At 51.2% G+C, this 57,671-nt stretch carries 52 protein-coding genes and 1 pseudogene (1 of these 53 running past the window's edge); 21 read left to right on the top strand and 32 right to left on the bottom strand.

Going from position 1 to position 57,671, the window contains the following annotated elements; genetic code table 11:
- Both sbcC and araJ read left to right on the top strand, forming a co-directional pair.
- Positions 1-2,950 carry the 3' portion of an exonuclease subunit SbcC gene (sbcC, locus tag FEK47_RS11535; protein WP_135486594.1) on the top strand. The gene continues 194 nt to the left of window position 1, outside the view, so the window shows 2,950 of its 3,144 coding nt (coding positions 195-3,144); its start codon lies off the left edge, out of view; its stop codon occupies positions 2,948-2,950.
- Between the two features lie 125 nt (positions 2,951-3,075).
- A complete protein-coding gene (gene araJ / locus FEK47_RS11530; RefSeq protein ID WP_135486617.1) occupies positions 3,076-4,260 on the top strand; it encodes an MFS transporter AraJ in 1,185 nt (394 codons plus the stop codon).
- 432 nt (positions 4,261-4,692) lie between these two features.
- On the opposite strand, the gene mak is transcribed toward araJ, so the two are convergent.
- On the bottom strand, positions 4,693-5,601 hold the full coding sequence (gene mak / locus FEK47_RS11525) for a fructokinase (protein ID WP_135486595.1): 909 nt from the start codon (positions 5,599-5,601) through the stop codon (positions 4,693-4,695).
- A 124-nt stretch (positions 5,602-5,725) separates the two neighbouring features.
- Between mak and rdgC the strand changes: the two genes are divergently transcribed.
- Positions 5,726-6,637: a recombination-associated protein RdgC gene (rdgC, locus tag FEK47_RS11520; protein ID WP_130206205.1), complete on the top strand. Its 912-nt coding sequence runs from the start codon at positions 5,726-5,728 to the stop codon at positions 6,635-6,637.
- Positions 6,638-6,781: 144 nt separating this feature from the next.
- Here the strand turns inward: rdgC and FEK47_RS11515 are convergent, their stop codons facing one another.
- The 6 genes from FEK47_RS11515 to FEK47_RS11490 all read right to left on the bottom strand — a co-directional run bounded on the left by FEK47_RS11515 (position 6,782) and on the right by FEK47_RS11490 (position 11,899).
- A complete protein-coding gene (locus tag FEK47_RS11515; protein WP_135486596.1) occupies positions 6,782-9,061 on the bottom strand; it encodes a DUF2773 domain-containing protein in 2,280 nt (759 codons plus the stop codon).
- Between the two features lie 144 nt (positions 9,062-9,205).
- A complete protein-coding gene (gene ppnP / locus FEK47_RS11510; RefSeq protein WP_064527100.1) occupies positions 9,206-9,490 on the bottom strand; it encodes a pyrimidine/purine nucleoside phosphorylase in 285 nt (94 codons plus the stop codon).
- 71 nt (positions 9,491-9,561) lie between these two features.
- On the bottom strand, positions 9,562-10,239 hold the full coding sequence (locus FEK47_RS11505) for an AroM family protein (protein WP_130206197.1): 678 nt from the start codon (positions 10,237-10,239) through the stop codon (positions 9,562-9,564).
- Positions 10,240-10,492: 253 nt separating this feature from the next.
- Positions 10,493-10,684: a protein YaiA gene (gene yaiA, locus FEK47_RS11500; protein WP_130206195.1), complete on the bottom strand. Its 192-nt coding sequence runs from the start codon at positions 10,682-10,684 to the stop codon at positions 10,493-10,495.
- Positions 10,685-10,712: 28 nt separating this feature from the next.
- Positions 10,713-11,258, bottom strand: a complete 546-nt coding sequence (gene aroL, locus FEK47_RS11495) for a shikimate kinase AroL (protein WP_130223263.1) — start codon at positions 11,256-11,258, stop codon at positions 10,713-10,715.
- Between the two features lie 182 nt (positions 11,259-11,440).
- Positions 11,441-11,899, bottom strand: coding sequence for a YaiI/YqxD family protein (locus tag FEK47_RS11490; protein ID WP_130223265.1), 459 nt, complete (start codon positions 11,897-11,899; stop codon positions 11,441-11,443).
- Between the two features lie 119 nt (positions 11,900-12,018).
- Between FEK47_RS11490 and proC the strand changes: the two genes are divergently transcribed.
- A complete protein-coding gene (gene proC, locus FEK47_RS11485) occupies positions 12,019-12,828 on the top strand; it encodes a pyrroline-5-carboxylate reductase (RefSeq protein WP_130215404.1) in 810 nt (269 codons plus the stop codon).
- A gap of 16 nt (positions 12,829-12,844) precedes the next feature.
- On the opposite strand, the gene adrA is transcribed toward proC, so the two are convergent.
- From adrA to iraP, 4 genes are all read right to left on the bottom strand, one after another.
- On the bottom strand, positions 12,845-13,960 hold the full coding sequence (gene adrA / locus FEK47_RS11480; RefSeq protein ID WP_135409582.1) for a diguanylate cyclase AdrA: 1,116 nt from the start codon (positions 13,958-13,960) through the stop codon (positions 12,845-12,847).
- Between the two features lie 100 nt (positions 13,961-14,060).
- On the bottom strand, positions 14,061-14,381 hold the full coding sequence (gene psiF / locus FEK47_RS11475) for a phosphate starvation-inducible protein PsiF (protein ID WP_130206185.1): 321 nt from the start codon (positions 14,379-14,381) through the stop codon (positions 14,061-14,063).
- A 118-nt stretch (positions 14,382-14,499) separates the two neighbouring features.
- Positions 14,500-15,915, bottom strand: a complete 1,416-nt coding sequence (phoA, locus tag FEK47_RS11470; protein WP_130215400.1) for an alkaline phosphatase — start codon at positions 15,913-15,915, stop codon at positions 14,500-14,502.
- Positions 15,916-16,015: 100 nt separating this feature from the next.
- Positions 16,016-16,276, bottom strand: coding sequence for an anti-adapter protein IraP (gene iraP / locus FEK47_RS11465; RefSeq protein ID WP_064527081.1), 261 nt, complete (start codon positions 16,274-16,276; stop codon positions 16,016-16,018).
- A gap of 462 nt (positions 16,277-16,738) precedes the next feature.
- Between iraP and ddlA the strand changes: the two genes are divergently transcribed.
- A complete protein-coding gene (ddlA, locus tag FEK47_RS11460; RefSeq protein WP_135486597.1) occupies positions 16,739-17,833 on the top strand; it encodes a D-alanine--D-alanine ligase in 1,095 nt (364 codons plus the stop codon).
- A 205-nt stretch (positions 17,834-18,038) separates the two neighbouring features.
- Here ddlA and FEK47_RS11455 read toward each other — a convergent pair whose 3' ends face one another.
- Positions 18,039-18,251: a DUF2754 domain-containing protein gene (locus FEK47_RS11455; RefSeq protein WP_130206179.1), complete on the bottom strand. Its 213-nt coding sequence runs from the start codon at positions 18,249-18,251 to the stop codon at positions 18,039-18,041.
- 259 nt (positions 18,252-18,510) lie between these two features.
- Between FEK47_RS11455 and FEK47_RS11450 the strand changes: the two genes are divergently transcribed.
- Positions 18,511-18,819: a YaiY family protein gene (locus FEK47_RS11450; RefSeq protein WP_130215394.1), complete on the top strand. Its 309-nt coding sequence runs from the start codon at positions 18,511-18,513 to the stop codon at positions 18,817-18,819.
- 52 nt (positions 18,820-18,871) lie between these two features.
- On the opposite strand, the gene yaiW is transcribed toward FEK47_RS11450, so the two are convergent.
- Positions 18,872-19,966 carry a surface-exposed outer membrane lipoprotein YaiW gene (yaiW, locus tag FEK47_RS11445; RefSeq protein ID WP_130215392.1) on the bottom strand — a complete coding sequence of 365 codons (1,095 nt, stop codon included), beginning with the start codon at positions 19,964-19,966 and terminating at the stop codon, positions 18,872-18,874.
- A gap of 12 nt (positions 19,967-19,978) precedes the next feature.
- Entirely contained in the window at positions 19,979-21,199 is a 1,221-nt protein-coding gene (gene sbmA / locus FEK47_RS11440; RefSeq protein WP_130215390.1) for a peptide antibiotic transporter SbmA, read from the bottom strand.
- A 351-nt stretch (positions 21,200-21,550) separates the two neighbouring features.
- Between sbmA and ampH the strand changes: the two genes are divergently transcribed.
- Complete coding sequence (ampH, locus tag FEK47_RS11435) at positions 21,551-22,708, top strand: D-alanyl-D-alanine-carboxypeptidase/endopeptidase AmpH (RefSeq protein WP_130215388.1); 1,158 nt, start codon at positions 21,551-21,553, stop codon at positions 22,706-22,708.
- Here the strand turns inward: ampH and iprA are convergent, their stop codons facing one another.
- Positions 22,709-23,332: a hydrogen peroxide resistance inhibitor IprA gene (gene iprA / locus FEK47_RS11430; protein WP_130206171.1), complete on the bottom strand. Its 624-nt coding sequence runs from the start codon at positions 23,330-23,332 to the stop codon at positions 22,709-22,711. It lies immediately after the preceding gene.
- An 87-nt stretch (positions 23,333-23,419) separates the two neighbouring features.
- Positions 23,420-26,383, bottom strand: coding sequence for an autotransporter outer membrane beta-barrel domain-containing protein (locus FEK47_RS11425; RefSeq protein ID WP_135486598.1), 2,964 nt, complete (start codon positions 26,381-26,383; stop codon positions 23,420-23,422).
- A gap of 525 nt (positions 26,384-26,908) precedes the next feature.
- Here FEK47_RS11425 and hemB point away from each other — a divergent pair.
- Positions 26,909-27,883 (top strand): porphobilinogen synthase, encoded by a 975-nt coding sequence (hemB, locus tag FEK47_RS11420; protein ID WP_001295337.1) that lies wholly within the window; start codon positions 26,909-26,911, stop codon positions 27,881-27,883.
- 40 nt (positions 27,884-27,923) lie between these two features.
- Here hemB and tauD read toward each other — a convergent pair whose 3' ends face one another.
- From tauD to tauA, 4 genes are read right to left on the bottom strand one after another with little or no spacing between them, the layout of a single operon-like run.
- Positions 27,924-28,775 (bottom strand): taurine dioxygenase, encoded by an 852-nt coding sequence (tauD, locus tag FEK47_RS11415; protein ID WP_135486599.1) that lies wholly within the window; start codon positions 28,773-28,775, stop codon positions 27,924-27,926.
- Positions 28,772-29,599, bottom strand: coding sequence for a taurine ABC transporter permease TauC (gene tauC / locus FEK47_RS11410; RefSeq protein WP_135486600.1), 828 nt, complete (start codon positions 29,597-29,599; stop codon positions 28,772-28,774). The genes tauD and tauC overlap by 4 nt, the downstream gene beginning before the upstream one ends.
- The gene (tauB, locus tag FEK47_RS11405; RefSeq protein ID WP_135486601.1) at positions 29,596-30,363 is read right to left on the bottom strand and encodes a taurine ABC transporter ATP-binding subunit; all 768 of its coding nucleotides are present in this window, start codon (positions 30,361-30,363) and stop codon (positions 29,596-29,598) included. Before tauB ends, tauC begins: the two co-directional genes overlap by 4 nt.
- A gap of 12 nt (positions 30,364-30,375) precedes the next feature.
- Positions 30,376-31,338 carry a taurine ABC transporter substrate-binding protein gene (tauA, locus tag FEK47_RS11400; RefSeq protein WP_135486602.1) on the bottom strand — a complete coding sequence of 321 codons (963 nt, stop codon included), beginning with the start codon at positions 31,336-31,338 and terminating at the stop codon, positions 30,376-30,378.
- Between the two features lie 622 nt (positions 31,339-31,960).
- On the opposite strand from tauA, the gene FEK47_RS11395 reads away from it, so the two are divergent.
- The 7 genes from FEK47_RS11395 to fghA all read left to right on the top strand — a co-directional run bounded on the left by FEK47_RS11395 (position 31,961) and on the right by fghA (position 37,702).
- A complete protein-coding gene (locus FEK47_RS11395) occupies positions 31,961-32,632 on the top strand; it encodes a PIG-L deacetylase family protein (protein WP_130215374.1) in 672 nt (223 codons plus the stop codon).
- Positions 32,633-32,641: 9 nt separating this feature from the next.
- Positions 32,642-33,838 carry a glycosyltransferase family 2 protein gene (locus FEK47_RS11390; RefSeq protein WP_135486603.1) on the top strand — a complete coding sequence of 399 codons (1,197 nt, stop codon included), beginning with the start codon at positions 32,642-32,644 and terminating at the stop codon, positions 33,836-33,838.
- A complete protein-coding gene (locus FEK47_RS11385; RefSeq protein ID WP_240727732.1) occupies positions 33,804-34,397 on the top strand; it encodes an acetyltransferase in 594 nt (197 codons plus the stop codon). Before FEK47_RS11390 ends, FEK47_RS11385 begins: the two co-directional genes overlap by 35 nt.
- Before the next feature lies 1 nt (position 34,398).
- Complete coding sequence (locus FEK47_RS11380; RefSeq protein WP_135486604.1) at positions 34,399-35,172, top strand: YaiO family outer membrane beta-barrel protein; 774 nt, start codon at positions 34,399-34,401, stop codon at positions 35,170-35,172.
- Positions 35,173-35,356: 184 nt separating this feature from the next.
- A complete protein-coding gene (gene frmR / locus FEK47_RS11375; protein WP_001141271.1) occupies positions 35,357-35,632 on the top strand; it encodes a formaldehyde-responsive transcriptional repressor FrmR in 276 nt (91 codons plus the stop codon).
- 34 nt (positions 35,633-35,666) lie between these two features.
- Positions 35,667-36,776, top strand: a complete 1,110-nt coding sequence (gene frmA, locus FEK47_RS11370; protein ID WP_000842102.1) for an S-(hydroxymethyl)glutathione dehydrogenase — start codon at positions 35,667-35,669, stop codon at positions 36,774-36,776.
- A gap of 92 nt (positions 36,777-36,868) precedes the next feature.
- The gene (gene fghA, locus FEK47_RS11365) at positions 36,869-37,702 is read left to right on the top strand and encodes an S-formylglutathione hydrolase (protein WP_135486605.1); all 834 of its coding nucleotides are present in this window, start codon (positions 36,869-36,871) and stop codon (positions 37,700-37,702) included.
- 326 nt (positions 37,703-38,028) lie between these two features.
- Here fghA and FEK47_RS11360 read toward each other — a convergent pair whose 3' ends face one another.
- The 9 genes and pseudogenes from FEK47_RS11360 to FEK47_RS11325 form a co-directional block, all read right to left on the bottom strand.
- Complete coding sequence (locus tag FEK47_RS11360) at positions 38,029-38,568, bottom strand: DUF2058 domain-containing protein (RefSeq protein ID WP_001096711.1); 540 nt, start codon at positions 38,566-38,568, stop codon at positions 38,029-38,031.
- A gap of 101 nt (positions 38,569-38,669) precedes the next feature.
- The gene (gene mhpT / locus FEK47_RS11355) at positions 38,670-39,881 is read right to left on the bottom strand and encodes a 3-(3-hydroxy-phenyl)propionate transporter MhpT (RefSeq protein WP_135486606.1); all 1,212 of its coding nucleotides are present in this window, start codon (positions 39,879-39,881) and stop codon (positions 38,670-38,672) included.
- A gap of 387 nt (positions 39,882-40,268) precedes the next feature.
- Positions 40,269-40,341, bottom strand: a pseudogene (locus FEK47_RS25680) (hypothetical protein); the annotation flags it as partial.
- A 56-nt stretch (positions 40,342-40,397) separates the two neighbouring features.
- Complete coding sequence (gene mhpE / locus FEK47_RS11350; protein ID WP_135486607.1) at positions 40,398-41,411, bottom strand: 4-hydroxy-2-oxovalerate aldolase; 1,014 nt, start codon at positions 41,409-41,411, stop codon at positions 40,398-40,400.
- The gene (mhpF, locus tag FEK47_RS11345; protein ID WP_000044308.1) at positions 41,408-42,358 is read right to left on the bottom strand and encodes an acetaldehyde dehydrogenase; all 951 of its coding nucleotides are present in this window, start codon (positions 42,356-42,358) and stop codon (positions 41,408-41,410) included. Before mhpF ends, mhpE begins: the two co-directional genes overlap by 4 nt.
- The gene (gene mhpD, locus FEK47_RS11340) at positions 42,355-43,164 is read right to left on the bottom strand and encodes a 2-keto-4-pentenoate hydratase (RefSeq protein ID WP_135486608.1); all 810 of its coding nucleotides are present in this window, start codon (positions 43,162-43,164) and stop codon (positions 42,355-42,357) included. Before mhpD ends, mhpF begins: the two co-directional genes overlap by 4 nt.
- 9 nt (positions 43,165-43,173) lie before the next feature.
- Positions 43,174-44,040, bottom strand: a complete 867-nt coding sequence (mhpC, locus tag FEK47_RS11335; RefSeq protein ID WP_001492795.1) for a 2-hydroxy-6-oxonona-2,4-dienedioate hydrolase — start codon at positions 44,038-44,040, stop codon at positions 43,174-43,176.
- 17 nt (positions 44,041-44,057) lie between these two features.
- A complete protein-coding gene (gene mhpB / locus FEK47_RS11330; RefSeq protein WP_135486609.1) occupies positions 44,058-45,002 on the bottom strand; it encodes a 2,3-dihydroxyphenylpropionate/2,3-dihydroxicinnamic acid 1,2-dioxygenase in 945 nt (314 codons plus the stop codon).
- Position 45,003: 1 nt separating this feature from the next.
- A complete protein-coding gene (locus tag FEK47_RS11325; RefSeq protein WP_135486610.1) occupies positions 45,004-46,668 on the bottom strand; it encodes a bifunctional 3-(3-hydroxy-phenyl)propionate/3-hydroxycinnamic acid hydroxylase in 1,665 nt (554 codons plus the stop codon).
- 190 nt (positions 46,669-46,858) lie between these two features.
- Here FEK47_RS11325 and FEK47_RS11320 point away from each other — a divergent pair, with 190 nt between their 5' ends.
- From FEK47_RS11320 to lacA, 5 genes are all read left to right on the top strand, one after another.
- Positions 46,859-47,692: a DNA-binding transcriptional regulator gene (locus FEK47_RS11320; protein WP_240727734.1), complete on the top strand. Its 834-nt coding sequence runs from the start codon at positions 46,859-46,861 to the stop codon at positions 47,690-47,692.
- A 76-nt stretch (positions 47,693-47,768) separates the two neighbouring features.
- Positions 47,769-48,851 (top strand): DNA-binding transcriptional repressor LacI, encoded by a 1,083-nt coding sequence (gene lacI, locus FEK47_RS11315; RefSeq protein WP_135486612.1) that lies wholly within the window; start codon positions 47,769-47,771, stop codon positions 48,849-48,851.
- A 122-nt stretch (positions 48,852-48,973) separates the two neighbouring features.
- Positions 48,974-52,048: a beta-galactosidase gene (gene lacZ / locus FEK47_RS11310; RefSeq protein ID WP_135486613.1), complete on the top strand. Its 3,075-nt coding sequence runs from the start codon at positions 48,974-48,976 to the stop codon at positions 52,046-52,048.
- Positions 52,049-52,099: 51 nt separating this feature from the next.
- Positions 52,100-53,353: a lactose permease gene (lacY, locus tag FEK47_RS11305; RefSeq protein ID WP_135486614.1), complete on the top strand. Its 1,254-nt coding sequence runs from the start codon at positions 52,100-52,102 to the stop codon at positions 53,351-53,353.
- 65 nt (positions 53,354-53,418) lie between these two features.
- Positions 53,419-54,030 (top strand): galactoside O-acetyltransferase, encoded by a 612-nt coding sequence (gene lacA / locus FEK47_RS11300; protein WP_138183189.1) that lies wholly within the window; start codon positions 53,419-53,421, stop codon positions 54,028-54,030.
- A gap of 102 nt (positions 54,031-54,132) precedes the next feature.
- Here lacA and cynX read toward each other — a convergent pair whose 3' ends face one another.
- From cynX to cynT, 3 genes are read right to left on the bottom strand one after another with little or no spacing between them, the layout of a single operon-like run.
- Positions 54,133-55,314, bottom strand: a complete 1,182-nt coding sequence (cynX, locus tag FEK47_RS11295; protein ID WP_135486615.1) for a cyanate transporter CynX — start codon at positions 55,312-55,314, stop codon at positions 54,133-54,135.
- A 5-nt stretch (positions 55,315-55,319) separates the two neighbouring features.
- A complete protein-coding gene (cynS, locus tag FEK47_RS11290) occupies positions 55,320-55,790 on the bottom strand; it encodes a cyanase (RefSeq protein WP_000616247.1) in 471 nt (156 codons plus the stop codon).
- A 30-nt stretch (positions 55,791-55,820) separates the two neighbouring features.
- Positions 55,821-56,480, bottom strand: coding sequence for a carbonic anhydrase CynT (gene cynT / locus FEK47_RS11285; RefSeq protein ID WP_000658642.1), 660 nt, complete (start codon positions 56,478-56,480; stop codon positions 55,821-55,823).
- 109 nt (positions 56,481-56,589) lie between these two features.
- On the opposite strand from cynT, the gene cynR reads away from it, so the two are divergent.
- Complete coding sequence (gene cynR, locus FEK47_RS11280) at positions 56,590-57,489, top strand: transcriptional regulator CynR (RefSeq protein WP_135486616.1); 900 nt, start codon at positions 56,590-56,592, stop codon at positions 57,487-57,489.
- Positions 57,490-57,671 lie beyond the last annotated feature (182 nt).

Genomic DNA, 57,671 nt, shown 5'->3' with positions numbered 1-57,671 from the left:
GCAATCACAAAATGATCTCATGACCCGCGATACCGCCGAATGTCTGGCGGAAGTGGAATTTGAAGTGAAAGGTGAAGCGTATCGCGCGTTCTGGAGCCAGAATCGGGCGCGTAACCAGCCGGACGGTAATTTGCAAGTGCCACGCGTAGAGCTGGCGCGCTGCGCAGACGGCAAAATTCTCGCCGACAAAGTGAAAGATAAGCTGGAACTGACGGCGACGTTAACCGGACTGGATTACGGGCGCTTCACCCGTTCGATGCTGCTTTCGCAGGGGCAATTTGCTGCCTTCCTGAATGCCAAACCGAAAGAACGCGCGGAATTGCTCGAGGAGTTAACCGGCACCGAAATCTACGGGCAAATCTCTGCGATGGTTTTTGAACAGCATAAATCGGCCCGCACAGAGCTGGAGAAGCTGCAAGCGCAGGCCAGCGGCGTTGCGTTATTAGCGCCAGAACAGCTGCAATCGCTGACAGAAAGTTTGCAGGTACTCACTGACGAAGAGAAACGGTTACTCACTGCGCAGCAGCAAGAACAACAATCGCTAAACTGGTTAACGCGTCTGGACGAATTGCAGCAAGAAGCCAGCCGCCGTCAGCAGGCACTGCAACAAGTGTTAGCCGAAGAAGAAAAAGCGCAACCGCAACTGGCGGCGCTCAGCCTGGCGCAACCGGCACGAAATCTTCGTCCGCACTGGGAACGCATCGCAGAACACAGCGCGGCGCTAACGCATACTCGTCAGCAGATTGAAGAAGTAAATACTCGCTTACAGAGCACAATGGCGCTTCGCGCGAGCATTCGCCACCACGCGGCGAAGCAGTCAGCAGAATTACAGCAGCAGCAACAAAGCCTGAATGCCTGGTTACAGGAACACGACCGCTTCCGTCAGTGGAACAACGAACTGGCGGGTTGGCGTGCGCAGTTCTCCCAGCAGACCAGCGATCGTGGGCATCTGCGGCAATGGCAGCAACAGTTAACCCATGCTGAGCAAAAACTTAATGCGCTTGCGGCGATCACGTTGACGTTAACCGCCGATGAAGTTGCTACCGCCCAGGCGCAACATGCTGAGCAACGCCCACTGCGTCAACGCCTGGTTGCGCTGCATGGGCAGATTGTTCCCCAACAAAAACGTCTGGCGCAATTACAGGTCGCTATCCAGAATGTCACGCAAGAACAGACGCAACGTAACGCCGCACTTAACGAAATGCGCCAGCGTTATAAAGAAAAAACGCAACAACTTGCCGATGTGAAAACCATTTGCGAGCAGGAAGCGCGCATCAAAACGCTGGAAGCTCAACGTGCACAGTTACAGGCGGGTCAGCCCTGCCCACTTTGTGGTTCCACCAGCCACCCGGCGGTCGAGGCGTATCAGGCGCTGGAGCCTGGCGTTAATCAGTCTCGATTACTGGCGCTGGAAAACGAAGTTAAAAAGCTCGGTGAAGAAGGTGCGGCGCTACGTGGGCAACTGGATGCATTAACGAAGCAGCTTCAGCGCGATGAAAACGAAGCGCAAAGCCTCCGACAAGATGAGCAAGCACTTACTCAACAATGGCAAGCCGTCACGGCCAGCCTCAATATCACCTTGCAGCCGCAGGACGATATTCAACCGTGGCTGGATGCACAAGATGAGCACGAACGCCAGCTGCGGTTACTCAGCCAACGGCATGAATTACAAGGGCAGATTGCCGCGCATAATCAGCAAATTATCCAGTATCAACAGCAAATTGAACAACGCCAGCAACTACTTTTAACGACATTGACGGGTTATGCACTGACATTGCCACAGGAAGATGAAGAAGAGAGCTGGTTGGCGACACGTCAGCAAGAAGCGCAGAGCTGGCAGCAACGCCAGAACGAATTAACCGCGCTGCAAAACCGTATTCAGCAGCTGACGCCGATTCTGGAAACGTTGCCGCAAAGTGATGAACTCCCGCACTGCGAAGAAACTGTGGTACTGGAAAACTGGCGGCAGGTACATGAACAATGTCTCGCATTACACAGCCAGCAGCAGACGTTACAGCAACAGGACGTTCTGGCGGCGCAAAGTCTGCACAAAGCCCAGGCGCAGTTTGACACCGCGCTACAGGCCAGCGTCTTTGACAATCAGCAGGCGTTCCTTGCGGCGCTAATGGATGAACAAACACTAACGCAACTGGAACAGCTCAAGCAGAATCTGGAAAACCAGCGCCGTCAGGCGCAAACGCTGGTCACTCAGACAGCAGAAACGCTGGCACAGCATCAGCAACACCGACCTGACGGGTTGGCTCTCACTGTGACGGTGGAGCAGATTCAGCAAGAGTTAGCGCAAACTCACCAAAAGTTGCGTGAAAACACCACGAGTCAAGGTGAGATTCGCCAGCAGCTGAAGCAGGATGCAGATAACCGTCAGCAACAACAAACCTTGCTGCAGCAAATTGCTCAAATGACGCAGCAGGTTGAGGACTGGGGATATCTGAATTCGCTAATAGGTTCCAAAGAGGGCGATAAATTCCGCAAGTTTGCCCAGGGGCTGACGCTGGATAATTTAGTCCATCTCGCTAATCAGCAACTTACCCGGTTGCACGGGCGCTATCTGTTACAGCGCAAAGCCAGCGAGGCGCTGGAAGTCGAGGTTGTTGATACCTGGCAGGCAGATGCGGTACGCGACACCCGTACCCTTTCCGGCGGCGAAAGTTTCCTCGTCAGTCTGGCGCTGGCACTGGCGCTTTCAGATCTGGTCAGCCATAAAACGCGTATTGACTCGCTGTTCCTCGATGAAGGTTTTGGCACGCTGGATAGCGAAACGCTGGATACCGCCCTTGATGCGCTGGATGCCCTGAACGCCAGTGGCAAAACCATCGGTGTGATTAGCCACGTAGAAGCGATGAAAGAGCGTATTCCGGTGCAGATCAAAGTGAAAAAGATCAACGGCCTGGGCTACAGCAAACTGGAAAGTACGTTTGCAGTGAAATAACTATTCAGCAGGATAATGAATACAGAGGGGCGAATTATCTCTTGGCCCGACTGGTCGTTATCCTGCAAGCTATCACTTTATTGGCTACGGTGATTCGTAGCTGCTCTATTGGTTGTGATGGTGGTATGAAAAAAGTTATTTTATCTTTGGCACTCGGCACATTTGGCCTGGGGATGGCTGAATTTGGCATTATGGGGGTGCTCACGGAGCTGGCGCATAATGTGGGGATTTCGATTCCTGCCGCCGGGCATATGATCTCGTATTATGCACTGGGGGTGGTGGTCGGTGCGCCAATCATCGCACTCTTTTCCAGCCGCTACTCACTCAAACATATCTTGTTGTTTCTGGTGACGTTGTGCGTCATTGGCAACGCCATGTTCACGCTCTCTTCGTCTTACCTGATGCTCGCCATTGGTCGCCTGGTATCCGGCTTTCCGCATGGCGCATTTTTTGGCGTCGGAGCGATCGTGTTATCGAAAATTATCCAACCCGGCAAAGTGACCGCCGCCGTGGCGGGGATGGTTTCCGGGATGACAGTCGCCAATTTGCTGGGCATTCCGCTGGGGACGTATTTAAGTCAGGAATTTAGCTGGCGCTACACCTTTTTGTTGATCGCTGTTTTTAATATTGCGGTGATGGCATCGGTCTATTTTTGGGTGCCGGATATTCGCGACGAGGCGAAAGGAAAGCTGCGCGAACAATTTCACTTTTTGCGCAGCCCGGCCCCGTGGTTAATTTTCGCCGCCACGATGTTTGGCAACGCAGGTGTGTTTGCCTGGTTTAGTTACGTTAAACCTTACATGATGTTTATTTCCGGTTTTTCGGAAACGGCGATGACCTTCATTATGATGCTGGTCGGACTGGGGATGGTGCTGGGGAATATGCTAAGTGGCCGGATTTCCGGACGTTACTCGCCGCTACGCATTGCGGCAGTGACTGACTTTATTATTGTGCTGGCACTGTTGATGCTCTTTTTCTTCGGCGGCATGAAAACAACGTCGCTTATTTTTGCTTTTATTTGTTGCGCGGGATTATTTGCTCTTTCAGCACCGCTGCAAATATTGTTACTGCAAAATGCCAAAGGTGGGGAGTTATTAGGTGCCGCGGGTGGGCAAATAGCGTTTAACCTCGGTAGCGCCGTGGGTGCTTATTGCGGCGGGATGATGCTGACGCTGGAGCTGGCATATAATTACGTGGCGTTGCCTGCTGCCCTGCTCTCGTTTGCTGCGATGTCCTCATTGCTGCTGTATGGTCGCTATAAGCGCCAGCAAGTAGCGGAGAGTCCGGTGCTGGCGAAACCACTGGGATAGGTTGCAGTCACGGTGCACATTACTTGTTGCCGGATGCGGCGTGAACGCCTTATCCGGCCTACGGGCTGCTCATTTTGTAGGCCTGATAAGACGCGACAAGCGTCGCATCAGGCATCTGAGCACGGTGCCGGATGCGGCGCGAGCGCCTTATCTGGCTTACGAGATGCTTATTTTGTAGGCCTGATAAGACGCGGCAAGCGTCGCATCAGGCATCTGAGCACGGTGCCGGATGCGGCGTGAACGCCTTATCCGGCCTACGGACTGCTCATTTTGTAGGCCTGATAAGACGCGACAAGCGTCGCATCAGGCATCTGAGCACGGTGCCGGATGCGGCGTGAACGCCTTATCCGGCCTACGGGCTGCTCATTTTGTAGGCCTGATAAGACGCGGCAAGCGTCGCATCAGGCATGATGCACCAATTGCCTGGGTTTTTTACTCTTGTGGCCATAACCACGCAGCGCCGCGTACGCCGCTGGAATCACCGTGCTTCGCCTTACGCACCGGCGTTTCACATTCGCCACCGAAGACAAATTGTTTAATCAGCGGTGGAACTGTTTGATATAAACGGTCAACATTGCTCATCCCTCCGCCCAGGACAATCACATCCGGGTCGAGAATATTCACGACATGTGCCAGCGATTTTGCCAGCCGCAGCTCGTAGCGACGCAATGCCAGTTCCGCTACCGGATCGCTTTCTTCAACCAGGCTGATAATTTCACTGCCTTTCAGCGTATGTCCGCTCAAACGACGATAATCCGTCGCGAATCCCGTGCCCGAAATAAAGGTTTCAATACAACCTTGTTTACCGCAATAACAAGGGACTTCCTCGCGATAACGCAGTTCGTCTTCGTCCATCCACGGTAGCGGATTGTGTCCCCACTCGCCTGCCGTGCCATTGCCGCCGATATGCGCCCGACCATTGAACGCCACGCCCGCGCCGCATCCCGTGCCGATAATCACAGCAAATACCGTCTGCGCTCCCGCTGCTGCGCCATCTACCGCTTCCGAAACCGCCAGACAGTTGGCGTCATTTGCCAGCCGCACTTCCCGCTGCAACCGCGCGCTTAAGTCTTTATCGAATGGCTGACCGTTAAGCCAGGTTGAATTGGCATTTTTCACCACTCCGGTATAGGGTGAAATCGAGCCTGGGATCCCCATCCCTACTGTTCCACGCTGTCCTGTCGCCTGCTCCGCCATCTCTACCAACGTGGCGATCGTTTCTATGGTCTGCCGGTAATCATCACGCGGCGTGGGCAGACGATGACGGTACAACTGCTCCCCTGCATCGCCCAGTGCAATCACTTCAGTTTTGGTGCCGCCTAAATCGATACCTATACGCACGGTACTCTCCTTATTTTTTTCAATATCAATAGCGTAGAGACGGACAACCGGATTGGCAATGCAAGGCCGCCGACAATTCGTTATCATGCCCGCTAAATTTAACGACAAGGCCGTGGAAATTATCATGCTGTGGTTCAAAAATTTAATGGTTTACCGTCTTAGCCGCGAGATTTCGCTGCGTGCAGAAGAGATGGAAAAACAGCTAGCCTCGATGGCATTTACCCCATGCGGCAGCCAGGATATGGCGAAGATGGGCTGGGTTCCTCCGATGGGATCGCACAGCGATGCGTTAACGCACGTTGCCAATGGTCAAATTGTTATCTGCGCGCGCAAAGAAGAAAAAATTCTCCCGTCTCCGGTCATTAAACAGGCGCTGGAAGCGAAAATCGCCAAACTGGAAGCTGAGCAAGCACGTAAACTGAAGAAAACCGAAAAAGATTCGCTGAAAGATGAAGTGTTGCACTCTCTGCTGCCTCGCGCCTTCAGCCGTTTCAGCCAGACCATGATGTGGATCGACACGGTGAACGGTTTGATTATGGTGGACTGCGCCAGTGCCAAAAAAGCGGAAGATACGCTGGCACTGCTGCGTAAAAGCCTGGGGTCGTTGCCGGTTGTGCCATTGAGCATGGAAAACCCGATTGAACTGACGCTGACCGAATGGGTACGCTCCGGTAGCGCGGCACAGGGCTTCCAGCTGCTTGATGAAGCCGAGCTGAAATCGCTGCTGGAAGATGGCGGCGTGATCCGCGCGAAGAAACAGGATCTGACCAGCGAAGAGATCACCAATCACATTGAAGCCGGAAAAGTGGTGACTAAACTGGCGCTCGACTGGCAGCAGCGCGTTCAGTTTGTGATGTGCGACGATGGTTCGCTCAAGCGCCTGAAGTTCTGCGACGAACTGCGCGATCAAAACGAAGACATCGACCGCGAAGATTTTGCCCAGCGCTTTGACGCCGATTTCATCCTGATGACCGGCGAACTGGCAGCGTTAATTCAAAACCTGATCGAAGGATTGGGTGGCGAAGCGCAACGTTAATAGCTGGTTTGCCTTCAATGCCGGATGCGACGCCTCGGTGCGTCTTATCCGGCGTACGAAGCCATGCCAGGCATTAATCTAATCATTCGCTACGTCGGGTAATGATTTTTAACGCTGCAATATTGTGTGTTTTACGCCGTGACCTCATTTTAATTCCTCAAGCTTATTGCGCGCTTCACTGCGAATTTGCCGTGTCGATCCGGTTTTAACTAATTCACGTAATTGTTGTGGATCCGGATGATCGGCAAATAACAGTAATGACGGATCCTCTTTTAACCACGCCGTTTTCACCTCAGCAGGCAGTTGCGGATTGGCAATCGCTCCCTGACGATCCTGCGGTGTAACCAATGCTGTGAATGCGGAAGCCGGCGTATGCGCATTAATCAACGCCGTTTTACGTAATTGTTCATGTCGACTTTGCAGTAATGCCAGCCAAAACTCGTCATCAGGCTTATCTGTCAGCTTATCCAGCTCGACTAAAATAACGCTATCATCATCATTCCAGCGACGTAATCCTCTATCACACTGCCTACGATTACTATTTGTCATGTCTGTAACAGACAGCGCCCAGTCAGAATTAAAGCGATATTGCTTATCAAGACGGGTAATAATCTCTGATGGTAAATCATTTTTATCAAATAACTGATTGCGCATCCGGTAACGATATTCAGCCGGTAAATCAGGCAGCAAATCGATGGCGTCATTGAGCATTGCTTCATCTACCATGCCATTATCAATCAGTTCCAGTTGTATATCATACGCCTGCTCCTGATCTTCTTGTCGTTTGCTCATCATTAATTGCAATGTGCGCTGCCACAATTTTTTCTTGTATTCCAACGGCAGCAGTTTATCGTGTGCTAATTCATTCCAGACAGCGGGGTTATCATGATGTGTCAGGAGATAGTTAATCACTTCAGTTGACGTCAGATAACGCGCACCTTCACGTAAATATTGTATATCTTCTTTTGCCAGCGACAGTTGGCGCGCTTCAGGTAAAGCAATAAATAATGCCATAACGATATTTTTATGGTCTTTATTATCGAGATACATTTGATCTGCAATACGTTCAATATCGGGAATACTCATGTTTGCAGAAAGCCGCGTAACTTTGAGTTCCGCAAGGGCATGAGCTACGGCTTCACGGACCTTAAGTGATTGATCGTTACTCAGCGCCACAGCTTGTCGTGTAGTCAAATCGGCACCAGCAATTCGTTCGCGTAGTTCATCATCATCGCTATTTATCAGTTCATCCACCACGGATGCAGGCGCCAGCCATGCGTAATCGTACTGGCTGACTAACGTCTTACGCACAATCGGAAACGGACTCTGACTTAATAGGGCAATGATTTCCGGAGAAAGATTATCCTGTCTGGCCTGCTCAAGTTGGACGCTCTCGACAGGAGTCGACATTAATTTTTCATTCACTTCTGGTGAAATATCGCTGTTTTTAATCAGTCCTTTCGCCACTGCCTGGTCTTTAATAAAAGGCGCGGTGAGTAAATGCATTTGCCTGGCGGGCCAACGCTGCGCCATATATTCTCGTGTCTGGTCATCAGGATGCTGTAGCAATTGCAGCATAACATCGGTTGGTAAACTCTCCATGCGAGTCAGAAAACGCGCCACCAGCGGATCTTCATGCTTAACGTTGCCAGCCGCAAATTTTTCGACCTTGCCCTGTTCAATCCACTGCAATTTTTCACTTAACCCCGATACAGGTTTATCGCGAAACAACGGCAATCCCTGGACAATACTGGCCGCTACACTGTCATAATCAGGATAGGCATTTAAAACATTGTCGGTTTCAATCTCAGTAATCTCATAGAGATCGGGCTCAAACAGCGAATACGCTTTTCGAATATTAGCATCCCAGTCATAATTTTCATTGCTGGTATCTTCGTTGATATAAAACTCAGCGTTATTAACCTCAAATTGCGTCGCCTTGTCTGAAACAATAATTCCGCGAGCCGTAATACCTTTCATTACTTCAAAGTTATGATCATTATAATCAGCATAGACTAAACCTTTCGCTTGCATCTCACCTTTGACGTATGCGAAATCATGATTAATAAAGTTGTCGACAATTACATTGCCTAACACAATGAGTTGACCATCACCTGCCGAATAATCATCATAATCACCATTAATGGTTAAATTCCCCTTGACCACCAGGGTATGCTTATTACTAAAATTGCTGGGTATTGATAAATCTCCATTATGGTAATACCAACGAATGTTATTTTTAAGCATATAAGAGGCTTCCATACTATCATCGGTTTCCTCTTTCACTCCATTACGTTCTTCTGCGGTCATGATATGGAAATCTGACTTAATAAGATCATCGCTAGTGATCCACTCAGCAGCGTAAACATTTTCGGTGGCAATAAATACAACCATACAGATGATCAATATTTTTATTTTATTCATAATCTTCACTGATATTAATATCAACCTTGATAGATTATGAATATATCGAAAATAGAAAAATTAGCAGCAACGGAGATTTTATTATTCGTGAAATAAGGAATATTTCAGAAAAATGCCCTCCCATTCAGACGGGAAGGCGCGATATTACAGATAGCGGCACAGATAGGAGGTCGGTTCGGCAACTTGCAGATGGAACTCGCTGTGGCCGGGAACATTAAATACTTCACCAGCTTCATACACGCGCCAGTCGGTAGCGCCAGGCAGCAAAACATTCAGCGCCCCGCTGACCACCGTCATCTCTTCGGGTTCCGCAGTACTGAACGTGTATTCACCTTCAACCATCACACCGACGCTGGCGCGGCCAGTATCGCTGCTGGTAAAGCCGATCGATTTCACTTTTCCGGAAAAGTATTCGTTACTTTGAAGCATAAACTGGCCCTGTCAGGTGGTTTAACATCTTCTTCACTATAGGGGCCAAACGTGCTAACTGTCACGTAAAATTACACCAGCAATTCCGCCGCCAGCCTTGCAATCAATACGTTAGAGAGCAAAACAGGTACATCGAGCTTTTTTTGCAGTAAATCGCGATGACGCTGATTAAATCCTAAACAATCCAGCATGATGACATCCGCCCCATTCGCCAGCAATTCTTTCCCGGCATCAACGATTTTCTGCTCAGAATCGTGAATGGGATTTCCCAGCGAAAATAGTGGTGTTCTCTGCAAAATTTGCCATTTTTGCGCCTGAACGGCCAAAAGCTCTTCTACTGGAACAATAACACCGACCTGGTGACCTTCAACAATGGAGGAAACCAGCGGTGGGAGAATGCGCAAAGGCTCGAGGAAGATCGTATTTCGCGCTGTCATATTGCTAATGTTGGCCGTACTCATTAGCAAAATAACGTCATAATCCTGATTATCGAGTACCTCAATCACGCTTTGTAGATCACGCTCCACTTTACGGCGTGAAACGTGGGCCAGCTGGTTGTCATTTAATAATGTCAGAATAGTTTCTTCGCCTGCTTCTGGCGCATACTCCGCCATCACCTCTTCGCGGCTTAATTTCCCCAGCAGGCTATGATGGGAAATATTGTTTTCGTCAATGTACTCCGTCAGAAGCGGCAAAACTTCATGCATTGGTACAATGCCGATGGTCAGAATCGCCAACGACGCGCTCATTGTCTTCCACCTTTCTTTTTCGTCGTTAATTACCGGGCAAATACTAAGCACCACAGCGGGCGCTTGCCGATGCTACAAATGCAAAAAAGCGTAGCAGCAGACGCGCACGGCATAATGTAAAGATTCCCAATAGTTCCAGTAATGGATTGTTATTGTTTAATATTCTAATTATTTGAAAAACATGAATTGTGAAAAGTGTGATGCAGGTCCGTTGTAATAGCACTCAGAGTCCCTTCCGAGCAGTCTGATGCGGTCACTCTTTATCAGGATCCTCATAGCGTTTTTTAGCATCCATCGCCTCCTGGGCCGTAGGATGTTCGCTGATCAAAGAGTCTGGTTTGGGATGATCAGCTCGCAGCTGATACCAGGTCACAGTCTGTCCTTGCTGGCCTTTTTCTACCGTAACAATTCTGGCTTCTCGGGGATAAGGCGGTTTCGTTGGCATTGTTCTTCCTTATTTCACGGGATGAACATTAAGTATAGGTGCCAGGACAATGACAGTTTGCCGTTTGTGCCAAAGCGGTTCGAATTTCAGAGATCACCTGACTGGGTTCGTTGTTAGCATCGACGATAATATGCGCAACTTCACGATATAATGCATCGCGTTCTTCCAGCACTTCCTGAACTTCTTCACTTAACGGTTTTCCTGTAAGTGTTGGCCGTAAATCCTCTTCTGGCGCTGCTTGCAGACGATTTACCAGCACTGACACCGGTGCGCACAAGTAAACCACAATCCCGTTATTACGCATGTAGTGGCGATTAAATTCCGTCAGAATAATACCGCCGCCCGTCGCGATAACGGTGGATGGTGCAGTAACTGCTTCCAGAGCTGCGCTCTCCCTGGCGCGAAATCCTGCCCACTCTTCCCTTTCGACGATCTCTGCTACCGTCATATTGAGTTGTGATTGCAACCATTGGTCGGTATCAACAAACCGACAGTTGAGCGAATCGGCAAGGGCCATTCCGACCGTTGTTTTACCACAGCCCCGAGGCCCGATCAGAAAAAGAGGTTGTGTCATCGTGGGTTTTCCCCAAAAGGTCGCAATGCGGCGAAAGCCGGTTTCGTAAGAATAACGATCATACCATCAAACTAGTACAATTTCGATTGTAAAGAAATAATTCCACTTAAGGAGTGAGCTTCAATACATTCCTTACTATAACAAGAAATGAGTGATAAAGAAGTGTAAATAATAAATTACATTTACGAACGGTTACGCTGAACTTCCAGCCACCATTTTTCAAGTTCAGCCGCAAATGCCTGGCGGTCACGTTGCGAAAGACTATCTGGCCCTCCGGTCTGGATCCCGCTGGCTCTAAGGGTATCCATAAAATCGCGCATCGTCAGACGTTCACGAATAGTCGCAGGTGTGTACCGTTCGCCACGCGGATTAAGTGCTGCCGCACCTTTCTCGATGGCTTCAGCTGCCAAAGGAATATCTGCGGTTATCACCAAATCGCCCGCCTCACACTGACGTACAATTTCATTATCGGCCACGTCAAAACCTGCCGCGACGCGCAGCGTGCGAATAAACCGCGATGGCGGCACGCGTAAACTCTGATTTGCCACCAACACCAGCGGCATCTGCATACGTTCTGCCGCGCGATACAGAATCTCTTTAATTACATTGGGACACGCATCGGCGTCCACCCATATTGTCATAAGGCTATCCTCTGTTGGGTAATCTTCTATTGTGTCGCGCTTTTGCCTTCCGGCATAGTTCTGTTTATGCTTCTGACCAGGCGCTTTTCAAAATAATGAATTCACGGCAGGAGTGTGCAATGGAAAAGAAAATCGGTTTTATTGGCTGCGGCAATATGGGAAAAGCCATTCTCGGCGGTCTGATTGCCAGCGGTCAGGTCCTTCCAGGGCAAATCTGGGTGTATACCCCCTCCCCGGATAAAGTTGCCGCCTTACATGAACAGTTTGGTATCAACGCCGCAGAATCGGCACAGGAAGTGGCGCAAATCACCGATATCGTCTTTGCTGCTGTCAAACCGGGCATCATGATTAAAGTCCTTAGCGAAATCACTTCCAGCCTGAATAAAGACTCTCTGGTGGTTTCTATCGCCGCAGGCGTTACGCTCGACCAACTTGCCCGGGCGCTGGGTCACGACCGGAAAATTATCCGCGCCATGCCGAATACCCCCGCGTTGGTCAACGCCGGGATGACATCCGTAACGCCAAACGCGTTGGTCACTCCTGAAGATACTGCCGATGTGCTGAATATTTTCCGCTGCTTTGGCGAGGCGGAAGTCATTGCTGAGCCGATGATCCACCCAGTGGTTGGCGTGAGCGGTTCTTCGCCAGCCTATGTCTTTATGTTTATCGAAGCGATGGCCGACGCCGCCGTGCTGGGCGGGATGCCACGCGCGCAAGCCTACAAGTTTGCCGCCCAGGCGGTAATGGGTTCCGCGAAAATGGTGCTGGAAACCGGCGAACATCCGGGCGCCTTGAAAGATATGGTCTGCTCACCAGGAGGCACAACCATTGAAGCGGTACGCGTTCTGGAAGAGAAAGGATTCCGTGCCGCGGTGATCGAAGCGATGACGAAGTGTATGGAAAAATCAGAAAAACTCAGCAAGTCCTGATGACTCTCACCGGACGTCAGGCCGCCACTTCGGTGCGGTTACGTCCGGCTTTCTTTGCTTTATAGAGCGCCATATCAGCCGATTTCAGCCACTCACGGTAGTGACTCATTTGCGGATTCAGCGGCGCGATACCGACGCTTATCCGTAATATCACCTGCGGCGTATTTGGCAGGCGTAATGCATTTAATCCTTCATGCACACGTAACATGGCGGTAATGGCGTTTTCGGCTGGCGTACCTGACATAATTACCGCAAATTCATCACCACCAAAACGACCAATCACATCGCTGCCACGCAGGGTAATTTGTAACTGTCGGGTAAGGGCAACGATGGCTTCATCACCCACATCGTGACCCCATGTATCGTTGATACTCTTAAAATGGTCGATATCAATAATCAATAGCGTCGCATCGCGATTGTGTCGGCGACAGTTATCAAACTCATTACGTAGCATGATTTCCCAGTGACGCCGGTTGTAAACGCCCGTCATGCCGTCGCGGGTACTCATGACCTGCAATCGTCGTTTATGTTCAGCCAGTTTGGTCGCTGTCTGGTAGCTGACCCAGCCAAACAGCAGAGGATAAATGACGATAATGGGAAGGGAGAGCCACCATTCCAGCGGCGCACTCTTGAGCGACACCGTGATCCCCGTGAGTTCGAGTGTGACAAGGCAGGAAACGACCATCAACACCAAACCGGCGACAAACAGACGGGGGCCGCCTGCCCCCATCAAATTCAGGCACATAATCATCAGCATTGCGATCGAAGGCAGCACGTTTACGCCCATCACGCCAACCCACATACCGGCTAACACTGCATCAGTTTTTAAGTTGTATATTTCCCGGCCAAGCGGATCAACGGCCCTGCTCGCCAACTGCCAGGCTAAATGCGGCCAGACAAACGCCCAGCCAACCAACACCAGCCACCACCAGCCTGACAGCGGGTGCGAAACCAACGTCGAGGCGATTGGTAAGAACATCCCAGCCAGTCCTACCGCCCGCGGTAGTCTGACGCGACGGGCGAAGCGCAGCCCGGATCGCTGATGTTCGTTTTGAGGAGCTAATGGTGGTATCTCCCCGTGTGCCGCCGCTTTTTTGAAAAAATTTTCATCATTCATTATTTTTGGGAACATTCAGAAACAATTTTCCCAAATTATAGAGATGGGGCGAAAGGCGGGAGTATGATATTTCGGGTGAGCCATTTTCTTAACTCACCCGTTAGCACTATAGGTATTACGCGGCTTTCTTGAGGCAGGTACTCATAAACTTATTACGATCATCACCTTTCAGAGATTGCTGCGTCGCCTGACTATTACATTCGCGCATCTTCTGCTGCTGCGGTGTCAAACTCTTTTCACCGGGCGCAGATTTGCTGTTCTTCAGGCAATCACTCATGTATGTCTTACGGGCATCCCCTTTCAACGCCTGCGCTGTCGCCTGTTGATTACAGGAGGTCATACGCTGTTGTTGTGGGGTTAACGTTCTCTCGGCAGCGCCGACAGTGGTTAAAAAAACCAGGCCGAATAGCAGGGTAACCAGTAATGTTATTTTCATAGCACCATCCCTCTTCACATTTTAACCAGGAGCGTTTGCGCCCTTGATCTGCTTTTAAGTCTGGTTGCTAACAGCAAAAAAACCACCCGACAGCCAAAATTAGCCGCCGGGTTCGGTGTTATTTCAGCCCCAGTGCAGCTTTCATGGTGTAGAAGAGATCGGTCTGATCGGTCAAACCAACCACATTCGCAGCCTGCGGACCATATGCAGCAATACGCAACTGGCTACCGGTATGCTCTTGTGAATCCTCTTCGGAATTCCCGTAACTCATCACCATCACTGCGCCATCTTTGGTGTTTAACGCCTGAGTCAGACCCGGTGCTTTGGTATCTGGCGCGACAATCTGGCTGGCGTGGGCGTGGTCAGCGGTGACCACCACCAGTGTGTTGCCATCCTTTTTAGCAAATTCCAGCGCCCGCTGTACGGCTTCATCGAGATCGACCGTCTCGCCAATTTGGCCACAAGGATTCGCGGCGTGATCCTGTTTATCGATCGACGCGCCTTCAACTTGCAGGAAGAATCCTTTCTCATTTTTGCTCAGTAGTTCAATGGCTTTATCGGTCATCTGCGCCAGCGTAGGCACACTGTCATTGCGTTGCGGATTCGGGGTACAGGTGACTGCGGGCTTATCGATATTACCGTGGTACGTTGCTTTCGGTCCTTGCCAGCGCACTGGCATATTGCCGTCAGCAAACAGTCCAAGCAGGGGTTTTTGCTGGTTCGCTTCCGTCACCGCATTCAGCGATGCGGTATCGCTGACTAACTGATAACCACGCGCCTGTGCCTGTTCACGCAGCGTTTTTCCCTGCCATTCACCGGCGGTTGCCGTTTCAGCAAAGGTTTTTGCGCCGCCGCCAAGCGTAACATCGGCACGGGCGTTAAGCAGTTGTTCAGTAATCGATCCTTTTCCACCTTTTTCCAGCGCGTTACTCGGGCATTTTTCGCTGGTAACGCTCGGACCATAGCATTTGCGCGAGGTCACATGTGCCACTAGCGCAGCGGGAGTGGCATCCTGTATTTCAGCCGTTGAAACGTTGCCGGTCGCCAGCCCTGCGGCTTTTGCCAATTCCAGAATCGTTGGATGATCTTTTTCATGAATATCGACACCCAGCGCGCCGTTATACGTTTTGACGCCAGTTGACCAGGCCGTTGCTGACGCTGCGGAGTCGGTCACGTAGTCTGGTTTTCCGGTTTTTTTATCCAGCGCATAATGGGTGTATTGTCCGGTAAGCGGCAAGGCATCGATCCCTTTAAAAAAACCGCCCGCGCCTTCAGCATAATTGCGTGCGGCAGTGATTTCCGAATCCCCCATCCCATCACCAATCAATAAAATAATATTTTTCGCGGGTTTATCGCTAAGAGAATCGCGTAAGGCAGCTGTCTGATCGCTCGTTAATCGGCGAGCGCCGCCAGGCGCGGTAATATCCCCCTGTGCCGCCCGGTTTTCCAGAATTGGCATCTCTGGGGTCCGGGCTTTAGTAACAGGGGTAAACAGTAACGGCAAGAGAGCCAGTGCAATAGTGCTTTGTTTCACTTTATTTTCTCCATGTACAAATACATTAAAAAATAAAAACAAAGCGACTATAAGTCTCTGGCATGACAGCATTATGACAACAGTTGGAGGGCTTAACTTTTTACTGACGAGGATGCCTCAATAACTTCTTTACGTAATCGCGCAGCAGCTCCGTATCGTCATCAGGAATGCTGGCATCGGGCTTTACCGAGTATAGCGCCCCTTCAACCTGATCAATCAACCGCTGTTGGTCATTTTGCGCCATATTGCGAAGCATCGCAGTAACGATAATCTCTAGTGCTTCGACCTGCGCGCACAATTCTTTCGATTCCTCTTCCTTTTGGGCAAGCTTAAATAACAACTCAGCAATGAGATTTTTCATATCTGTATTTCCTTATCCAAAGTATGGAGAAGTTAACATTATGTTTCACAACTGCATAGAGTCTTGATGTAGTATTTTTATGACAGAGGAAATAGTTTTAGCAAATATTTTTTTCACATTTATCAGCGAAACGTTTCTCTATTTTTAAATAATTCCACACATAAAATATAGGTATTTAATTATTAATGTTTTTTATAATAAAAAGTTATAGAATATATCCTCTTGGTTAACTTATTATTAAGTATAATAACCATCCGGCCAGCAATTCACACCAGGAATAAATTAGTTTCCCGTTCATCATTTTTGTGATTTTGCGCACATAATTTAGTCAGCGATGAATCTTCCCCCGCAAGCTGCACGGTTTATCAGCAGAAGATTGCAACAAACTGTCAGAAGGCCGCGAATCCCCCGTTTTGTCGTGGTAATGTATGCTCTTTGTGTTCTACGGGATAGGTTTTTAAGATGGAAAAACTGCGGGTAGGAATCGTTTTTGGTGGAAAGTCAGCAGAACATGAAGTGTCTCTGCAATCGGCAAAAAACATTGTCGATGCCATTGATAAAAGTCGCTTTGACGTTGTGCTGCTGGGCATTGATAAACAAGGGCAATGGCACGTCAGCGATGCCAGCAATTATTTGCTGAACGCAGACGATCCTGCCCATATTGCGTTGCGCCCTTCGGCCACCAGTCTCGCGCAGGTGCCGGGTAAACATGAACAGCAACTTATTGATGCGCAGAACGGCCAGCCGTTGCCGACGGTGGATGTCATTTTCCCAATTGTCCACGGTACGTTGGGTGAAGATGGTTCCTTGCAGGGAATGCTGCGGGTCGCCAATCTACCGTTTGTCGGTTCGGATGTTCTGGCTTCTGCTGCATGCATGGATAAAGACGTCACCAAACGTCTGCTGCGTGACGCTGGATTGAACATCGCGCCATTTATTACCCTGACGCGCACCAATCGCCACAAAATCAGCTTCGCCGAAGTGAAGTCTAAACTTGGGTTGCCGCTGTTTGTAAAACCAGCTAATCAGGGTTCCTCTGTTGGCGTCAGCAAAGTGACCAGCGAAGAGCAGTATGCCCTTGCTGTCGATCTGGCGTTCGAGTTCGATCACAAAGTGATCGTTGAGCAAGGGATCAAAGGTCGCGAGATCGAATGCGCGGTTTTGGGTAATGACAATCCGCAAGCCAGTACCTGTGGCGAGATCGTACTGACCAGCGATTTCTACGCCTACGACACCAAGTACATTGACGAAGATGGCGCGAAAGTGGTGGTTCCGGCGGACATTGCGCCGGAAATCAACGATAAGATTCGGGCGATTGCCGTTCAGGCTTACCAGGCGTTGGGATGTGCTGGCATGGCGCGTGTAGACGTCTTTTTAACGCCGGAAAACGAAGTGGTGATCAACGAGATCAACACGCTGCCAGGCTTTACCAACATCAGTATGTATCCGAAGCTGTGGCAAGCCAGTGGTCTGGGCTACACCGACCTGATCACGCGTTTGATTGAGCTGGCGCTGGAGCGTCACGCAGCGGATAACGCATTGAAAACCACCATGTAATTTTTGGATGCCCAATAACTTTTTTGTTGGGCATTTCAGGCTGATGGCAAACGTAAGATTGCCTGATGCGCTTCGCTTATCAGGCCTACCAGATAATTGCAATATACTGATTTTGCGTGATTTTGTAGGCAGGATAAGGCTTTCACGCCGCATCCGGCATAAACAACGAGCACTTTGCCAGCACTCCAGAACGCCCAATCTTCTGTTATTGGGCGTTTTCAGTATCGTCATCGCGACGACGAATAATCAGCCCCGCCAGCCAGAAACTCATCACCCACGTCACCAGACCGACGGCATAGGTCTGCCAACCTTTAGCTTCAAACCCCAGCAACCCCACCACGCCATTAAGAATGAATATAAGGCCAATGGCGAACGCATAGTAATGCCAGTCGCGGCGGATTTTTACAGGCAGATTCATGGCAGCTCCGTTAACGAAAAACAACATCCTTGCATATTCTGCAACATCCGTCTGTGGTGTAGACAGCATTTCCAGAACCGTTAAGAAATTTAACTTAAGGTTGCAATTTTGTGACTCATGACGAAGATTCTTGCTTCGGGAATATTCCCAACATCAATTTACCATGATTCTGATATTGACAATCCCAATGACCTGTCAGACTTGCCATAAGCCGCTGGTATCACACCAGAAGAGAAGCAGATGACTTCCGGAGGTTTTTATGGCTGATTTCACCCTGTCAAAATCGCTGTTTAGCGGAAAATATCGCGATGCCTCTTCAACGCCTGGCAACATTGCCTATGCATTGTTTGTGCTGTTTTGCTTTTGGGCTGGAGCGCAATTGCTGAATTTGTTGGTGCATGCGCCAGGTGTCTATGAGCATTTAATGCAGGTCCAGGAGACAGGCCGCCCACGGGTAGAAATTGGTCTGGGAGTCGGCACCATTTTCGGGCTGATCCCGTTTTTGGTTGGCTGCTTCATCTTTGCGGTGGTTGCGGTGTGGCTGCACTGGCGACATCGCCGCCAGTAAGATTTATTTTGCCAGATGCGACGTAAACATCTGGCCTACGATTACCTATTGGTCACGGCTTCATACAACGCGCTCGTCTTTCATCGACGCGCTTCGCAAACCATGCGGTGGTAAGGTTACGGGTGATTTTCGGGCTTTCCAGTTGAATACCGGGCAACATTTCACGCGGTAGCGATTTACCCGTTTTCGCTTCGGCGAGTTGATAAACCTTCTTATACAACGCCGTCTCTTCAAAAGAGAAACTATCCCCTTTCTCGAGCTGACGACGAATTTCGCTGTCGCTCATTCCCAGTTTGCCCGCCAGCTTACGCGTCGCCAGTTCTGTTTTACCCGGCTCTTTACTGTCATAACGAATCAAATCACCATCCAGCGCCAGCTTCACGCCGCTGGCTTTGCTGACCGCATTCTGAAACGCGGCATTACGACTGGCGTACCAACCAGCATTAAAATCGGCGAAACGGAAAATCGGCGCGCTATAGCTGGCAGGATAATTGAGTAAATGGTAAGTCCCGAACCATAATCCACCGCGACGACTGAAGACCTCCTGACGTACCGTACCGTCCATTTTCCACGGATACCCCCTGGTATGCTGTTCGGCAAAAGCAATGCTGACCTGCATCGGCCCACCGGTGCGCACCGGGTTAAGCGAACCAAACAGCGTCTGCCCCATCGGCACCATGCTGATCAGATCGTCAAAAATTGCACTCAGCTGCTTTTCCGTGCGCACGGAATCTAACCGTTCGCTGTAGCTTTTGCCGTTTGGCGATTTGATTTTTAGCGCGGTATGAACCAGAAAAGCAGGAATGTGCATCCGTTCGGCGCGGCGGTCAATCTCTTGCCAGGCGATTTTACTTAATCCAGGAACGACCGGATCTGCCTGATAATTTGACTCCTGCTGCGCCACCGCCAGCACCGAGCAGACATTTTCCAGTGTCGGTGCCAGCCCCTGGCTTTCAAAAGTGGTGGCAAGATCTTTCGCCCAGGCATCGCGGTCTTTTACGCTGGCGGGTAACTTCTGCCGCACCACGCTCGCCACATCTATCGCTTTTTCGCCCTTTTTCAACGGCTGTGGCGCCTGACTGCTACACCCCGCTAAAACCAGAACCGCCAACAATGAAAGCGAAGACAGATGATTGACTCGCGACATTACCTCTCCTTTTTAACTCAATGTATGGGTTACTTCCTGAATTTTGTCATTATCCAGTTCATGTTCAAAGCTGCGCAGACGTTTGTAGATCGACATCAACTCGACCAGCGTGGTCCATGAGTTAATCAGATACTGGAAAGCGCCGCGAACCTGACCAAAAACGTTGGTTATTTGGGTCATCAGGCCGAGCGTAATCGTACCGGCAACAATCGACGGAAACAGCAAGAACAAACCGAAAACGTTATCGACCTGCAGGTAGAGAATGCGGGCGATGTTGAAATACATATAGTGAAAATAGAGGCGGAAATAGTTCTTCCGTACCGCGCTGAACAACTCGCGCACCGTTGGCGGTGTCGCACGCGTGGCGTCGTCTTCACCATAGACCAGCTCTTTACGGTAAGCTGCTTCTACTCGCTGGTTTTTAAACTCAAGTCCCGGCAGTTTGATCCCCACAACCGCCAGTAATCCGGTCCCCATCAGCGACCAGATAATCGCGGCAATCACCAAACCATATGGAATGTGCCCCACAATCGGCAACTCTGGCACGTGCGCGGAGAGCGTCACCAACACCGGCAAGAAGGCGATCAGCGTCATGATGGCGTTAATAAAGCTGACGCCCATATTCTCAAGCGTTGAAGCAAAACGCATGGTGTCTTCCTGCACACGCTGCGCGGCCCCTTCGATATGGCGCAGTTGCTGCCAGTTCGCCATGTAGTATTCGTTCATCGCCGTACGCCAGCGAAACACGTAGTGGCTGACAAAGAAATTGTTCAACACACTGATAACCACCGCGATCAGTGCTATCCCCAGAAAGACGCCCACCTCGCGATAAAACTGTTCGATGGTCACTTTATGCGGCGAACTGAGCGCGGTTTGAATCAGGTCATAAAACGGCGCATACCAGGCGTTGACTGCAACCCCAACTTCCACCAGAAACCAGGTCACGAAGATAATTAGCGCAGTGCCGAGTATTGACCAGTATTGCCAACGATGTGGGCTGTAGATAAACCAGAACAGCGCAAAAAGTCCTACGCAAACAATGTAATAAGCGTAAAAAACCAGGAAGTCTAACGACCAGAAACGGGCAGCGCTAATCGGTATCTGCCCGGAAGCCCCGGTGATGTGGGCAACCCAGTCACCGCCTCCGGCTTGCCAGAAGATTACGGCAATCAATGCCCAAACAAAGGCCGAGAGAAAAAAGGCTCCCGGTTTTGGGAAAAAAGACTTAAACATATACTCTCCTGCTAGCTTCTTATCGTTTTAGCAACTGCTGTGTATTAACCGCATGGCCGCTTCAAAGAGTCAGCCAAATGAAACCGCCCATTGTGACCAACCGTGGGGCGCTTAGTTCGTCCTCCTGACTGGAAGAATTGTTTCGACGGATTTCACAAACAAAGGATTGTTTACATAAGCGTATTAACACGTACAGGATCACAAATGCAGACATTGGTGAGCAGGAAAAAGATCGTGTTTACGCGCCGTTACGTTTTTAACACTATTATTGCACTAATTTGCGCTTTGCAATCCATCAACGAGTAGTATAAATACGCTCAGTTACCTTCATTTAATTTATGGACACCACCGTTGAAACGTAGTCTGCTTTTTTCTGCCGTGCTGTGTGCGGCGTCATTGACCTCTGTCCACGCGGCGCAACCTATCGCCGAACCTGAATTCGCCTCTGATATTGTTGATCGCTATGCCGATCATATTTTTTACGGCAGCGGTGCCACCGGGATGGCGCTGGTCGTTATCGACGGTAATCAGCGTGTCTTTCGCAGTTATGGCGAAACTCGCCCTGGTAATAACGTTCGCCCGCAGTTGGATTCGGTAGTACGTATTGCTTCGCTCACCAAGTTGATGACCAGTGAGATGCTGGTGAAATTGCTGGACCAGGGGACAGTGAAGTTAAACGATCCACTGAGTAAATATGCCCCGCCAGGCGCACGCGTGCCAACTTACAACGGAGCCCCCATCACATTGGTGAATCTGGCAACCCACACCAGCGCCCTGCCCCGTGAACAGCCCGGCGGTGCGGCAAATCGTCCGGTGTTTGTCTGGCCGACGCGAGAGCAACGCTGGAAATACCTTTCTACAGCAAAGCTAAAAGCCGCGCCAGGCAGCCAGGCCGCGTACTCCAACCTTGCGTTCGACCTGCTGGCGGATGCGCTGGCGAATGCGTCCGGTAAGCCTTATACCCAGTTGTTTGAAGAGCAGATTACCCGTCCGCTGGGGATGAAAGACACCACCTACACACCATCACCGGACCAGTGCCGCCGTTTGATGGTTGCCGAGCGCGGTGCCAGTCCGTGTAACAATACGCTGGCGGCCATTGGCAGCGGCGGCGTTTATTCCACACCTGGCGATATGATGCGCTGGATGCAGCAATATTTGTCTTCTGATTTTTATCAGCGCAGTAACCAGGCGGATCGCATGCAGACGCTGATTTATCAGCGTGCACAGTTTACGAAAGTGATTGGCATGGATGTGCCAGGCAGAGCGGATGCACTCGGTTTAGGCTGGGTGTATATGGCACCGAAGGATGGACGTCCGGGTATTATTCAGAAGACCGGTGGTGGCGGTGGTTTCATTACCTATATGGCGATGATCCCGCAAAAAAATATCGGTGCGTTTGTGGTCGTGACCCGCTCACCATTAACACGGTTTAAAAATATGAGCGATGGCATCAATGATTTGGTGACCGAACTTAGCGGGAATAAACCGATGGTCATTCCCGCTTCCTAATTAATACTCTGAAGGCAAACGGTTGATAGCGACCAGTTTGCCTTTATTCATTTCGATATAGCCGCCCTTGCGTAAAGCCGCAAGAACTTCTGCCACGACGGAACGTGATATGCGTGTACGTTGATGGATATAATTCATTACGCCAATGCGTGATCGTAATTCATCATTCCAATCAATCATTGATAATAACGTCGCACGGATTTGCTCGTAGGAATTATGCCCAATGAGTTGAACGTCGCGTAATTCCAGAATTTTATTTTGCCAGGCTAACCAGTAAAAAGCGTCGCGCCAGAGTTGATTTTGTTCAATAAGAGTAATGGTTTGTTTGGCTGGTAGATGATATCCCGTACAGTTTCCTTCTGATATTAATTTGTATGGTATATCGTTTTTCATTAAACCATCAGTCAGTCCCATAATATAAGGAGCTTGCGTAATACCGATAAGTACATTTTCTTCTCTACGGAGAGAGATAACACCTTCTAAAATAACGAATGTGTCTTCGCTGTTTACATCACTGGAGAATATGACTTGTTTTTCATTATTAAACTCGAAGCGCGTGCCGTATCTGGACAAACATTTATCGAGCTTACCAAATTCCTGAAGAGGTTTAACTACAGATAACATTTGCGCGTCCTTTGCAGTAATGCCCGTCAAATCCTTGACGGGCATTATTTAGATTAAATTACCAGTATTTCTTCAGAGTGAAGAATATTACCAGGTATATTTAACACCCACGTTCGCGGACCAATCTTGATCTACGTCACCACCACCGAGGTAGCTAGCATCGGTATAGGCGCTGAAGTTCTTGGTGAAGCTGAACTGAGTACCCAGACCAACACGTACCGCAGACCCTTCAGTACCGTTATCGATGGAATCGCCGTTCACATCGTTATCGTTGTTAGAGTCGTCGTAGACGTAAGCCAGTTTGAAGTACGGAGTCAGAGCCTGGTCTTCGCTGTAAGTGAAGGTATAACCTGCATCTACACCCAGTTCATAACGCATGCTGTCGTAAGACTGACCGTCAACTTTCATGTCGTTGCTCAGCTGGTAGTCATCACCAGACTGGAACAGACCAGAAATGCTGCCGTAAGGAGTTACGTAACCAGCATCACCCAGTTTGAAGTCGTAACCGGCTTTCAAACCGAAGCCCCATGCGTCAGAGTTGGTGCTACCGTCAACGTAAGTACCGTTGCTCATGGTTGCAGACAGATCGTTGTTGAAGTGAGAGTAGCTCAAGCTACCATCAACAAAGATGTTGTTCGCGAAGCGAGCAGAAGAGTAGATGTAGGCAGACTGGCTGTCTTGATCCACCTGACCAGAACGGTCATTCATGTCGCCTTTACCGAAGCCTGCAGCTGCACCGACGATCCACTTAGCGTTGTTACCATCAATTTTGGTATCAACACCGACCATGATGCCGTTAACATCCTGATCGTAGTCAATGGTACCGTTGTTGCCGTTGAAGTTACCACCGAAGTAGCTTACCCATGCGCCGCCGTTATCAGCCAGACCATGACGAGAGTTGGTCAAGCGAGTACCAACGGTGTCTTGTTCCAGGTTCCAGATATTGGTGTTCGCAGACGGGATGCTCAGCGCCATGTTAGCGTAGTCGGTCAGCTCGGTCTGATGCAGAACAACGGTGTTACCTTCCTGACGAGCTTCGTAGGTGTATGCACCCAGGTCAGCTTTGTTAGCAGCAGAGAAGGTCGCGTCGGTGTTGACGTCGTTTACATAGATAATTTCTTTATCTTTGTAATCAGCGATTGCGCCAGCGCCAGTTGCGTTGTCGATACGAACTTTGTAGTTACCGGTTGCAGCAACAACGTTATCAACAGAGCTGTTATCCAGTTCGTCGCCGTTGTTCATGTCGCCGTTACCATTGATAGTCAGATGACCATCAGAGTTCATAGCAACAATACCGTAGCCGTAGTTAGCCTGGGCAGTGTCCCAAGTACGATCGTTCACCAGGTCAGCGTTCATAACGTAATCGCTGCTATGGATATCGAACACACCAGATACTACGTTACCGTTATGGTCAGCGATGTTGCCGCTGGTCAGTTCCAGTTTATCGGTACGGAAAGCTTCAGTATCGAATTGATCAACGTTCACATCCAGCACACCACCGTTAGTTACGGTGATAGTATTGGCGTACAGGTTAGAATAGTTATTCCAGCCAGTAGATTCAGTTAAATTAACAGTACTATAGCTATCAACTGTCAGGTGGTCAGTAGCAACTTTACCATCTTCACCAATGTTCAGTGAAGAGCCGTTAGTTAAGCCAATAGTATCAGAAAGTAAGGAAGAATTCGTAACATTGACTTCAGAGCCATTATTTACAGCTAAAGTATCAATGTTTGAAGCGTTAACGGTATTCCATTCAGAACCATTATTCAGAGTGACGTTAAACACACCGCTCTGGAATACTTGATTATCAATCGTACGACCCCAGGCATTATCTTCTGCTACAACGCCTGGATACAGGCTATTACCTGTAACATCATACCAGTCAGTCGATACAGCAGAGTCAACGTCAACATTCGCTGATGTAGTTGCTGAACCTACCCATTTGGAACCATTATCCAGAGTGATATTCAGTTCATCAACATTAAGTGAGTCGTCAGCCCAGCCACCATTGGTGTCCAGTACGCCATCGGCATTACTATCATGACCATGCGGATAGAAGTTTGCGTTGAAAGTACTTGCGAAAACAACATCACCCAGCAGAGTAGAATTGCTGAAATAAACATTGTTTTTCATGGAGTAATTTGAAGCCGCACTATCACTGAAATACAGAGCTACATCATTAGCTCCGCCGTTACCAGAGTAATCACTAGGTTCCGCAGAATTACCATAGAAACCACTGTCTTCCAAAGTAGTTACAGAACCTGAAGTCACTGTGGAATCGATAACTGAGATATTGTTATCCCAAGTATGAGATTCAGTAGTGTAAGTATTGTTTACGGTATTACCCTGAGTCAGGCTGATACCAGCAACACGGGAGTTGTTAGAAATATTGATGTTACTTTCGACATCAAGATTTACTGCCAGTCCAAGACCGACACCACCGTTTGCAAACAAACCGGCGTATTCTTCACCTTCACCAGCTGGGGTACGGAAGGTTTCGTTAGTATATTTGGTAACGTCACCATTCAGATATGAATCAGTGAAGTATAAACCTTCGTAATCGTCATCAATTGTAGAATTAGCAATATTTAAAGTGAATACATCACCATCATGCCAATTATCATCAATTACGCGATCAGTACCGTATTCAGAGAACTGATATACATAATGACCATCACTGCTTTCACCCATAGGCAGCATTGAAGTGATTGAACCATGAATCAGGGAGTTGCTGATGTTCAACTGGTTTGTTGTTCCATCAGTAAAGTCATGATTCAGGTAATATGTAGAGATAGCCCCGTTAACAGTGTCACCATTAAAGGTGGTATCGAAATCACCGTTTGTGTTGTTATAGTAGACAAAGCCACTATAATTCACATAGTTACCATCTACAGTACCCGGTAAATCCATCTTGCTCCAGTCAAGAGCAGTAGTTGGATTGTCGTAATAAGTCCAGGTGTTATAAGTAGTTGCATTAGCCTGAGAGGTGATAGCCAGAGTGCAAGCCAATGCTAATTGTGATACTACAAGTTTCTTTTTCCAGGAGTGCATTTGTCATCCCTCCTCAGGGACGTAATAAGTTGATCCATCAATTATCAATGCATAGAAAACATCTTATGTTTCGCGTTTACGATTATGCGGCGTTATAGAGGAATGGTTCAATTATTCTTTCCCCTAAGTCCGATTATGGACATATATAAAAAACATCTACACACGCAAAGAAAAAACTGACAAAAACACAGCATTTCAACACGTTAATGAAAACATTAATTTTGAAGCATAGTTTCTAAAAATATCAAAACCACAAACCAGATAAATAATGTATCAATAAACAATGAACTTTAAATCATTCTGTTTTTGACAGTCCAACCAAATCAGTAAAAACAATAATCAAGAGCTATAAATAAAAATTAAAAATATTTTCAGTGAATATAAAATTATTGCTATTTCTATTACAAAGATGTCCTGACCTCTCTTTCGTTCTCTTCTTATCAACATCGCGACAACTTTCGTAAAACACTCCTGCCCCGCTTCAGGTATACTGTGCACCTTAATTCCACAAACATCAGGCAGACCATGACAGACTTAATCCAACGCCCTCGTCGCCTGCGCAAATCTCCTGCGCTGCGCGCTATGTTTGAAGAGACAACACTTAGCCTTAACGACCTGGTGTTGCCGATCTTTGTTGAAGAAGAAATTGACGACTACAAAGCCGTTGAAGCCATGCCTGGCGTGATGCGCATTCCAGAGAAACATCTGGCACGCGAAATTGAACGCATCGCCAACGCCGGTATTCGTTCGGTGATGACTTTCGGCATCTCTCACCATACTGATGAAACCGGCAGTGACGCCTGGCGGGAAGATGGTCTGGTGGCGCGTATGTCGCGCATCTGCAAGCAGACCGTGCCTGAAATGATCGTCATGTCAGACACCTGCTTCTGTGAATACACTTCTCACGGTCACTGCGGTGTGCTGTGCGAGCATGGCGTCGACAACGACGCGACTCTGGAAAATTTAGGCAAGCAAGCCGTGGTTGCTGCTGCTGCAGGCGCAGACTTCATCGCCCCTTCCGCCGCGATGGACGGCCAGGTACAGGCGATTCGCCAGGCGCTGGACGCTGCGGGCTTTAAAGATACGGCGATTATGTCGTATTCGACCAAATTCGCCTCTTCCTTTTATGGACCGTTCCGTGAAGCTGCCGGAAGCGCATTAAAAGGCGATCGCAAAAGCTATCAGATGAACCCAATGAACCGTCGTGAGGCGATTCGTGAGTCACTGCTGGATGAAGCCCAGGGCGCAGACTGCCTGATGGTTAAACCAGCTGGTGCGTACCTCGACATCGTGCGTGAGCTGCGTGAACGTACTGAATTGCCGATTGGCGCGTATCAGGTGAGTGGCGAGTACGCGATGATTAAATTCGCCGCGCTGGCAGGTGCTATAGATGAAGAGAAAGTGGTGCTCGAAAGCTTAGGTTCGATTAAGCGTGCGGGTGCGGATCTGATTTTCAGCTACTTTGCGCTGGATCTGGCTGAGAAGAAGATTCTGCGTTAATGATCATTATGCCGGGTTATCCCAACCCGGCATTTCCCCTTCACCCCGCCCGATAAAACGGTTTATCCCCAAGAATCGTCGCCCGATGCATAATCCGCCGCTGTGGCAAATAATCGGCATTCGCATAGTGCTGAGTCACACGGTTATCCCAAATCGCAATATCATTCGGTTGCCAGCGCCAACGCACCTGAAACTCCGGTTTGGTGATATGGGCAAACAAAAAGCCTAACAAGGCTTCGCTCTCTTTCTCGCTGACATCGACAATTCGCGTGGTAAATCCTTCATTAACAAACAGTGCCTGTTTGCCGCTCACCGGATGCGTACGCACCACTGGATGTAACAACGGCGGATTCTTCGCGGCCGCCTCGCGCCAACGTTGATGTTCCTCTTCGGTTTTGCGGTACTTGTATTCCGGGAACGATTTACGGAAATCATGCTCCGCACGCAGCCCGCTCAAAAGCTGGCGGAAAGGAACAGAAAGCGCCTCATAGGCAGCAATACCGCTGGTCCAGAGCGTATCGCCGCCGATCGATGGCAACTCTTTCGCTGCGAGAATCGCCCCTGCTGGCGGCGTCTCAATAAATGTCACATCGGTGTGCCAGTTGTCGTTATCCGGCGGATTATCGTTATGGGTGTCCAGTACGATGATCTCGTCAACCCCTTCGGCATGAGGATAAACAGGATGAATATGCAGTTCGCCAAAACGCTGGGCCAGCGCACGTTGCTGCAGTGGCGTTATCGCCTGTTCACGCAGAAAAACCACCTGATGACGCAGCACCGCATGGTAAAGCTGTTCAAACTGATTATCGCTTAACGGGCGCGTCAGGTCGGCACCCGAAATTTGTGCGCCAATATACGGCCCCAGCGGGGTAATGCTCAGACGTTCACTCATTGTACTTCTCCATGCCAGGGCGTCAGGCGGCGTTGTAACGCACGCAGACCCAGTTCTAAAAGAAAGGCGATAATCGCAATCACCGCGATCCCCGCCAGCACCACGTCAGTCGCGAGGAATTCACCTGCTGACTGGACCATAAAACCTAAGCCTCGCGTTGCGGCAATCAGCTCCGCCGCCACCAACGTAGACCAGCCCACACCCAGACCAATGCGTAATCCGGTGAGGATTTCCGGCAGCGCGCCAGGCAAAATGACAAACCACAGCACCTGTATACGGCTGGCCCCCAGCGACTGCGCGGCACGAATGCGAACCTGCTGCACGCTTTTCACCCCCGCCAGCGCCGACATCGCCATCGGTGCAAAAATCGCTAAATAGATCAGTAAGATCTTCGACGTCTCGCCAATACCAAACCAGATCACCATCAGCGGCAAATAGGCCAGCGGCGGCACCGGACGATAAAGCTCGATTACCGGATCCAGAATGCCGCGTACCGTAGGGCTAAGTCCCATCGCGATCCCGACCGGAATACCGATCAACACCGCTGCAAATAGCGCCAGCATAATGCGCGTCAGGCTGGCAGCCAGATGCTGCCACAGCGTGGCGTCCATAAATCCTTGCGGTCCGGCAATGGTGAGCAGTTTTTCCAGTACCAGTTGCGGCGGCGGCAAAAACAGCGGGCTAATCAGTTGCAGCGCCGCCACCGTCCACCATACGGTGAGTAAAACCGCTAACGTACCAAAGCTTAAGGTCACTTGCCGCGAGAGCGGCCAGCGCCATTTCAACCGACTCGAATGCAGTTTTTCGTTAATGAGCACACTCATGAGAACGCCTCCCGTTGCTCAAATACGCGGCTTAAAACATATTCGCGAATGGCAATAAACTGTGGATCGGACTTGATACTGCGACTCGATTCTCCCGCAACAAAGCGGCGAGCGAAGTCGAGCGGAAGACGCTCCAGCACGCGCCCTGGCCCTGGCGAAAGCAGAACCAGCTCGGTCGCCATAAACACCGCTTCCTCTATATCGTGAGTAATCAACAGCACCTGCTTGCCCGTCTCCTGCCAGAGTTTCAGCAACAAGGTTTGCATCTGGTCGCGGGTAAAGGCGTCCAGCGCACCAAACGGTTCGTCGAGTAATAACAGTTGGGGATTTGCCGCCAGCGCGCGGGCAATCCCCACTCGCTGACGCTGGCCTCCAGAAAGCTGCCAGATGAAGCGTTTTTCTGCGCCTTCCAGACCCACTTTTTTCAGCATCTGGAGAGCAATTTCCAGACGCGGCATTTTCTCCATCCCCGCCAGTTGCAGGCCGAACACCACGTTATCCTGCACATTGCGCCACGGTAGCAATCCTTCATTCTGAAAAACCACGCCGCGTTCTGCTCCCGGTCCCTGAATGTGTTTGCCCGCCAGTTGAATGCTGCCGTGCTGATAAGGCACGAAACCAGCAATTAAATTCAGCAACGTGGTTTTGCCGCAGCCGGACGGTCCCAGCACTACCAGCAGTTCGCGGCTTTCCAGCGTCAGGTTGATATCTTCCAGTGCTGGTTTGCCGCCATAATCGGCGTAAAGATGAGAGATTTGCAGCATCTGCGCCTCCTTTTATTGCACGAAGCGAGAGGTAACGTACTGGCTGTAATCATTCGCTACAGCCGGGACTTTGCCCTGCTCTTTCAAAAACTGCGCGGTGTCGATGATCGCTTTGTTCACCGGTCCGGTCAGTTCTACCGTTTGCTGCTGCGGCGTCAGATAGGTGTTTCCCTTCACCAGCCCCGGCACATCGCCTTCCGGCACGCCGCTTAAGCGCGCCAGTTTGCTGATGTTTTCCGGCTGTTTCAGCCACGCGTCTGGGTTAGCAATGTACGGTTGCTGAGCATCGATGGCGCTTTTAGCGAACGCTTTCACGACCTCAGGATGTTTCTCGGCAAAATCTTTCCGCACTACCCAGACGTCCAGCGTCGGCGCGCCCCACTGCCCGACCTGTTCAGAATCGGTCAGCACCTTGCCGTCTTTTTCCAGGGCGTTAACCGCCGGTGCCCAGACATAAGCACCATCGATATCTCCCCGTTGCCAGGCGGCGATAATCGCGGGCGGCTGCAGGTTCACTATCTCCACTTGCCCAGGTTTAATGCCCCAGTGTTTCAGCGCCGCCAGCAGGCTGTAGTGTGTCGTGGAGATAAACGGCACGGCAATACGTTTACCAATCAAGTCTTCCGGTTTGCTGATGGCTTTCTTCACCACCAACGCCTCAGAGTTGCCCAGTTTTGACGCCAGCAAGAAGACTTCAATCGGCACTTGTTGGCTGGCAGCTACCGCCAATGGGCTGGAACCAAGATTACCGATTTGCACATCGCCCGAGGCCAAGGCCCGCACGATGCTGGCCCCGCTGTCAAACTTACGCCAGTCCACGGTTGCTCCGCTTTCTTTAGCAAAGGTGTTGTCGGCCTGAGCCACTTTCGCCGGTTCGGCGGAGGTTTGATAGGCCACGGTGACGTTCACCGCCTGCGCCTGAAAAGCGATGAATGCCAGTGCGGCAAGAAGTGTGTTACGCGATGAAATTGCCATGATTGTCTGCTCCCCTGTCTTGTTATGGGAGCAGTATTCGCGGACAAAGACATTTGATAAAAGAATTAGTCGTTATGGTACAGATGATTTTATTCTTAGCAAAAAAACAGCAAAGGAAAGGTTAATTATGCAATTGGCATCATCTCACAACTCGGGGAAATTGCTGTACTGCATTTTATTGATGCATAAAAAGTCAGATTACGAGATTTACTATCTTCTTGTTTTTATTAAAACCAAAATATATGACAAAGTTATTATATTCGCATTAAATATACTACTGTATTGTTTTTCACCCACCGCATATTACATTCACAACATGTATATAAACAATATCCGTTCATTGAACATATTTTTTAAATGCAATTAATTGACAAACTAATTCACATCTAAATACAATGCACAAAAGAAAATAACTATACATAGCAAACACACAAAAACATAACATATGAACTACGTAAAAAAAACTTTACCCTGCCGATTTTCAGGCCCTCATAGCATCCTGGCACTAAGTTATTAGCAACTTTCACTACGTATAAATTTTAGCGTCTGCTTGCGCCAGAGATTACGTCTCTGCGCGTATCGCTGCGCTTGCAGTATAATAATTAAAATGGAGTGTCATTAAGTGGATAAGGTTTTAAATTCTGCTCTCCTTTCTTCAAAAAATAAAAAGAAAGGTATTCTTGCTATTGGCGCACACCCTGACGATATAGAATTAGGCTGCGGCGCATCGCTCGCTCGTCTTGCGCAAAAAGGGATTTATATTGCTGCCGTAGTTATGACTACCGGCAATTCTGGCACCGATGGAATAATCGATCGCCACGCAGAGTCACGCGAAGCCCTAAAGATATTAGGATGCCAGCAGACTATTCATCTTAATTTTGCAGATACCCGTGCTCATTTACAGCTCAATGATATGATTACCGCCCTGGAAAATATCATTAAGTCTCAAATTCCGTCTGATGTTGAAATCATTCGTGTCTATACCATGCATGATGCCGACCGCCATCAGGATCATCTGGCCGTTTATCAGGCGTCAATGGTGGCCTGTCGGGCAATTCCTCAAATTCTCGGCTACGAAACGCCAAGTACCTGGCTCTCATTTATGCCCCAGGTTTTTGAATCCGTGGAAGAGAAATATTTTTCTATAAAGCTAAACGCGTTACAAAAACATAAAAGTCAGAGTCTGCGTGATTATATGCGCCCGGAACGTTTGCGTGCTGTCGCACAATTTCGCGGACAACAGGTCAATAGCGATCTGGGTGAAGGCTTTGTTATTCATAAAATGATTCTTTGAGCATATTGCATGAAAACCTGGATCTTTATATGTATGGCCGTAGCAATATTACTATGGTTCCTGAGTACGTTAAGGCGTAAGCCCAGCCAAAAAAAAGGCTGTATTGACGCAATTATTCCTGCCTATAACGAAGGCCCTTGTCTGGCTCAGTCGCTGGAAAATCTGCTACGCAACCCTTATTTTTGCCGGGTAATTTGCGTTAACGACGGCTCCACTGATAATACCGAAGCAGTCATGGCAGAAGTAAAACGTAAATGGGGCGACCGCTTTGTTGCCGTCACGCAAAAAAATACCGGTAAAGGTGGTGCGCTAATGAATGGCCTCAACTACGCCACCTGCGACCAGGTTTTTTTAAGCGATGCCGATACTTACGTCCCGCCCGATAAAAACGGCATGGGCTATATGTTGGCGGAAATTGAGCGCGGCGCTGACGCCGTAGGCGGCATTCCCTCCACCGCGTTAAAAGGCGCTGGCCTGCTGCCGCACATCCGCGCGACGGTGAAGTTGCCAATGATCGTTATGAAGCGCACGCTACAGCAACTATTGGGTGGTGCGCCGTTTATTGTCAGCGGAGCCTGTGGAATGTTTCGCACCGATGTGCTGCGTAAATTTGGTTTCTCTGATCGTACCAAAGTCGAAGACCTCGACCTCACCTGGACGTTGGTGGCTAATGGCTACCGTATTCGTCAGGCGAATCGCTGCATTGTTTATCCGCAGGAATGCAATAGTCCGCTTGATGAATGGCGACGCTGGCGGCGGTGGATTGTGGGCTACGCGGTATGTATGCGCCTACATAAAAAACTTTTATTTAGCCGCTTTGGCATATTCAGTATTTTCCCCATGCTGCTGGTTGTGCTTTATGGCGTTGGGATTTATCTCACTACCTGGTTTAATGAATTCATCGCCACCGGGCCACATGGCGTAATATTGGCAATGTTTCCACTTATCTGGGTCGGCGTAGTTTGTATTATTGGTGCTTTTAGCGCCTGGTTTCATCGTTGCTGGTTATTGGTGCCTTTAGCGCCTTTTTCCGTTGTGTATGTATTATTAGCTTATGCCATCTGGATTATTTATGGACTTATTGCCTTTTTTACTGGACGCGAACCTCAGCGCGACAAACCCACCCGTTATTCCGCATTGGTGGAAGCGCCAACCGCTTATTCCAACTCTTCTGTCGCAGGAACTGAAAAGCTATCTGAAGCTTAATGTTAAAGAGAAAAATATTCAGATTGCAGACCAGGTAATTATTGATGAGAGTGCTGGTGAAGTTATTATTGGCACCAATACACGTATTTGCCACGGTGCAGTGATTCAAGGACCGGTAGTGATTGGTGCAAATTGCCTGATTGGCAATTATGCTTTTATTCGCCCCAACACGGTAATCAGCAATGGTGTAAAAATTGGTTTTGCCACAGAAATAAAAAATGCGGTTATTGAAGCGGAAGCAACGATTGGCCCGCAATGTTTTATTGCCGACTCGGTAGTAGCAAGCGGGGCATATTTAGGCGCGCTGGTGCGTACCAGTAATCATCGCCTGGATGAACAGCCAATATCGGTTCGCACCGCGGAAGGTACTATCGCTACCGGATGCGATAAATTAGGTTGTTATATTGGTCGGCGTTCACGACTTGGCGTGCAGGTTATTATTTTACCGGGGCGAATTATTTCTCCGAATACACAGCTTGGTCCACACGTTATTGTAGAACGTAATTTACCTACCGGAAATTACTCACTCCGACAAGAACTTATCCGTACAGGAGATTAAAATGATAAAACGGACGTTATTAGCGGCAGCAGTCTTTAGCGCATTGCCCGCTTATGCCGGGTTAACATCTATTACCGCAGGCTACGATTTTACCGATTATTCTGGCGATCATGGTAACCGTAATTTAGCGTATGCCGAACTGGTTGCCAAAGTTGAAAACGCAACACTGCTTTTCAATCTTTCCCAGGGACGTCGAGATTACGAGACTGAAAGTTTCAATGCCACACGCGGCCAGGGTGCTGTCTGGTATAAATGGAATAACTGGCTGACGACCCGAACGGGTATTGCATTTGCGGATAATACGCCGGTCTTTGCCCGCCAGGATTTTCGTCAGGATATTAACCTGGCCCTGCTGCCAAAAACGGTGTTCACGACCGGTTATCGCTACACCAAATATTACGATGACGTTGACGTTAATGCCTGGCAAGGTGGCGTTTCGCTTTATACCGGCCCGGTGATCACCAGCTATCGCTATACCCATTATGACTCAAGCGATGCGGGCGGCAGTTACAGCAATATGATTTCCCTGCGCCTGAACGATACGCGCGGCGGTGGTTATACCCAGCTTTGGCTAACTCGCGGGACCGGAGCTTACACTTATGACTGGTCGCCAGAGACACGACACGGCAGTATGAAGAGCGTCAGTTTACAGCGTATTCAGCCTTTAACAGAGCAACTTAATTTGGGGCTGACGGCAGGTAAAGTGTGGTACGACACGCCGACCGATGATTATAACGGCCTGCAATTTGCTGCTAATCTAACCTGGAAATTCTGATTCCTTCCGCCGCCTGCTATCCGGGCGGCTATCCCTGCCGATTAGCCCCCCCCTTTCCTCTTTGTTTTCCGACCACATTCACCGGATAAATTTTATTCTCCAGTGTTATATACTATAGGGGGGTATGCATTGACATATAGCATACCCCCCTATAGTATATTGCGTGCAGATGATGAGGTGCGAAATGCCCAGTACTCCGGAAGAGAAGAAAAAGGTCCTTACTCGAGTTCGTCGTATTCGGGGGCAGATTGATGCTCTGGAACGGTCGCTGGAGGGTGATGCCGAATGCCGTGCCATACTCCAACAGATAGCCGCCGTTCGGGGCGCTGCTAACGGGCTGATGGCAGAAGTGCTTGAAAGCCATATCCGGGAAACGTTTGACCGAAATGACTGCTACAGCCGCGAAGTCAGCCAATCCGTTGACGACACTATTGAACTGGTTCGTGCCTATCTTAAATAGCTGAATCTATTACCATATTGAGGAAGAGCGAAAGATGAAATCACGTGCTGCCGTTGCATTTGCTCCCGGTAAACCGCTGGAAATCGTTGAAATTGACGTTGCACCACCGAAAAAAGGTGAAGTGCTGATCAAAGTTACCCATACCGGCGTTTGCCATACCGACGCATTTACCCTCTCCGGCGATGACCCGGAAGGTGTGTTCCCGGTGGTTCTCGGTCACGAAGGGGCTGGCGTTGTAGTTGAAGTCGGTGAAGGCGTAACCAGCGTCAAACCTGGTGACCATGTGATCCCGCTTTATACCGCAGAGTGCGGCGAGTGTGAGTTCTGTCGTTCCGGCAAAACCAACCTCTGTGTCGCGGTTCGCGAAACCCAGGGCAAAGGCCTGATGCCAGACGGCACCACCCGTTTTTCTTACAACGGGCAGCCGCTTTATCACTACATGGGCTGTTCTACATTCAGTGAATACACCGTGGTTGCGGAAGTGTCTCTGGCCAAAATTAATCCAGAAGCAAACCATGAACACGTCTGCCTGCTGGGCTGTGGCGTGACCACCGGTATTGGCGCGGTACACAACACCGCTAAAGTCCAGCCAGGTGATTCTGTTGCCGTGTTTGGTCTTGGCGCGATTGGTCTGGCTGTGGTTCAGGGTGCACGTCAGGCGAAAGCAGGACGGATTATTGCTATTGATACGAACCCGAAGAAATTCGATCTGGCGCGTCGTTTCGGTGCCACCGACTGCATTAATCCGAATGACTACGACAAACCGATTAAAGATGTCCTGCTGGATATCAACAAATGGGGTATCGACCATACCTTTGAATGCATCGGTAACGTCAACGTGATGCGTGCGGCGCTGGAAAGCGCACACCGCGGCTGGGGTCAGTCGGTAATCATCGGGGTAGCAGGTTCCGGTCAGGAAATTTCAACGCGCCCATTCCAGTTGGTCACCGGTCGCGTATGGAAAGGTTCTGCGTTTGGTGGCGTGAAAGGTCGTTCCCAGTTACCGGGTATGGTTGAAGATGCGATGAAAGGTGATATCGACCTGGAACCGTTTGTTACGCATACCATGAGCCTGGATGAAATTAATGACGCCTTCGACCTGATGCATGAAGGCAAATCCATTCGAACCGTAATTCGTTACTAATTTCCCGCAGGTTTGCCCCGTCCAGTTCAGACGAGGTTCTTAATACCGTCCCCGGGCAGCCGTCCGGGGGATTAACCGTGAGATAATGACTGATGGAACTCATTGAAAAACATGCCAGCTTTGGCGGCTGGCAAAATGTGTATCGGCATTATTCCCAATCACTGAATTGTGAAATGAATGTCGGCGTCTATCTCCCACCAAAAGCCGCGAGTGAAAAATTGCCGGTGCTTTACTGGCTTTCGGGCCTGACCTGCAACGAGCAGAATTTCATTACCAAATCGGGGATGCAGCGTTACGCGGCTGAGCACAACATTATTGTTGTTGCGCCGGACACCAGTCCGCGAGGCAGTCATGTCGCAGATGCCGACCGTTACGATCTCGGGCAAGGTGCCGGGTTTTACTTGAACGCGACGCAAGCGCCGTGGAATGAACATTACAAAATGTATGACTATATCCGCAACGAGCTGCCGGATTTAGTGATACAACATTTTCCGGCAACGGCCAGAAAGTCTATCGCAGGTCATTCTATGGGCGGGCTGGGCGCGCTGGTACTGGCGTTACGTAATCCAGATGAATATGTCAGCGTCTCGGCGTTTTCGCCCATTGTTTCCCCTTCGCAAGTACCGTGGGGCCAGCAAGCCTTTGCCGCGTATCTTGGTGAAAATAAAGAAACCTGGTTGGATTACGATCCGGTGAGCCTTATTTCACAAGGTCAACGCGTTGCGGAAATCATGGTTGATCAGGGGTTGAGTGATGATTTTTACGCGGAACAGTTGCGGACTCAAAATCTTGAAAAGGTCTGTCAGGAGATGAATATCAAGGCGCTAATCCGTTATCACGAAGGTTACGACCACAGCTATTATTTTGTCTCCAGTTTTATTGGCGAGCATATTGCGTACCACGCCAATAAATTGAATATGCGTTGAGCATTTGCGCACGCCTGCCGGATGCGGCATGAACGCCTTATCCGGCCTACATTTCGCCCATAAACCGTAGGCCTGATAAGACGCGCAAAGCGTCGCATCAGGCATGGCGCACACCTGCCGGATGCGGCGTGAACGCCTTATCCGGCCTACATTTCGCCCATAAATCGTAGGCCTGATAAGACGCGCAAAGCGTCGCATCAGGCATGGCGCACGACTGCCGGATGCGGCGTAAACGCCTTATCCGGCCTACATTTCGTCCATAAACCGTAGGCCTGATAAGACGCGCAAAGCGTCGCATCAGGCATTTGCGCACGGCTGATCTATGTTTACCACATCAAATCATCAGGCACTTTGAAGTCGGCATACGGATCATCTTCATTCTGCTCTTCGGCGCTGAGTGCACTATGCAACACAATACTGCTGGCATCACGCTGAGCAATTTTATCGGCAACGCTGGCGGGAATAATGGCGTATTCACCTTCGCTATTGTTATCGACCAACAAGCGAGCAATCGCCAGACGACCATTAATCAACTGCGTTTGCGTGAGCTTATCAACAAAAATCTTCTTAATCAGATTACCATCGGTAAAGTTAAAACCAATATCGCCATTGGCAATGGTGATTCGGTTCATTTCAATAAGCTGCTTCACCTGGGCTTTATATTCTTTCGCCAACGCCGCTTGTTTTTGTTGCTCGCTAAGCTGTTTATCACGCTCAAGCTGTGCCTTTTTATTTTCTTCTACCGCCGCCCGAGCTTCACGCGCCTGAACGCGCGATTTTTTCGCCGTTCTCTCGACCTTCGCCGCTTTTTTGCTGGTGACTAATCCTGCTTTGAGCAACTGCTCTTGTAAGGTAAGTTTTGCCATCTTTGTTTCCAAACCCGCTGAATAATTTTTAGCGAGTATACCTGTAAACGCCGTAGGTGTATTGAGGGCAAGTCCCTTTCGCCCCTGCTTAATAAGGCGCGTCAGGCATCGGCGCACGCCTGCATTCTTGATTTCCGACTCATCAAAATAAACACCGCCAACCCGGCAACAAGAATACCCGGCGCAGAAGCGGCCATTACGCCAACCGTGCCAGTGCCTAATGCCAGCATTTTCCCGGCCAGCAACGGGCCGCTCATAGCCCCCAGACGCCCTACCGCCACGGCTGTTCCCACACCTGTTGCGCGGATCTGCGAGCTGTAAAACAACGGTGCCAGGGCATACAAAACGCTTTGCCCACCTGTCGCAAACAACCCCGCGACAAATCCCGCCAGCAACATACCGTTAAATGACGACACCGTACCCAGCGCCAGCAGCGAAGCTAACATGCCGCTATAAATCAGTAGCGACATGGTTACTGGACGCAGCTTATCCATCAATGCACCCAACATTAACGTCCCACTTGCCGCCCCCATTTGCAGTGCAAACATCACCCCAGCCGCCTGTGATGGCTGGAATCCTTGCTCCACCAAAAGCAGAGGCAGCCAGTTGATCAACATGTAGACCACCAGCAGAGTGAAGAAATAACACAACCACAGCAGCAGCGTCGCGGTTGCCGTTTCTGGCGCAAATAACGCACGCAGCGGTGGTGCGGCCTGTTTTTCGCCAGCGAAAACCGCCGACTCCGGCAGCCAGCGCATTAATAGCGGCACCAGAATCAACGGCACCACACCACCTACCCAAAACACCGTTTGCCAGGCTAAGTTTGCCCCCGCGAAACCCAGCGTCGCCGCCAGCGCCGCGCCAATGGGAACACCGCAATACATCAGGCTCACTGCCGTCCCACGAAAACGTGGACCCGCGGCTTCAGACGTCAGGGCGATAAGATTCGGCAACGCGGCCCCCAGTCCGACACCGGTCATCAGCCGTGCAAAGACCAGCGATGGGAAATCCCAGGCAATAGCCGTTGCCAGCGAGAACAAACCAAACAGCGCAACTGAGCTAATCAAAATACGCTTACGACCATAACGGTCCGCCAGCATTCCGCCAACCAGCGCGCCGGGTAGCAAACCGAGTATTCCGGCGCTGAATATCCAGCCCATTTGCATTTTATCGAGTGCGAAAGCCTGGGCGATGCCACCCGCCGCAATGCCAGCCGCCTGAAGATCCAGGCCTTCCATCAGAGCGACCAAAAAACAAAGCCCGATGGTCAGCATCAGGCGGGTTGAAGATGATGAAGGGGTACGAGTCGACATAAGATGAACCTCGTTGCGAGTACAGGTGAATCGCGACTGATACATTGCCAGCCGCGTAATCAGAACCATTTAATGACTGCCTACGGGCGAAATGTAGGCCGGATAAGGCGTTTACGCCGCTTCCGGCAGTCGTGCACCATGCCTGATGCGACGCTAACGCGTCTTATCAGGCCTACAAATTCTCGCGCCATCCGTAGGCCGGATAAGGCGTTTACGCCGCATCCGGCAGTCGTGTGCAGATGCCTGATGCGACGCTTGCGCGTCTTATCAGGCCTACAAATTCCCGCGCCATCCGTAGGCCGGATAAGGCGTTTACGCCGCATCCGGCAGTCGTGCGCAGATGCCTGATGCGACGCTAACGCGTCTAATCAGGCCTACAAATTCTCACGCCATCCGTAGGCCGGATAAGGCGTTTGCGCCGCATCCGGCAGTCGTGCACAGATGCCTGATGCGACGCTGACGCGTCTTATCATGCCTGGGATAGGCATACAAAATGCACGTTCTCAGCAGGCATCATTATTTGTTGTTGCGCAGATCAAGCGCCACGTCGACGATCATATCCTCCTGGCCGCCAACCATCCGGCGTTTGCCCAGCTCAACGAGAATATCCACCGCACTTAAGCCATAACGCGCCGCCGCCGTTTCACAGTGACGCAGGAAGCTGGAGTAAACACCAGCGTATCCCAGCGCCAGCGTTTCGCGATCGACTCGTACCGGACGATCCTGCAACGGACGCACCAGGTCATCAGCGGCATCCATTAACGCATAGAGATCGGTCCCATGCTGCCAGCCCAGTTTATCCGCAGCGGCAATAAACACTTCCAGCGGCGCGTTACCTGCGCCCGCCCCCATTCCCGCGAGGCTGGCGTCGATTCGGTCGCAGCCCTCTTCCACCGCCGCGATAGAGTTCGCCACACCAAGACTCAGATTATGGTGAGCGTGCATGCCAGTTTGCGTTTCTGGTTTCAGCACTGCTTTCAGGGCGCGGAAACGGTCACGGATATCGCTCATGTTCATCGCACCGCCAGAATCCACCACATAAATACAGGTCGCACCGTAGCCTTCCATCAGCTTTGCCTGCTTCGCGAGATTCTCCGGCGTGGTCAAATGGCTCATCATCAGAAAACCAACGGTGTCCATTCCGAGATCGCGGGCATACTGAATATGCTGGGCGGAAACATCAGCTTCGGTACAGTGCGTTGCCACACGAACCACCCGCGCGCCAGCCTGCCAGGCATTTTTCAGATCGTGAATAGTGCCGATTCCTGGCAGCAACAACGTCGCGATTTTGGCGTGCTTCACCACATCCGCCGCCGCTTCAATCCATTCAAGGTCGCTATGTGCGCCGAAACCATAGTTAAAGCTGGAACCCTGCAAACCGTCGCCATGGGCCACTTCAATCGAATCCACGCGGGCATCGTCCAGTGCTTTGGCAATCTGGCGGACATTTTCCAGCGAATACTGATGACGAATGGCGTGCATACCGTCACGCAACGTGACGTCCGAGATATATAGTTTTTTACCGTTCATGCCGCTTCTCCTGCCTTGCGCGCCAGTGACTGGGCCATTTTTTCCGCTGTCGCCAGCGCACTGGAAGTCATAATGTCGAGGTTGCCCGCATAGGCAGGCAGATAATGCGCTGCGCCTTCGACTTCCAGCCAGACCGCCGTTTTCAGTCCGGAGAACTGCCCCACGCCCGGCAAATTAACCGGTTTATCCTGCGGGATAACTTCAAACTGCACGCGCTGTTTCAGGCGATATCCCGGTACGTAAGCCTGCACCGCCTCAGCCATTTCATTGATTGAGGCTTCGATATCATCTTGTGAAGCTTCGTCGCTCAATACATACACCGTGTCACGCATCATCAACGGTGGCTCTGCTGGGTTAAGCACGATAATCGCCTTCCCTTTTGCCGCGCCGCCCACCACTTCAATGGCGCGCGACGTGGTTTCCGTAAATTCATCGATATTGGCACGCGTGCCAGGTCCGGCAGATTTACTGGCGATAGAAGCGATAATTTCGGCGTAATGAACACGCGCCACGCGTGAAACTGCCGCCACCATTGGAATGGTGGCCTGGCCGCCGCAGGTGACCATGTTGACGTTCAGTTGTTCGACATTCGCATCAAGGTTAACCACCGGCACGCAGTAAGGGCCGATGGCAGCAGGCGTCAGGTCGATTAAGCGAATATCCGGTTTCGCTTCGCGCAAAGCGGCATCGTTTTTCACATGTGCACCGGCGCTAGTCGCATCAAATACAATGTCGATATCAGCAAATTCAGGCATGTTCATCAGCCCGATAACCCCTTCATGGGTGGTGGCGACGCCCATACGTCTGGCACGCGCCAGACCGTCGGACTGAGGATCAATGCCGACCATCACCGCCATCTCCAGATGCTGACCGTGACGCAAAATTTTAATCATCAGATCGGTGCCAATGTTGCCAGAACCGATAATGGCGACTTTACGCTTACTCATGACAGACTTCCTTTTGGGGCTGCACTTGAAAATGTCGCAGCAACTGAACCTATGCCTTCAATATGGGCTTCAAAACGATCGCCCGCATTCACCGCCACCATCGGACCTAATGCCCCGGTAAGAATGATATCTCCGGCGCGCAGCGGTTGACCCAGGCTGGCCATTTTGCGTGCCAGCCAGACAGCGGCATTAAGCGGATGTCCCAGGCATTCGCTGCCGCGCCCGCTGGAAACCTCTTCGTTATTACGCGTCATCTTCATGGCGCAGTTTTTCAGATCTAACCCCGCCAGACGTTGCGCCGGACCGCCGATGACATACACCCCGCAGGAGGCGTTATCGGCCACGGTATCGACAAACTGAATCGACCAGTCGCGGATGCGGCTACCCACCACTTCCAGCGCCGGAAGTACCCATTCAATGGCGTTATACAGTTCGTTAAACGTGGTATCGGTCGCGGGCAAATCGCGGTTCAAAACCAGTGCGATCTCCGCTTCAATGCGGGGTTGCAAGACGCGGGAAAAAGGAATGGTTTCATTATCGCCATAACACATGTCGGCAAATAACGTCCCAAAATCCGGTTGATCAACGCCCAGTTGTTGTTGCACTTTCGGATGCGTCAGTCCCACTTTGCGCCCCACCACTCGCCGTCCCTGAGCGACGCCATGTTGCACATTGATGCGCTGAATGGCGTAGGCGGCTTTCGCGTTTTCAATACCAATCAGATCGCGCAGCGGCGCAATCGCTTCGCCCTGCTCTGCGGCGCGGCGTAAATCCGCCGCCAGTTGCTCAAGAGTATGCTTCGTCATGACCATTCCTTAAGGGCGTGCGAGGAAATTCAGCACCAGTTGATTGAAAGCGTCGGCATGTTCCCACTGCGCCCAGTGACCACAGTCGCGGAAGATATGCAGTTCAGAACCGGCAATGCCGGACAGCAGACGCAGACCCGCATCCATCGGCACAAAACGGTCGTTGCGCCCCCAGACAATCAGGGTTTGTGCTTTGATTTCCGCCAGACGTGGGCCAAAATCCGGGAACTGTTTCGGATTGGCTTCCAGGCTCTTAACGAAGTTTTCCAGGTGATCGCGACGCGACAGCATATTATTCAGGCGCGCTTCAAACAGGGCGTCGGTCAAATCGCTGGTATCAAAAACGAAGATATCCATCATCAGCTTCAGGTTTTCGATAGTCGGCTGGCGATAAAGCTGATTCAGTCGCTTAATACCTTCAGTTGGCATTGGCGTAAACAAACTCATGCCGCCCGTACCGCCGCCCATCAGCACCAGTTTGCCGACGCGCTCCGGCCAGTTAAGGGTGAACGCCACAGAACTGTGGCCGCCCATCGAGTTGCCCAGCAGGTGGATTTTGGCGATATCCAGTTGATCCACCACGCTTTTCAGGATGCGTGCATTAAGATCCGATCGTGAACCACTATTAACGATCGCATCGCTCTTACCCCAACCCGGACAATCCAGCAGGATCACCCGATAGCCCGCCTCTACCAGCGGATCGATATTGCGGCTGAAGTTCGCCCAGCCAGTAGCACCCGGGCCGGAACCGTGCAGCAGGACAACGGTTTCGTCGCCTTGTCCGCAGTCATTAAAATGGATGCGCAGCGTTTTACCCGCTTCTTCTACATTCAGAAAACGGCTGGTGGCGGCTTCGGTTTGTGGCTGATAACTCATCATCTTCTCCTGCATATTCAGTTCTCTGTTCTGGCGCTTAACGAGCCAAATCCGGCAATCCACTCCGGGATTGGGCGGTAATAACGCCCTTCGCAACGCCAGTTGCCAAACGCAGAAATAGCGGCAAAAGCGGCGACCCAGGTTTTGATTTCATGTGTCGACTTTCCGGCAATGGCGGAAAGCTCTTCGTTACTGACAGCATCCAGTTCCTGTATGCGTCCCTGCTCCAGCAAAGTCATGAACTGGTTATCCCAAATCGGGTTGAGCGGATGCAGAGTTCTCTGATCCTCAACAAACTTCTCAGCGGCGCTGATCACCCGTTGCTGACGCAATTCGCGCTCACTGGCGGGTAAATCTTTCCCGCTCCCCAACAAACGGTCACGCATATGGGCATCGGCTTTCGCCAGTTCTGGCACCGGCGGCTGATGGGAAAGCCCACCGGACCCAAGGAACAGCACGCGTTTATTGAGAGTGCTGGTGAAACGTCCAATGGCTTCACCCAACATACGGGTACGCTGGAAACCGGGCAACGGCGTGGCGACGCCATTGATGAACACCGGCAGAACTGGAACCTTATCCAGCCCACCGAGCAGGAACTCCAGCGGCTGGGCAAAACCGTGATCCACCTGCATACAGTAAGAAACGGCAACATCGATCCCACTCTTCATGACGGCATGCGCACAGGCCTCCGCCAGCTCCACAGGCACGGGAAGCTCTCCTGCCGCACTGCCGAAATCACCAATTGCCGTCGCCCCAACGCCTAAACAGAACGGTGGCATCACGTCATAGAAAAAACCGTTGTAGTGATCTGGTGCAAACAGCACCACCAGTTCAGGGGAGAAAGCCGCAATACGCTCGCGGGCGCTGGCAATCACGCCATTGACCTCATCGAGTACCTCTTGCGCCGGGTCGACATACCCCACCAGCGGCGAGTGGGAAAGACAGTGAAGATAAGCGTGCATATCAGGCTACCTTTTCGACAGAAACGTCGGCATCAGGGCGAGTCAGCGTCATCACCGACGCCAGTTTATTCAGCGTATTGCCCAGAGTTTGCGGAATGGCGGTGGCGGCAACAAAGCGATCCGGGCGCATCACCACCAGCGAAGCATTGTGTTGTGCGAACCAGCTACGAAGGCGACCTTGCGTATCGCCCACGCGTAGCACGCCGTCGTGGTTATCCTGTGCGGTATGTATTTGCACTTCCGGCACCACCTGAATGAAGCGTGTGCCCAACGCGCGCCACTGCTGGATTTGCTCGTCGCTCATCCCCCACAGAGGATTGCATCCCCAGCCAATTACCGCGAAGTTCGCGCCGATCGCGTTATCGAGCAGCGTCACGTCGCCGTTTTCCAGCGTGACTTTCGGCTGAATAAACATCTTGCCGACCGGAGAGTGCTTCGCTTCGCCCTCTCGCACCAGCGCACCGCCGTAATATTGCGGCATCGGCTTGAAGCGCATTTCGAGGAAGTAGCGTTTTACTGGCGGCAGATAATTCAGTAGCCAGGAAACGCCGTCACGTAACGTACCCTGCCAGCGTTTCGGCGGAGCCAGCACGTTGCCCGCCGTCACGGACAGGTCAATCATCGCTTTGGCGTGATCGCGACGTTCTTGTTGATAGGTATCGAGTAGCGCATCGCGGGCTTTCCCCTGGATAACCAACGCCAGTTTCCAGGCGAGGTTAAAGGCGTCGCGCATACCACTGTTATAGCCCTGCCCCTGCCACACCGGCATGATGTGCGCGGCATCGCCCGCCAGCAGTACGCGATCAATACGGAAACGTTGCGCCAGTCGCGCGTTATGGGTGTAGACACGCTGGCGAATCAATTCAACATTGTCCGGATTAGGCAGCACTTTGCTTAACAGCTTGCGCATATTTTGCGGCTCACGCAGCTGTTCTTCGGTTTCTCCCGGCATCACCATAAATTCAAAGCGACGTACCGCATGAGGCAGCGCGGCAGAAACATACGGGCGCACCGGATCGCAACATAAATAGATATGCGGCGTACTTAATGGATCGTTGGCGATATCTACCACAATCCACTGATTTGGCGCGGTTTTACCTTCAAACGGCACATTCAGGGTGCGACGAACAAAACTTGCCCCACCATCACAGGCCACCAACCACTGGGCTTTGACCGTTTCCCGCTGCCCTTCTGCCGTTTTCAGGTGCAAGGTCACTTCGTCATCTTGCTGGCTGAAGGCCTCCAGTTCGCGGGAAAACAGGCAGCGCACATTCGGAAAACGCGACAACCCTTCCAGCATCACCGCATCGACCTGCGGCTGAATAAAGGCGTTACGGCGCGGCCAGCCAAATTCATCGGTCATTGGCTGAATATCAGCAAAACAGCGGCCTTTTGGGGTGAGAAAACGCATCGCGTGCCACGGCGTAGTGTGCGGCAGAACATTCTCGACCAGGCCAACCGACTGCATGGTGCGCAGCGCCTCGTCATCAATACCAATCGCACGGGGGTAGTCGATCAACTTATCGAGTTTCTCCACCACCAGCACGTCAATGCCCATCTGGCCGAGATAGTTCGCCATCATCAGTCCGACCGGACCGGCACCAGCGATCGCCACCTGAACGTTATGGTTAACAGCAGGCTGGATGTCAGGGTGTTGTATTGCCATTTCAGTACCTCACGACTCGGACAAAATGCCGTTGCGCGCACAGTACAGCGCAACTTATTTTGTTAAAAACATGTAAATGATTTTTTATTGTGCGCTCAGTATAGGAAGGGTGTTTTCGGCTACAATCAAAACATGCCCGAATGTGTACCAGGTGCACAACGTTGTTTTAACTATAGAAATGTCAATTAATATGCAGAACAATGAGCAGACGGAATACAAAACCGTGCGCGGCTTAACCCGCGGTCTAATGTTATTAAATATGTTAAATAAACTTGATGGCGGTGCCAGCGTCGGGCTGCTGGCGGAACTCAGCGGCCTGCATCGCACCACTGTGCGGCGACTGCTGGAGACGCTGCAGGAAGAGGGATATGTCCGGCGCAGTACCTCCGATGACAGTTTTCGTCTGACCATCAAAGTGCGGCAATTAAGCGAAGGGTTTCGTGACGAACAGTGGATTTCTGCACTGGCGGCCCCGCTGCTGGGCGATCTGTTGCGCGAAGTGGTATGGCCGACAGATGTGTCCACGCTGGATGTTGATGCAATGGTGGTACGCGAAACCACTCACCGTTTCAGTCGATTATCCTTTCACCGGGCAATGGTCGGGCGGCGTTTACCGCTCCTGAAAACCGCCTCGGGCCTGACCTGGCTGGCCTTTTGTCCGGAAAAAGAACGCCAGGCGTTAATCGAAATGTTAGCCGCCCGCCCCGGTGATGACTATCAACTGGCGCGGGAACCGTTAAAGCTGGAAGCCATTCTGGCGCGCGCGCGCAAAGAGGGTTACGGACAGAACTACCGCGGCTGGGATCAGGAGGAGAAGATCGCCTCTATCGCCGTACCGCTGCGCAGTGAACAACGGGTGATTGGCTGTCTGAATCTGGTGTATATGGCCAGTGCGATGACCATCGAACAGGCGGCAGAAAAACATCTTCCGGCGCTGCAACGGGTAGCAAAACAGATTGAAGAAGGGGTTGAATCGCAGGCTATTCTGGTGGCCGGACGGCGAAGTGGCGTGCATTTACGTTAACGCCGCCGAATGGCGAAAAACCTTCCGTGGTATGGCATGATAGCACTCGGAAGAAAGTGAATTCAGGGTGGTGAATGTGAAACCAGTAACGCTATACGATGTCGCAGAGTATGCCGGAGTCTCTTATCAGACCGTTTCCCGCGTGGTGAATCAGGCCAGCCACGTTTCTGCGAAAACGCGGGAAAAAGTGGAAGCGGCAATGGCGGAGCTGAATTACATTCCCAACCGCGTGGCACAACAACTGGCGGGCAAACAGTCGTTGCTGATTGGCGTTGCCACCTCCAGCCTGGCCCTGCACGCACCGTCACAAATTGTCGCGGCGATTAAATCCCGCGCCGACCAACTGGGTGCCAGCGTGGTTGTGTCGATGGTAGAACGAAGCGGCGTCGATGCCTGTAAAGCGGCGGTGCACAATCTGCTCGCGCAACGTGTCAGCGGTCTGATCATCAACTATCCGCTGGATGAACAAGATGCCATTGCTGTGGAAGCCGCCTGTGGTAACGTGCCAGCGTTATTCCTTGATGTCTCTGACCAGGCCCCCATCAACAGTATTATTTTTTCCCATGAAGACGGTACGCGGCTTGGCGTGGAGCATTTGGTCGCATTAGGTCACCAGCAAATCGCGCTGTTAGCGGGCCCATTAAGTTCTGTCTCGGCGCGTCTGCGTCTGGCGGGCTGGCACAAATATCTCACACGCAATCAAATTCAGCCGATAGCAGAACTGGAAGGCGACTGGAGCGCCATGTCCGGTTTTCAACAAACCATGCAGATGCTGAATGAGGGGAGCATTCCCACCGCGATGCTAGTTGCCAACGATCAGATGGCACTGGGCGCAATGCGCGCCATTACCGAGTTCGGGCTGCGCGTCGGCGCGGATATCTCGGTAGTGGGATACGACGATACCGAAGACAGCTCATGTTATATCCCGCCGTTAACCACCATCAAACAGGATTTTCGTCTGCTGGGGAAAACCAGCGTAGACCGCTTGCTGCAACTTTCTCAGGGACAAGCGGTGAAGGGAAATCAGCTACTGCCCGTCTCACTGGTGAAAAGAAAAACCACCCTGCCACCCAATACGCAAACCGCCTCTCCCCGCGCGTTGGCCGATTCATTAATGCAGCTGGCAAGGCAAATTTCCCGTCTGGAAAGCGGACAGTGAGCGCAACGCAATTAATGTGAGTCAGCTCACTCATTAGGCCCCCAAGGCTTTACACTCTATGCGTCAGGCTCGTATGTTGTGTGAAATTGTGAGCGGATAACAATTTCACACAGGATACAGCTATGACCATGATTACGGATTCACTGGCCGTCGTATTACAACGTCGTGACTGGGAAAACCCTGGCGTTACACAACTTAATCGCCTTGCGGCACATCCCCCTTTCGCCAGCTGGCGTAATAGCGAAGAAGCCCGCACCGATCGCCCTTCCCGACAGTTGCGCAGTCTGAATGGTGAGTGGCAATTTGCCTGGTTTCCGGCACCAGAAGCGGTGCCAGAAAGCTGGCTGGAGAGCGATCTTCCTGATGCCGATTGCGTATCAGTGCCATCAAACTGGCAGATGCACGGTTACGACGCACCCATCTACACCAATGTGACCTATCCCATTGTGGTCAATCCGCCATTTGTTCCCACGGAGAATCCGACAGGCTGTTACTCGCTCACATTTAATGTTGATGAAAGCTGGCTACAGGAAGGCCAGACGCGAATTATTTTTGATGGCGTTAACTCGGCGTTTCATCTGTGGTGCAACGGTCGCTGGGTCGGTTACGGCCAGGACAGTCGTTTGCCGTCTGAATTTGACCTGAGCGCCTTTTTACGCGCCGGAGAAAACCGCCTCGCCGTTATGGTGCTGCGCTGGAGTGACGGTAGTTATCTGGAAGATCAGGATATGTGGCGAATGAGCGGCATTTTCCGTGACGTCTCGTTGCTGCATAAACCGACTACGCAAATCAGCGATTTCCATGTTGCCACTCGCTTTAATGATGATTTCAGCCGCGCGGTACTGGAGACAGAAGTTCAGATGTGCGGCGAGCTGCGCGATGAGCTACGGGTGACGGTTTCTTTGTGGCAGGGTGAAACACATGTCGCCAGCGGCACCGCGCCTTTCGGCGGTGAAATTATCGATGAGCGTGGTGGTTATGCCGATCGCGTCACGCTACGTCTGAACGTCGAAAACCCGGCACTGTGGAGCGCCGAAATCCCGAATCTCTATCGTGCGGTGGTTGAACTGCACACCGCCGACGGCACGCTGATTGAAGCGGAAGCCTGCGATGTCGGTTTCCGCGAGGTGCGGATTGAAAATGGTCTGCTGCTGCTGAACGGCAAGCCGTTGCTGATTCGCGGCGTTAACCGTCACGAGCATCATCCTCTGCATGGTCAGGTCATGGATGAGCAGACGATGGTGCAGGATATCCTGCTGATGAAGCAGAACAACTTTAACGCCGTGCGCTGTTCGCATTATCCGAACCATCCGCTGTGGTACACGCTGTGCGACCGCTACGGCCTGTATGTGGTGGATGAAGCCAACATTGAAACCCACGGCATGGTGCCAATGAATCGTCTGACCGATGATCCGCGCTGGTTACCCGCGATGAGCGAACGCGTAACGCGAATGGTGCAGCGCGATCGTAATCACCCGAGTGTGATCATCTGGTCGCTGGGGAATGAATCAGGCCACGGCGCTAATCACGACGCGCTGTATCGCTGGATCAAATCTGTCGATCCTTCCCGCCCGGTGCAGTATGAAGGCGGCGGAGCCGACACCTCCGCAACCGATATTATTTGCCCGATGTACGCGCGCGTGGATGAAGACCAGCCCTTCCCGGCTGTGCCGAAATGGTCCATCAAAAAATGGCTCTCGCTACCTGGAGAGACGCGCCCGCTGATCCTTTGCGAATACGCCCACGCGATGGGTAACAGTCTTGGCGGCTTCGCTAAATACTGGCAGGCGTTTCGTCAGTACCCCCGTTTACAGGGCGGCTTCGTCTGGGACTGGGTGGATCAGTCGCTGATTAAATATGATGAAAACGGCAACCCGTGGTCGGCTTACGGCGGTGATTTTGGCGATACACCGAACGATCGCCAGTTCTGCATGAACGGTCTGGTCTTTGCCGACCGCACGCCGCATCCAGCGCTGACAGAAGCGAAACACCAGCAGCAGTTTTTCCAGTTCCGTTTATCCGGGCAAACCATCGAAGTGACCAGCGAATACCTGTTCCGTCATAGCGATAACGAGCTCCTGCATTGGTCGGTGGCGCTGGATGGCAAGCCGCTGGCAAGCGGTGAAGTGCCTCTGAATGTTGGCCCGCAAGGTAAACAGGTGATTGAACTGCCTGAACTACCGCAACCGGAGAGCGCCGGACAACTCTGGCTAACGGTTCACGTAGTGCAACCGAACGCGACCGCATGGTCAGAAGCTGGGCACATCAGCGCCTGGCAACAGTGGCGACTGGCGGAAAACCTCAGTGTGACGCTCCCCTCCACGTCCCACGCCATCCCGCATCTGACCACCAGCGAAACGGATTTTTGCATCGAGCTGGGTGATAAGCGTTGGCAATTTAACCGTCAGTCAGGCCTTCTTTCACAGATGTGGATTGGCGATGAAAAACAACTGCTGACGCCGCTGCGCGATCAGTTCACCCGCGCGCCGCTGGATAACGACATTGGCGTAAGTGAAGCGACCCGCATTGACCCTAACGCCTGGGTCGAACGCTGGAAGGCGGCGGGCCATTACCAGGCCGAAGCGGCGTTGTTGCAGTGCACGGCAGATACACTTGCTGATGCGGTGCTGATTACGACCGCCCACGCGTGGCAGCATCAGGGGAAAACCGTATTTATCAGCCGGAAAACCTACCGGATTGATGGTAGTGGTCAAATGGCGATTACCGTTGATGTTGAAGTGGCGAGCGATACACCACATCCGGCGCGGATTGGCCTGACCTGCCAGCTGGCGCAGGTCGCAGAGCGGGTAAACTGGCTCGGATTAGGGCCGCAAGAAAACTATCCCGACCGCCTTACTGCGGCCTGTTTTGACCGCTGGGATCTGCCATTGTCAGACATGTATACCCCGTACGTCTTCCCGAGCGAAAACGGTCTGCGCTGCGGGACGCGCGAATTGAATTATGGCCCACACCAGTGGCGCGGCGATTTCCAGTTCAACATCAGCCGCTACAGCCAACAACAACTGATGGAAACCAGTCATCGCCATCTGCTGCACGCGGAAGAAGGCACATGGCTGAATATCGACGGTTTCCATATGGGGATTGGTGGCGACGACTCCTGGAGCCCGTCAGTGTCGGCAGAATTTCAACTGAGCGCCGGTCGCTACCATTACCAGTTGATCTGGTGCCAAAAATAATAATAACCGGGCAGGCTATGCCTGCCCGTATTTAGCGTAAGGAAATCCATTATGTTCTATTTAAAAAACACAAACTTTTGGATGTTCGGCTTATTCTTTTTCTTTTACTTTTTTATCATGGGTGCCTATTTCCCGTTTTTCCCGATTTGGCTACATGACATCAACCATATCAGCAAAAGTGATACGGGTATTATTTTTGCCGCTATTTCTCTGTTCTCGCTATTATTCCAACCGCTGTTTGGTCTGCTTTCTGACAAACTCGGGCTGCGCAAATACCTGCTGTGGATTATTACCGGCATGTTAGTGATGTTTGCGCCGTTCTTTATTTTTATCTTCGGCCCGCTGTTACAGTACAACATTTTAGTAGGGTCGATTGTTGGTGGTATTTATCTTGGTTTCTGTTTTAACGCCGGTGCGCCAGCAGTAGAGGCATTTATTGAGAAAGTCAGCCGTCGCAGTAATTTCGAATTTGGTCGCGCGCGGATGTTTGGCTGTGTTGGCTGGGCGCTGTGTGCCTCGATTGTCGGCATCATGTTCACCATCAATAATCAGTTTGTTTTCTGGCTGGGTTCTGGCTGTGCACTCATCCTCGCCGTTTTACTCTTTTTCGCCAAAACGGATGCGCCTTCTTCCGCCACGGTTGCCAATGCGGTAGGTGCCAACCATTCGGCATTTAGCCTTAAGCTGGCACTGGAACTGTTCAGACAACCAAAACTGTGGTTTTTGTCACTGTATGTTATTGGCGTTTCCTGCACCTACGATGTTTTTGACCAACAGTTTGCTAATTTCTTTACTTCGTTCTTTGCCACCGGTGAACAGGGTACGCGGGTATTTGGCTACGTAACGACAATGGGCGAATTACTTAACGCCTCGATTATGTTCTTTGCGCCACTGATCATTAACCGCATCGGTGGGAAAAACGCCCTGCTGCTGGCTGGCACTATTATGTCTGTACGTATTATTGGCTCATCGTTCGCCACCTCAGCGCTGGAAGTAGTTATTTTGAAAACGCTGCATATGTTTGAAGTACCATTCCTGCTGGTGGGCTGCTTTAAATATATTACCAGCCAGTTTGAAGTGCGTTTTTCAGCGACGATTTATCTGGTCTGTTTCTGCTTCTTTAAGCAACTGGCGATGATTTTTATGTCTGTACTGGCGGGCAATATGTATGAAAGCATCGGTTTCCAGGGCGCTTATCTGGTGCTGGGTCTGGTGGCACTGGGCTTCACCTTGATTTCCGTGTTCACACTTAGCGGCCCCGGCCCGCTTTCTCTGCTGCGTCGTCAGGTGAATGAAGTCGCTTAAGCAATTAATGTCGGATGCGGCGCGAGCGCCTTATCCGACCAACATATCAGGACGGAATGATCGCAATGAACATGCCAATGACCGAAAGAATAAAAGCAGGCAAGCTATTTACCGATATGTGCGAAGGCTTACCTGAAAAAAGACTTCGTGGGAAAAAATTAATGTATGAGTTTAATCACTCGCATCCATCAGAAGTTGAAAAAAGAGAAAGCCTGATTAAAGAAATGTTTGCCACGGTAGGAGAAAACGCCTGGGTAGAACCACCTGTCTATTTCTCTTACGGTTCCAACATCCATATAGGCCGCAATTTTTATGCAAATTTCAATTTAACCATTGTCGATGACTACACGGTAACAATCGGTGATAACGTACTGATTGCACCCAACGTTACTCTTTCCGTTACGGGACACCCTGTACACCATGAATTGAGAAAAAACGGCGAGATGTACTCTTTTCCGATAACGATTGGCAATAACGTCTGGATCGGAAGTCATGTGGTTATTAATCCAGGCGTCACCATCGGGGATAATTCTGTTATTGGCGCGGGTAGTGTCGTCACAAAAGACATTCCACCAAACGTCGTGGCCGCTGGCGTTCCTTGTCGGGTTATTCGCGAAATAAACGACCGGGATAAGCAATATTATTTCAGAGATTACAAAGTTGAATCGTCACTTTAAATTATAAAAATTGCCTGATGCGCTGCGCTTATCAGGCCTACAAGTTCAGTGATCTACGTAGGCCGTATCCGGCATGAACAAAGCGCAGGAACAAGCGTCGCATCATGCCTCTTTGACCCACAGCTGCGGAAAACGTGCTGGTGCAAAACGCAGGGTTATGATCATCAGCCCAACGACGCACAGCGCATGAAACGCCCAGTCCATCAGGTAATTGCCGCTGATACTACGCAGCACACCAGAAAACCACGGGGCAAGCCCGGCGATGATAAAACCGATCCCCTGCATAAACGCCACCAGCTTGCCAGCAATAGCCGGTTGCGCAGAGTGATCGAGCGCCAGCAGCAAACAGAGCGGAAACGCGCCGCCCAGACCTAACCCACACACCATCGCCCACAATACCGGCAATTGCAGCGGCAGCCAGATAAAGCCGCAGAAACCCACCAGTTGTAACGCCAGTGCCAACAGCAAAAGTTTGCGCCGATCCTGATGGCGAGCCATAGCAGGCATTAGCAAAGCTCCTGCGGCTTGCCCAAGCGTCATCAATGCCAGCAAGGAACCGCTGTACTGCGCGCTGGCACCAATCTCAATATAGAAAGCGGGTAACCAGGCAATCAGGCTGGCGTAACCGCCGTTAATCAGACCGAAGTAGAGACCCAGCGTCCAGGCGCGGGGAGTGAATACCACGCGAACCGGAGTGGTTGTTGTCTTGTGGGAAGAAGCGACCTCGCGTGCGCTTTGCCACCACCAAGCGAAGAGAGCAACAACGGCAGGCAGCGCCCACCAGGCGAGTGTTTTATACCAGGTTTCGCTATGTTGAACTAACCAGGGCGTCACGGCGGCGCCAAGTCCCCCACCGCCCATTAGTGCTGCGGACCACAGTCCCATCACCAGTGGCGTGCGCTGCTGAAACCGCCGTTTAATCACTGAAGGCATCACCGCCTGAATGATGCCGATCCCCACCCCACCAAGCAGTGCGCTGCTAAGCAGCAGCGCACTTTGGGAGTAAAGCTCACGCATCAATGCACCGACGGCAATCAGTAACAAACTGATGGCGACGCTGCGACGTTCGCTGACATGCTGATGAAGCCAGCTTCCGACCAGCGCCAGCCCGCCCATGGTGACCACCGGAAGAGCGGTCAACAGAGCAGCCACGCTAAAGCTCATTCCGCTCGCCTGGCGCAATTGCGGTAGCAGTGGCCCGACGGAGGTGAGCAGTGGTCGCATATTAAGACCAATCAGCACCAGAACCAGCAGCATCGTGAACGTCTTTTGATGGTTGCGCATGGCTGTCAGAACGGTTTGGTCGGCAGATATTTACCATCTAAGGTGATGACCGCACGTTCGCCACCTTCCGGGTCCGCCACTTTCTTAACGTCGAGTTTGAAGTTAATCGCGCTGATAATGCCATCGCCAAACTTCTCATGTACCAACGCTTTCAGGGTTGTGCCGTACACCTGCAACATTTCATAGAAACGATACATCGTTGGGTCGGTTGGAATACGGTCATCAATGCAGCCACGCAGTGGAATCATCTGCAACAGTAGAATGGCGTCTTCGTCGAGATCCAGCTTCGCCCCGACCTGGCGGGCGGCGTCGGCAGGAAGCGCCTGCTGACCCAGCAAAGCCGCGGTCACAAAGGCTTCTGCCAGACCGGTGCCGTCGGCAATCTCGGCAAATGAGAGATCTTTTTTAGCTTTGCTGAGCAAAATGGCATCGGCAAGATCAAGACGAATATTGCGGTTAATTTGCGACTGAATCATGGTGGATCTCCTGATGGTTTAAAAATAAGGTTACGCTGCGGTCGGTTGGCGTAGCGGTATGGCACAAACGCGAGGATTAGCTGCCAGTGGCACAAACTGGCGGGTTGCGCCGTCAAAAGCTGCGATGCTGCCGCTTTCAATGTCGTAGACCCAGCCGTGCAGGGCGATCCGCCCCTCTTCGAGCGCCAGGCGCACCGATGGATGAGTTTGCAAATTAGCCAACTGAGCAATGACGTTTTCACGTACCATCGCCGCAGCTTTTGACGGTAAATCGGGATGCGGGCGCGCCTCATTAACGACGCGGGCTGAATCGGCATAACGCAGCCAGTGGGAGACGGCAGGCATATGGTCCATGCACTGACAGCTGGCAATAGCGGTCATCGCGCCACAGTTGGAATGACCGCAAATCACAATGTCAGATACCCGAAGCGCAGCGACGGCATACTCCACCGAAGCAGAAACGCCACCGGGTTCCGGCCCGTAGGAAGGGACGATATTGCCCGCGTTGCGAATCACGAACAGATCGCCAGGCTCACGTTGCGTCACCAGCTCAGGGACCAGACGGCTGTCGGAGCAGGAGATAAAAAGTGTGCGCGGGCTTTGCTGTGTCGCCAGCTGTTTAAACAAGGCTTCCCGCTTCGGAAATGCCTCGCGCTGGAATTTAAGGAATCCATCAATAATCTCTTTCACCGTTAACCTCTGTCTGTCTCTGGAATGAGAGGCAGACTACTCGCCGATTGTCATAAGGTAAAAGACTCATTTATGATGAGTTCTATTGGATTTACTTATAGGTTGGCGAATGCTCTCTCGACATATCAATTACTTTCTTGCCGTGGCTGAACATGGCAGCTTCACCCGTGCCGCCAGTGCGTTGCACGTCTCCCAGCCTGCGCTTTCCCAGCAGATTCGCCAGTTAGAGGAGAGTTTGGGCGTGCCGCTGTTTGACCGTAGCGGGAGAACGATTCGTCTCACCGATGCGGGGGAAGTCTGGCGACAGTACGCCAGCCGGGCGTTACAGGAACTGGGAGCGGGTAAACGGGCGATTCATGATGTTGCCGATCTGACGCGAGGATCGCTGCGTATCGCCGTCACCCCCACCTTTACGAGCTACTTTATCGGCCCCTTAATGGCGGATTTCTATGCGCGCTACCCCGGCATCACGCTCCAGCTACAGGAAATGTCGCAGGAGAAAATCGAAGATATGCTTTGTCGCGACGAGCTGGACGTTGGGATTGCCTTCGCGCCTGTGCATTCGCCGGAGCTGGAGGCAATTCCTTTACTGACAGAAAGTTTAGCGTTAGTCGTGGCGCAACATCATCCGCTGGCTGACCAGGAACAGGTGGCATTGAGTCGCTTGCATGATGAAAAACTGGTCCTGCTCAGCGCGGAATTTGCCACCAGAGAGCAAATTGACCACTACTGCGAGAAAGCGGGGCTACATCCACAGGTGGTCATTGAGGCGAACTCAATTAGCGCGGTTCTGGAGCTGATTCGCCGCACTTCCCTTTCCACATTGTTACCAGCAGCGATTGCCACACAACATGATGGGCTTAAAGCGATTTCTCTTGCCCCGCCACTACTGGAGAGAACGGCGGTTTTGTTGCGGCGGAAAAATAGCTGGCAGACAGCCGCCGCGAAGGCATTTTTGCAAATGGCACTGGAAGAATGCGCGGATGTTGGCGGGAATGAATCACGGTAGCCACTGACACAGGTCAGCGGCTGGAATTGCCTGATGCGCTACGCTTATCAGGCCTACGAGTTGATAGGAAGGCCGTCGGGGAGCGTAAGGCTGAAGCTCAAGCTGGGCGACCGAAGCGTAGAAGGAATTTTTGCGAGTGGCACTGGAGGGGGGGGGGGGGGTTGGGGGGGTGGGGTGGCGGT

The organism is Escherichia sp. E3659 (assembly GCF_005781135.1).
In the GTDB taxonomy this organism is placed as follows: Bacteria; Pseudomonadota; Gammaproteobacteria; order Enterobacterales; family Enterobacteriaceae; genus Escherichia.
Note: the sequence above shows the minus strand (reverse complement) of the source record. Positions and strands in the feature narration are given on the sequence as shown.

What these genes read in the sequence shown, in the direction of transcription:
- mhpB (WP_135486609.1), bottom strand. Translation starts at nt 45,002, where the DNA reads ATGCACGCTTATCTTCACTGTCTTTCCCACTCGCCGCTGGTGGGGTAT.
- lacA (WP_138183189.1), top strand. Translation starts at nt 53,419, where the DNA reads ATGAACATGCCAATGACCGAAAGAATAAAAGCAGGCAAGCTATTTACC.
- iraP (WP_064527081.1), bottom strand. Translation starts at nt 16,276, where the DNA reads ATGAAAAATCTCATTGCTGAGTTGTTATTTAAGCTTGCCCAAAAGGAA.
- adrA (WP_135409582.1), bottom strand. Translation starts at nt 13,960, where the DNA reads ATGTTCCCAAAAATAATGAATGATGAAAATTTTTTCAAAAAAGCGGCG.
- yaiA (WP_130206195.1), bottom strand. Translation starts at nt 10,684, where the DNA reads ATGCCAACGAAACCGCCTTATCCCCGAGAAGCCAGAATTGTTACGGTA.
- FEK47_RS11360 (WP_001096711.1), bottom strand. Translation starts at nt 38,568, where the DNA reads ATGGCAAAACTTACCTTACAAGAGCAGTTGCTCAAAGCAGGATTAGTC.
- sbmA (WP_130215390.1), bottom strand. Translation starts at nt 21,199, where the DNA reads ATGTTTAAGTCTTTTTTCCCAAAACCGGGAGCCTTTTTTCTCTCGGCC.
- tauC (WP_135486600.1), bottom strand. Translation starts at nt 29,599, where the DNA reads ATGAGTGTGCTCATTAACGAAAAACTGCATTCGAGTCGGTTGAAATGG.
- FEK47_RS11515 (WP_135486596.1), bottom strand. Translation starts at nt 9,061, where the DNA reads ATGAATAAAATAAAAATATTGATCATCTGTATGGTTGTATTTATTGCC.
- frmR (WP_001141271.1), top strand. Translation starts at nt 35,357, where the DNA reads ATGCCCAGTACTCCGGAAGAGAAGAAAAAGGTCCTTACTCGAGTTCGT.
- iprA (WP_130206171.1), bottom strand. Translation starts at nt 23,332, where the DNA reads ATGTTATCTGTAGTTAAACCTCTTCAGGAATTTGGTAAGCTCGATAAA.
- araJ (WP_135486617.1), top strand. Translation starts at nt 3,076, where the DNA reads ATGAAAAAAGTTATTTTATCTTTGGCACTCGGCACATTTGGCCTGGGG.
- aroL (WP_130223263.1), bottom strand. Translation starts at nt 11,258, where the DNA reads ATGACACAACCTCTTTTTCTGATCGGGCCTCGGGGCTGTGGTAAAACA.
- yaiW (WP_130215392.1), bottom strand. Translation starts at nt 19,966, where the DNA reads ATGTCGCGAGTCAATCATCTGTCTTCGCTTTCATTGTTGGCGGTTCTG.
- cynR (WP_135486616.1), top strand. Translation starts at nt 56,590, where the DNA reads ATGCTCTCTCGACATATCAATTACTTTCTTGCCGTGGCTGAACATGGC.
- frmA (WP_000842102.1), top strand. Translation starts at nt 35,667, where the DNA reads ATGAAATCACGTGCTGCCGTTGCATTTGCTCCCGGTAAACCGCTGGAA.
- lacY (WP_135486614.1), top strand. Translation starts at nt 52,100, where the DNA reads ATGTTCTATTTAAAAAACACAAACTTTTGGATGTTCGGCTTATTCTTT.
- tauB (WP_135486601.1), bottom strand. Translation starts at nt 30,363, where the DNA reads ATGCTGCAAATCTCTCATCTTTACGCCGATTATGGCGGCAAACCAGCA.
- psiF (WP_130206185.1), bottom strand. Translation starts at nt 14,381, where the DNA reads ATGAAAATAACATTACTGGTTACCCTGCTATTCGGCCTGGTTTTTTTA.
- fghA (WP_135486605.1), top strand. Translation starts at nt 36,869, where the DNA reads ATGGAACTCATTGAAAAACATGCCAGCTTTGGCGGCTGGCAAAATGTG.
- FEK47_RS11380 (WP_135486604.1), top strand. Translation starts at nt 34,399, where the DNA reads ATGATAAAACGGACGTTATTAGCGGCAGCAGTCTTTAGCGCATTGCCC.
- tauD (WP_135486599.1), bottom strand. Translation starts at nt 28,775, where the DNA reads ATGAGTGAACGTCTGAGCATTACCCCGCTGGGGCCGTATATTGGCGCA.
- ddlA (WP_135486597.1), top strand. Translation starts at nt 16,739, where the DNA reads ATGGAAAAACTGCGGGTAGGAATCGTTTTTGGTGGAAAGTCAGCAGAA.
- cynS (WP_000616247.1), bottom strand. Translation starts at nt 55,790, where the DNA reads ATGATTCAGTCGCAAATTAACCGCAATATTCGTCTTGATCTTGCCGAT.
- proC (WP_130215404.1), top strand. Translation starts at nt 12,019, where the DNA reads ATGGAAAAGAAAATCGGTTTTATTGGCTGCGGCAATATGGGAAAAGCC.
- FEK47_RS11490 (WP_130223265.1), bottom strand. Translation starts at nt 11,899, where the DNA reads ATGACAATATGGGTGGACGCCGATGCGTGTCCCAATGTAATTAAAGAG.
- FEK47_RS11450 (WP_130215394.1), top strand. Translation starts at nt 18,511, where the DNA reads ATGGCTGATTTCACCCTGTCAAAATCGCTGTTTAGCGGAAAATATCGC.
- mhpC (WP_001492795.1), bottom strand. Translation starts at nt 44,040, where the DNA reads ATGAGTTATCAGCCACAAACCGAAGCCGCCACCAGCCGTTTTCTGAAT.
- mhpE (WP_135486607.1), bottom strand. Translation starts at nt 41,411, where the DNA reads ATGAACGGTAAAAAACTATATATCTCGGACGTCACGTTGCGTGACGGT.
- mhpT (WP_135486606.1), bottom strand. Translation starts at nt 39,881, where the DNA reads ATGTCGACTCGTACCCCTTCATCATCTTCAACCCGCCTGATGCTGACC.
- lacZ (WP_135486613.1), top strand. Translation starts at nt 48,974, where the DNA reads ATGACCATGATTACGGATTCACTGGCCGTCGTATTACAACGTCGTGAC.
- mhpD (WP_135486608.1), bottom strand. Translation starts at nt 43,164, where the DNA reads ATGACGAAGCATACTCTTGAGCAACTGGCGGCGGATTTACGCCGCGCC.
- rdgC (WP_130206205.1), top strand. Translation starts at nt 5,726, where the DNA reads ATGCTGTGGTTCAAAAATTTAATGGTTTACCGTCTTAGCCGCGAGATT.
- FEK47_RS11505 (WP_130206197.1), bottom strand. Translation starts at nt 10,239, where the DNA reads ATGAGCGCGTCGTTGGCGATTCTGACCATCGGCATTGTACCAATGCAT.
- mhpF (WP_000044308.1), bottom strand. Translation starts at nt 42,358, where the DNA reads ATGAGTAAGCGTAAAGTCGCCATTATCGGTTCTGGCAACATTGGCACC.
- ppnP (WP_064527100.1), bottom strand. Translation starts at nt 9,490, where the DNA reads ATGCTTCAAAGTAACGAATACTTTTCCGGAAAAGTGAAATCGATCGGC.
- FEK47_RS11455 (WP_130206179.1), bottom strand. Translation starts at nt 18,251, where the DNA reads ATGAATCTGCCTGTAAAAATCCGCCGCGACTGGCATTACTATGCGTTC.
- hemB (WP_001295337.1), top strand. Translation starts at nt 26,909, where the DNA reads ATGACAGACTTAATCCAACGCCCTCGTCGCCTGCGCAAATCTCCTGCG.
- FEK47_RS11390 (WP_135486603.1), top strand. Translation starts at nt 32,642, where the DNA reads ATGAAAACCTGGATCTTTATATGTATGGCCGTAGCAATATTACTATGG.
- FEK47_RS11325 (WP_135486610.1), bottom strand. Translation starts at nt 46,668, where the DNA reads ATGGCAATACAACACCCTGACATCCAGCCTGCTGTTAACCATAACGTT.
- cynX (WP_135486615.1), bottom strand. Translation starts at nt 55,314, where the DNA reads ATGCGCAACCATCAAAAGACGTTCACGATGCTGCTGGTTCTGGTGCTG.
- tauA (WP_135486602.1), bottom strand. Translation starts at nt 31,338, where the DNA reads ATGGCAATTTCATCGCGTAACACACTTCTTGCCGCACTGGCATTCATC.
- FEK47_RS11425 (WP_135486598.1), bottom strand. Translation starts at nt 26,383, where the DNA reads ATGCACTCCTGGAAAAAGAAACTTGTAGTATCACAATTAGCATTGGCT.
- FEK47_RS11320 (WP_240727734.1), top strand. Translation starts at nt 46,859, where the DNA reads ATGCAGAACAATGAGCAGACGGAATACAAAACCGTGCGCGGCTTAACC.